Raw genomic sequence first — 57671 nt, forward strand, 5'->3', positions numbered from 1 at the left:
CTCGCTCCAGGTCATCGTGTAACGCGTTCCCTTGGCCTGTTCCAGGTGCGTATGCGTTTGCTCGACGCGAGCACCAATGTTCTGAGCCATTGCCATAATCAGCTTTGTTCCGAGGCCAGTTCCACGCGGAGATGCGTCGGGCTTTGAACCGACACCATCATCTTCGACAACGAGAACAAATTGCCGATTTTCTTCCGAAAGTCCGACGCGAACCGTGCCGGATTGATCTGGATAGGCGTACTTCAGCGCGTTGGTCAGCAGCTCGGTGATGATGACACCCAGAGCTACGGCATGGTCTGCCTTGAGGCTGATGTCACAAAGCGATGTTTCGACGGTAATGGACGAAGATCCTGGAACCGCCTGAAACAACCCATCGATGATCGACGTCAGGTACGAATTGAGCGATACCAGACCTATATTGTCGGTATTGTAAAGGCTGCGGTGAACGCCGGCGATCGCCGAAATCCTGCTTTGGGTTTCCAGCAATGCGACTTCGGCTTCCTCAGACTTGATGGTGTTTATCTGCAGGCGAATCATGGCGGATACCAGCGAGAGGCTGTTGGCGACCCGATGGTTCATCTCCTTCACCATCATTTCCGCATGTTCCTTGGCCTTCACCAGCAACCGGTCGGATTCCTCCTTCGTCTGACGCAGACGATGGTTTTCCAGCGCCTGATCGATAGCCGTAAGCAACAGCGGGAAAAAGTCGTCGCCGACATTCTTTATGACGTAGTCGGCGGCACCCGCCTTGAGGGCGTCGATCGCGATCTGGGCTTCGTTCGATCCCGTTACATAAAGAACGGGAACCCGCCCCGGCAAGGACTGAATCGCGGCAAGGAACTCCATTCCCGTCGATGTCTGGAAGTAATGGTCCAGAACGACGATATCGAACTGCTCGTCTTGAAACATCTTGAGCCCGGACGCCACGGATGCGGCATGGACCACCTCCATTCCGTGACGACCAAGGATCCGGCTGGAAAGTCGTGCCAGAGCCGGATCATCATCAACATACAAAACGCGCAATGCCATCATGCCTTCAAGGTACTTGAATTACGGAGAAGAACAGGCCGAGGTTCTTTATCGCACTCGCAAAGCCTTCGTAGTCGACCGGCTTGGTTATATAGACATTTGCACCAAGGTCATAACATTTCTGAATCTCGGTTTCGTCATCCGTCGTCGTCAAAACGACCACCGGCAAACGGCGCGTATATTCGTTACTCTTGATCTCCTCGAGAATTCGGATACCCGACATATCAGGGAGGTTAAGATCGAGCAAAACGAGAAGATATCGATCTTTGCTGACAACACCATCGCGGTTTTCACCGAGGATGTAGTCGAGTGCCTTTGCACCGAGCGTAAAGGGCATGATCTCGTTATTCACACCTGCGCGACGCACGTTCTTCTCGATCAGCCGAGCATGACCTTCGTCATCCTCGATCATAATGATCGTTACCTCTTGACCGGTTGCCTTCATTTTTCGCCTTCTTTCGTCACTTTTCTGAGATCGCTCGGCAGCAGCAACGTAAATGTACTGCCTTTGCCAAGTTCGGAACTCACCTTAATGTCTCCTCCTAAACTTCTTATTAGCGACCGAACATGGGCAAGGCCGATGCCTTCCCCCGGCTGATCCTGATCACCAGCGCGGCGAAAGAGTTCGAACACCCGTTCCAGATCATGCTGGCCGATGCCGCGCCCGTTGTCGCTGACTTCGATGCTGATGGCACCTCGCCCGGACGGATAAGCGCGGGCAGTCAATCGCAGCGGTCGTCCAGGCATCTGGTATTTCACCGCATTGTCGAAAAGATTGCCAAGGATTTGGTCGAGAGAGATGCGATCCGTCACGACTGTCAGCTTTGATGTCTCGACATTGATCTCGCCGCCGTTGGCATTGATCTGGTGACGAACCGTCTCGGAGAGCGATGACAGCAATGTCTCTATGTCGACCTTTTCCGGTTGCAGCTTTCGCTGACCATCGCGGGATATCTTCAAGATCGCATTGATGAGCTGGTCCATCTTGCGTGTCGAAGAGCGGATGAAACTGATCGCCTCGGGAAGATCTTCCTCGACAGCCAGTCTGGCATCCCGAACCACGTCATCGGAAGGCATTTTGCCGTCTGCGAGCACATAGGCGCTGACCGGCTTCAGGGACGTATCGAATTCGGAGAGGAACCCCATGATATTAACGAGCGGCGCACGCAAATCATGCGTGACGATATAGGCGAAGCGCTGAATTTCCTGATTGGCGCTGCGAAGATCACGGGTTCTTTCCTCGACCCGCTCCTCCAGATGGCGATTTAGCTCGTCAACATCTTCCCGAGACCGGTTCAACGCACGGATATATGTGAAGACCAGAAAGATTGAACCGCCGACAACAAGCAGGATCGCCAGCGTGCCGCCGAGCGTGACCCATTGCAATGTATTGGCGGCGCCAAGTTGGTCTCCGACGATGATGCGGAGCCGATCGTCGGTCTGCGATTGCAGCTTCGACAAGATCGCCCTGATTTCGTTCATGAATCGTTTGCCGTCATTCTCACGGACGACTTCGACTGCCTCGGTGATGCGTCCTGCCTTTTGCAGATCGATGGTTTCCTGGGTTTCAGCCAGCTTGTTGGCGACGGCATCACCGAGATCCGTCAGATCCTGCTCGTATTGCTTCTGGTCCTTCAGCACTTCGAGAAGTCTGGACTGCCTCTGCGGCAACAGGCTCAAGGCCTCCTGATAAGGGCTCAGATACTCGATGTTGTTGGTCAGCAGATAACCCCTCTGCCCCGTTTCAATGTCCTGCATCGACGTCAGGATATCGAGAACGGCTGCCCGCACGCGGCGCAACTCGGCTGTTTCTTGCGAGTACCGGTTGTTCACCTGCACCAGCCACAGCGAAGTGGCGACCATTCCGGTCAATATTGCAACACCCACAGCGAGCATAAACAGGCTTCGCTGAGCAAAAGGCGAAAAACTAATCACAGTTGTAAATTCCCGGCATGCACCTCATTCGCGGGCAAACTAGAATATGCGGCGCATTGAATCGAACGTTTTATTTTCGATTCATATGGGAACCACTTTTGACGACGCGCGTTGAGCAAGGCTGTAAAAATTATTCCGCTCAGAAAAGCGGATAGCGGCACGAAACATCACGGTTTTCAATCCGGAATGCCGGAGTTGCCTTAAACCACCTGAACCAGGTGGCCCGGGGAAACAGTTTTATAGTTTCGCGTCGGCGTTTGAAATCCTATCGGCCGTATCGGGCTTTTCAGCTCATCGTTGGATATGCCGCGCTTTATTCCGCGTCGCGCCGGATCGGGTACCGGCACTGCCGCCATGAGTTTCTTCGTGTAAGCATGTTGCGGATTGTCGAAGACGGCAGCGCGCGGACCGATCTCCACAATCTCACCGAGATACATCACCGCGACGCGATGGCTGACACGCTCCACCACCGCCATATCGTGGGAGATGAAGAGGAAGGCGAGATTGAGGCTCTGTTGCAGGTCGAGTAGCAGGTTGCAGACCTGCGCCTTGATCGAAACATCGAGAGCCGACACGCTTTCGTCGGCAACAATGACCTTCGGATCAAGGGCAAGCGCACGGGCAATCGCGATGCGCTGGCGCTGGCCGCCGGAAAATTCGTGAGGATAGCGGCTCGCCATGTCGGCGGTTAGACCAACCTTTTCGAGGAGATCGGCAGTCTTTTCCTTCGCCTGCTTCGTAGTGCCCAGTTTGTGCTTGATGAAGGGTTCGGAAATCGCCGTACCCACCGTCATGCGCGGATTGAGCGACGAGAACGGATCCTGAAAGATCATCTGTACGGACTTACGCATATTGCGCAGGCCGACGGTATCGAGCCGCATCACATCGTAACCATCGAGCGAAACCTCGCCGGCCGTCGGTTCGACAAGACGCATGATCGAGCGGCCGGTCGTCGACTTTCCGCAACCGGACTCGCCGACCAGTGCAAGCGTCTCCCCCTGAAACAGATCGAAGGAGACGTTTTCGACCGCGTGGACCGCACCCGTCTGCCGGGCCAAAAGGCCGGAGCGGATGGGAAACCGCGTCACGAGGTTCTTGACCGACAGGACAGGTGTCTGTCCGCTCGCAACCGTTTCGGCCACTTCTACCGGCTCGGTCGACAGGCCGGTTTTCATGTCGAGGACCGGAAATCGCGTCGGCCACTGCCGGTCGCGCATCGAGCCGAGCTTCGGCACCGCCGAAAGCAGCGCCCGCGTATAGGGATGCTTGCCGCGCTGGAATATATCCCCGGTGGGTCCGGTCTCGACCTCATCGCCCCGGAACATGACAATGGTGCGGTCGGCGATCTCCGCCACGACGCCCATATCATGAGTAATGAAGAGGACCGACATGCCCTCCTCTTCCTGAAGCAGTTTGATCAGATCGAGAATCTGGCCCTGAATGGTGACGTCGAGCGCGGTCGTCGGTTCATCGGCGATCAGCAGTTTCGGCCGGGAAGCGAGCGCCATTGCGATCATCACGCGCTGGCGCATGCCACCGGAAAACTGATGCGGATACTCGTCGAAGCGACCGGCCGCGTTGGGAATGCGAACCTTTTCGAGAAGCCGGACCGTCTCCGCCCTTGCCTGCTGCTTCGAAAAGCCCTTGTGCCGGATGAGGACCTCGGAAATCTGGCGGCCGATCGTGAAGATCGGATTGAGCGACGTCATAGGCTCCTGAAATATCATCGAGACGTCGTTGCCCCGCACGCCCCGCATGTCCTTCTCGGAAAGCGCCAGAAGATTGCGCCCGTTCAAGAGAACTTCACCCTCAATCCGGCTGAAAGCGGGGCTAAGCAGGCGCATGATGGACAGCGAGGTGACGGACTTTCCCGAACCGGACTCACCGACAATCGCGACGGTTTCGCCCGGAGCGACATCGAAGGAGACGTTACGGACGACGCTCTTCCAAGCATCATCGACGAGAAAAGAAGTGGTCAGGTTTCTAACGGAGAGAACAGGCGTCGTATTCATGATGTCATCGTCCCACAGCATAGGCCTGCATCAGTCGCGGCGTTGCGGCGGCCCGCAGCAGGCCATCGGCATCCCGCCGTGCGGCAGTCAGGCGCCCCACCGACCACGCATCGGCAACGGTGACCTTGTGTCCGCGGCTGCGAAGCTCCTGCAGCGTGATATCACCCACGGTGCTTTCAACCATGATCTCGCCCGGCGAGCTGGTGCGCGGATAAAACGAGCCGGGAAAATGCGAGGTATGGAACAGCGGCATGTCGATGGCCGCCTGCAGGTTCTTGCCGTGATGCGCATAACGCAGGAAGAAGGGCAGCTGCCATTGATCCTGCTGATCGCCGCCCGGAGTACCGAACACCATGGAAGGGCGTCCCTGATGCAGCGCGAGCGAGGGTGTCAACGTGGTGCGCGGGCGTTTTCCAGGTGCAAGCGAGGTCGGCAGGCCTTCCTTCAACCAGAACATCTGGGCGCGGGAATTGAGCGCAAAGCCCAATCCCGGAACGATTGGCGAGGATTGCAGCCAGCCGCCGGACGGCGTGGTTGAGACCATGTTGCCCCAGCGGTCGATGACATCGATATGCACGGTATCGCCGCGTTTTTCGGTAAGATGCGACATGGTGGGCTCGTAGACGGTGCCCTTGCCGCTCATTTCGGCGAGCATGGCCATGGTGGCGTCCACCTGCTTCTCGTAACCCGGCACGATGCCGGGACGCAGATCGAGCGATGCCTCGGTGCCGATCAGTTTACGACGCCCGGCATTGTAGCCTTCAGAGAGAAGATATTCCGTCGGAATCTGGCCGAAATCAGGATCGCCGTAATAGACCTCACGGTCGGCAAAGGCGAGCTTCATGGCCTCAACGATGGTGTGGATGAAATCGGGGCCGGACGGGTCCATGGCCGCAAGATCGAAGCCTTTCAACAGGGCGAGCGACTGCAACAGAACCGGTCCCTGCCCCCAGGCAGGCGTCTTTGCAATCGTCCAGTCATGATATTCAAGCGTCTGCGGCGCTTCGATGGTCGCGCTCCAGTCCGCCATATCCTGCGCCGTCAACACGCCCTTGTGCTTAGTGCCGCTTGCATCCATGACTTCAGCGGTCTTTACGTAAGTGTCGATGGCTTCCGCTACGAAACCCTGATAGAAGGCGTCGCGTGCGGCTTCAATCTGGTTTTCGCGACCCGAACGCGCTTCGGATTCAGTGACGATCCGCTTGTAGGTTTCCGCAAGTACAGGATTCCTGAAAAGGGCGTGCGGCTCGGGTGCGGCACCACCCGGCAGCCAGGTCTCGTAGGATGTCGGCCATTCCCCCTCGAAGAATTCCGCCAGCCCCTTGATGGTGGCGGAAACGCGCGGCAGGGTCGGATGTCCGTATTCGGCATAATAGATGGCCGGTTCCAGCACCTCGCGCACGCTCATCGTGCCGTAGTCGCGCAACATCAGCATCCAGCCATCGAAGGCTCCGGGAATGACGGTTGCAAGCAGACCATCGCCGGGAATCAGCTTAAGCCCCTCCGAGGTATAGTGCTCGATGGTGGCGCCACTCGGAGCAGGCCCCTGCGCGCAGATGACTTCGACCTTGTCCTTCTTCTTCGAATAAAAGACGGCAGGCATGTCGCCGCCGGGGCCACAGAGATGCGGTTCGACGATCTGCAGCACGAAGCCGGTGGCAACCGCTGCGTCGAAGGCGTTACCTCCCTTTTCGAGGATTGCCATGCCCACGGCCGATGCGATCCAGTGCGTCGAGGTGACGACGCCGAATGTGCCAAGGATCTCGGGGCGTGTGGTAAATTCGGTCATTCAGTCAGTTCCTTATGAGAAATCATGCTTCGCGCGGATCGAGCGCATCACGCAGGCCATCGCCCAGGAGATTGAAGCCTATGACGACGAGGAAAATTGCAATGCCGGGCCACATCGTCATCCACGGCGCCTGGCTCAGAAAGTTCTTCGCGGTGTTCAGCATGGAACCCCACGACGGCGCCGGTGCCTGCTGGCCAAGGCCGAGGAAGGAAAGGCTCGCTTCCGCAATGATGGCGGTCGCAACCGTCAAGGTCGCCTGCACGATGATGGGAGCAAAGACATTTGGCAGGATGTATCGTGTCATGATGTCGAAGTGGTTGAGGCCAATCGACCTTGCCCCCTCGACATAATCTTCCATCTTGACCGCCAGCACCTGACCACGGGTCAGCCGAACGAAAATCGGCATGGCGGAAAGCCCGATGGCAATCATCGCATTGGTAAGGCTCGGGCCGAGAAAGGCCGCAAGGGCAATAGCCATGATGAGGAACGGCATAGCCAGCAGCGCTTCGGTGATGCGCGATATGACCATATCCACCCAGCCACCGAAATAACCGGCGATCAGCCCGAAGGGCACGCCGATGACCACCGCGATCATGACCGATACCACGCCCGCCATCAGCGAGGCGCGCGCGCCATAAATCATGCGCGAAAGGATATCACGGCCAAGATCGTCGGTGCCGAGCCAATGGGCGGCGGACGGCGCCTTGCGGATGGCCGACCAGCTGGTCGCAATAGGGTCAGCAATTGGTAGGATCGGCGCTGCAACGGCGAGCACCGTGAAAAAAAGCACGATAATCAGACCGGCCAGCGCCGATTTGTTGCGCTTCATTTTCTTCCAGGCGCGGCTTTCCTGCCGCGGCACCGGTACGGACAGGTTTTGATCGAGAGCGGTCATGATACGGGCCTCAGATCGTCGCTCTGAGGCGAGGGTTAAGCAGGACATAGGCAATGTCCGCCAGCAGGTTCATGAGGATGAAGCCGACCGCGGTGCAGAGCACGATGCCCTGGACGACGGCGTAATCGCGGGTGAAGACCGCATCGACGGTCATCTTGCCGAAGCCGGGAATGGTGAATATCTGCTCCGTCAGAACCGCACCGGCCAGCAACTCACCGAAAAGCAGTGCCAACAGCGTGATCACGGGCAGAAGCGCGTTGCGAAAACTGTGCGACAGGATGATTTCGCGCGGCGAAAGCCCCTTGGCGCGGGCGGTGCGGATATAGTCTGAACTCAAAACCGCAACCATTGCCGAACGCGTGTGGCGCATCAACGTTGCCGCAAGCGCATTGCCGAGCACGAAGGCGGGCATGATCATCGTCTCGATGGAGCGAACGGGGTCGACGAATATCGATTCATATCCGGATGCCGGCAGCCAGCCGAGCTTCACTGAAACCAGCAGAATAAGCATGATACCGAGCCAGAAATTCGGGATAGACAGGCCGGAAAGCGCCACGATATTGGCGGTGTAGTCGATCCATGTGTTTTTCTTGACGGCGGCCAGAATGCCGATCGGAATACCGATGACCATCGCAAAGAACATCGCCATCACAGCCAGCTGGATGGTGACCGGCAGCTTCTGGCCGATCAGTTCCAGCACCGGCTGGTTGGTCCTCAGCGAAATACCGAAATCGCCGGTCACCACGCCGCCCAGCCAGTTGATGTACTGAAGCGGTACCGGGTCGTTCAGGCGATACTTCTCCCGCAGGAATTCAATCGTCGCCGGATCACGCTCCTCACCCGCCATGGCGAGAACCGGATCACCCGGCAACAGTTTCTGCAGCGAGAAGACGAAGATGGAGATGATCAAAAGCGTCGGGATCGCGACCAGCAGTCGCTTGCCGATATAGACAGGCATGGCATTGCCCCCGTTCGTGCACGTTCTGGAGGGCCGCACGGCAAGCCGTGCGGCGGATTTGAAGCGCTTAGTCCTTGCTGACGCCGAGAAGGCGGATCATGCCATCAGGCGAAGGCTCCCAGCCCTTGACCTTCTTGGAAATGGCATAGGCATAGGGCTGGTGGCCGAGATAGATGATCGGCATGTCGTCGTTTAGGATGACGCTTGCCGCATCGTATTTCTCCTTGCGGACCGCATCTTCAGTCGAGGCGCGTGCTTCGTTCAGCAGCTTGTCGACTTCAGGATTACAATATTTCACATCGTTGATGCCGCCCTTGCAGGTGACGAACTGGTGAAGATTGCCATCGGGATCGATACGACCAGACCAGTCGGAACGGCTGAGCTGATAGTTGCCGGCGGTCTGTTCGGAAAGAAGCGTCGCAAATTCGGTGGCCTTCAGCGTAACGTTGAAGCCAGCCTCCGCCACCATGGACTGGATCACCTGCATCATCTGCGTCTGCGTGGTGTTGTTGGCGTGCTGAAGTTCGATATCGAGCTTCTCGTAGCCAGCCTCCTTCATCAACTGCTTGGCCTTGTCGATATCGCGTGGCGGCACCGGCAGGTTCTGGTTGAACCATGGGCTTGTCGGCGGGAATGACTGATTGCCGGCCTTGGACGTACCCTCAAACACGATCTGGCCGATCGCTTCGCGGTCAATCGCATAGGAGAAGGCCTGACGCAGGCGCTTGTCCTTGCCGAGCGGATTGTCAGCGCGCGCGCCGTTGTTGATGTTGACATACATGGCCATGTAGCCCGGACCGATCACGTCCGCATAGGTCAATTTGGGGTCATTCTTGACGGATTCCGCATCGGACGCCGAGATACGTTCGGCAATGTCGAGATCGCCAGAGCGGAGGTTTGCAAGCTTCACAGTTGTATCGGGAATTGGCAGGTAGACGATCCTGTCGACCTTGATCTTGTCCTTGTCCCAATAATCCGCGAATTTTTCGAGGACGATACGGTCCTGCTGGATGCGCTCGACGAATTTGAACGGTCCGGCGCAAACCGGCTTGGAGCCGAAATTCGCGCCCAGTTCCTTGGCGGCCTTCGGCGCGACGATCATGCCGGCGCGATCTGAAAGCTGGGCAAGCAGCGTGACATCGGGCGTCTTCAACGTGAACTTGACTTCCAGCGGCCCGGTGGCCTCAACCTTTTCAACCGAGGACAACTCGCTCTTGCGGCGGGATTCCGGAAGGGTCATGTTGCGCTCGATGGTGGCGACGACGGCGGCCGCATCCAGCATCTCGCCGTCGTGGAACTTCACGCCGTCGCGAATTTTCATCGTCAGCACCTTGCCACCCTCGGACCAGGCCCATTCGGTGGCAAGCTGGGGAACGATCTTCATGTCCTGAGAAATGTCAACCAGCTTGTCGCACATGGAGGTGTAGACGATACGGCCGACGAAGGTGCGCGATTGCGCGGGATCAAGCACGTCCGCATCATCGTTGAGGCCGATGCGCAATTCGGAAGCCATGGCTGGTGCGGTCAGAAACGCGCTTGCCAACAGCGCCGTAGTCAGTGTGTAGATTTTCTTCATGTTCGATCCTCTGGTCTGGTTTTCTTTGACTTTTGTCATTGGCCAGCCCCGAAGGACCGGCGGGTTTTCGTCCGCAGCCTATGAGGCCGGAGTCAGCGGATTGTCGGCTTCGTTGATGCTCTTCGCCGCACGGTCTTCCGCAGCGGTCTCCTCTTGAAACCCGAGCGAAGTGGCGCGGATCAATCGTTCCTGATGCATGAGAAGGTGCTGGCGCATCGCCTCTCCGGCACGCGCCGGATCGCGATCGGCAATGGCATCGACGATGGCGACATGCTGTTCGAAAGACGCCTTGCCATTCGTGCCGCTGCGCCGGGCAAGTTCGCGTATCGACTGCCAGGCATCGTCCTGGCGAATACGGTTCACAACATCGAAGATCGACAGGAACAGCTTGTTGCCAGCACTCTGGGCTATCTGGCGGTGGAGCGAGCCGTCCCACAATTCCTTGGCATCGGCATCCGTGCTTTCGCCGGTCTTCTTGACGAGCGCGCGCATGCGCTCCACCTCGGCGGGCTTGGCGCGCATGGCTGCGAGCTGCGCCAGTTGCGGTTCGATGCGCAGGCGGACTTCCATGATTTCCATGATATCGGTGCTGGCGACCATTTCGGTCACCTGGGTGGACCAATCGTCCGGCTTTTCACCCACAAAGGTTCCGGCCCCCTGGCGACGCCAGATAAGACCCTCGGCCTCCAAAACCTCCAGAGCACGGCGGATTGACCGGCGGCCGACATTGAAGGTCTCGGCAAATGCCCGCTCCGTCGGCAGGCGGCCGTCATTCGCGAGATTCTTCGTCTGAATATACTCGCGCAGCTTCGCCAAAGCGTAGTTGGAATTGTCGTTAGGGTTTGTCGCCAAGCCGCACCATTTGCGTGAACCAATTTAGCATTGGTTCATTTGGTGAGAAATTTCGGCAGACGTCAAGCCCAATTTTGAGCCTTGATTACAAGCGCTCAAAATATGGGCATACGCCGATTTTCAGGGTCGGAAATGCATGCTTTCAAGGCAAGGATGACAATGCCGGCGAGCAAATGAATTACGACCGAAATGCCACCCTTGTCCTGTACGCGTTTACGCCAGCACTGACATCATTCGGAGCTTTTGAGTCCGTTCAAAATCTCGTAAGCCACGGCAACACGATCCTCATTGGGATAGTTTTTATTGGCCAGAATGACGATACCGAGTTTCTGCTCCGGTATGAACGCCACATAGGCGCCGAAACCGTTGGTGGAGCCGGTCTTGTTGATGAAGACATCGCCACGCGGCTTCATCGGCGGCGAAATTTCCGATACCGGCACCGTCTTGAGCAAGGCGCCGGAGTTCGTTTCGATCAGTGTTTTTAGCGCGGCCGGGTGGGCATATTGCTCCCAGATCATATCCTGCGTCATCGCGCCGACGCTGAAATATCCCGTATGGGTGTTGGCGATCGCCTGCTGGAGTTTTCCGTCCAGCTTTTCCAGCCCCATATTCGCATTGACGAAACGGATCATGTCGGTCGCCGTTGATCTGACCCCGTAAGCCTCCGATGAGAGAATGGCTGGCGTCATGCGGGCCGGTTCGCCGCTTCTCTTATAGCCCTGCGCATAATCGGCCATTTTTGCCTTGGGCACCACGGTGAAGGTGCTCTTCAATCCAAGCGCTGGAAACAGTACGTCCTGCATAGCGCTGTCATAGCTTTGGCCCATGGCCTTTGCGGTGACGTATCCGAGCATTCCGATGCTGGGATTGGCGTAGGTTCTGTGCGTTCCCGCCTTGTATGCGGGCTTCCAGGCCTTGAGATAGGCTAAAAGCTGCGGCTCCGTCTTGACACTGTCCGGCACCTGCAACGGAAAGCCACCGGCGGTGTGGGTGCCAAGATGCATCAGCGTGACATCGCCAAACGGTTTGCCCTTCATGGAGGGAAGATAGTCTTCGACCTTGCTTGATAGTGACAGTTTGCCCTGCGTCTCCGCATAGGTACTGAGCGCGACCGTGAATGTCTTGCTGATGGAACCCAGCTCGAAAAGCGTCTGCGGGGTAACCGGCTGGCCCGTACTTTTGGACATGACACCGTAGGTGAAGACGTGGTTTTCGCCATCGACACTGATGCCAACTGCCAGACCCGGAATACCGTTCTTCTCCATCACCGGCTTGATCGCTGCATCCGTTATCGCTTTCAACCTGGCATCATCAGCGGCAAAGGCCTGCGTGAGCAGGCTCGTCGAGATCAGTGTGGCCAATGCAATATGTCTGCGACTAAGTTTCATCTTTCGCGTTCTCCAAAACCTCAAGTGGATTTTCGGCACCTGCGCCGTCCCCAGCGAAAGACGTTTAACCGCCCTACATTGCACGAACAAATCATGATATCTCAGACGAGGCATAACAAAATCTAGGTCTTGAATGGTTCGGCAATTTCTTCCCCTGAACGGCCTGAGGGCATTTGAGGCATCAGCGCGGCACCTCAGTTTCACCCGCGCGGCCATTGAACTCTGCGTGACGCAGGCGGCTGTGAGCCAACAGGTGAAGGGCCTCGAAAAACGACTCGGGGTTTCTCTTTTTCAACGACTCCCAAGAGGCCTGAAAATCACCGCGGAAGGCGAAGCCCTGCTACCGACGGTCACCAGCTCTTTCGATCAGATGGCGATCACGCTCGACAGGATCGAAGCCGGTCAGGTGCGCGAACTGCTGTTTCTGGGCGTCGTGGGAACCTTTGCCGTGGGCTGGCTGCTGCCGCGGCTGAGGGAGTTTCAAAAGCGGCACCCGTTCATCGACGTGCGCGTTTCCACCAATAACAACCGGGTGGACATGGCCGCCGAAGGCCTCGATTTCGCCATTCGATTCGGCCGGGGCTCCTGGCATGGCACGGATGCATTCCGGCTTTTCGAGGCGCCCCTTTCGCCTCTCTGTACGCCGAAACTGGCAGAGACACTAAAATCCCCCACTGATCTCGCGGACGCCACGCTGTTGCGCAGCTACAGGTCTGACGAATGGGCCACGTGGTTTGCAGCGGCTGGCGTGACACCGGTGGCGCAGGTGAATGCCGGCATCGTTTTCGATACCTCGCTCGGCATGATGGAGGCCGCATTGCAAGGGCTCGGCGTGGCGCTCGCCCCGCCATCGATGTTTTCACGGCATCTGGCATCCGGGGCTATCGTCCAGCCCTTTCCCGTCACCATATCGCTTGGCAGCTACTGGCTGACGAGGCTGCAATCAAAGCCGCCGACACCAGCCATGCAGGCCTTCTCGGACTGGATGTTTACCAATATCGGTCCTGCGCAAGACGGCCTATGACAGGGCGAGCAGAACGCCACCAATCGCGCAGATGACCACCACGATCCATGGCGGCGTCTTCCACACCGTCAACAGGATGAAACCCGTCAGCGCAAGTGCAAAATCCTTCGGCATGAAGATGGCGCTTGTCCACACCGGATTATAAAGCGCGGCCCCGAGAATGCCCACGACGGCGGCATTTGCGCCGCGCATGGCAGCCTGCGCCAGAAGGTGCTTGCGAAACCCCTCCCAGAAGGGCAGCGCACCGACGAGCAGTAGCATGCCCGGCAGAAAGATCGCGACAAGCGCAATGGCTGCTCCCGCAACACCGTTCGGCTGCGGCCCCACCACAGCGCCGAGGTAGGCCGCGAAGGTGAACAGCGGGCCGGGAACGGCCTGGGTTGCGCCGTAACCGGCGATAAACGCATCTTCCGTCACCCAGCCCGTGGAAACCACTGCCGATTGCAGCAACGGCAGCACCACATGGCCGCCACCAAAGACAAGGGCGCCGGCACGATAGAACGCATCGAACAATGAGAGGGCCTGCGATCCGGCGATTGCGGCGAGAACCGGCAGAAGACCGAGAAGAAGAACGAAAGTGGCAAGCGCAACGTATCCGACACTTTTCGGCACCCGGAATGCGAGATGGGATGCATCACGCGCGGCCTCGCTGCGGCAGAAGACGATACCCGCAACGGCACCCATTGCAAGTGCCAGAATCTGTCCGAAGGCTCCGGCGACAAACACGACACAGATGATGCCGACAAGCGCGATGCTGGCACGCTGTCTATCTGGGGCAAGGCTCTTTGCCATGCCCCAGACAGCCTGCGCCACCACGGCAACGGCCACGATCTTGAGGCCATGCAACAGGCCGGTGCCGACAGGTCCTTCTATGGACGCGGCGACCATGGCGAAGAGAAGCAGGAGGATAGCGGATGGCAGTGTGAAGGCCGTCCAGGCCGCCAGCGCACCGAGCGGCCCTGCCCGCAGCAACCCAAGGGCAAAACCGACCTGGCTGGAGGCCGGCCCTGGCAAGAACTGGCAGAGCGCCACGAGATCGGCATAACCCGCCTCATCGATCCATTTACGCCGCACGACCAGCTCATCGCGAAAATAACCGAGATGGGCGATGGGTCCGCCGAAGGAGGTGACCCCGAGCTTCAGGAACGCCATAAATACCTCGCCGGGCGTGCCGCTTCGAGGGGTTGCCGCTTCAGTGCGGATGGTTTGCGTTGACGACTTCACGAAAAAGCTCCCTGAGCGTGCAACGGCTGTTCGTCTACACAATGTCCGTATCAAAAAACGATATCGATATCAGACACTATTATGACAGGGATATGAAGAGGCGGGAGCGCATCCGGAACGGCCGGGGTCGTTGGACGCGCTCCATATATTTGTTTTCCCGTATTTTTCGAGCCTCAGACGATTAGTCCCTTCATGGGCCGGATGGCCTCCGAACCGGGAAAGACCGCGTTGTCGAGCATGGCAGCGCTTGCGCCGAGATGATCGACCGCGACACCCTTGATGATCGCGCGAATATCCGTCGTGGGCGCAAGGTCCCGCCCATCCCGCAACTGCGCGAGCTTGAGGCCGGGCCAATCGGCGATGACACGCCCGCCACGGATGCTGCCGCCGGCGAGAAAGGCCGTTGTTGCCGTTCCGTGGTCAGTTCCTTCCGTACCGTTGATACGGGCGGTACGGCCAAATTCCGTGGCGACCAATATGGCCGTATCCTTCCAGACCGGCCCCAGCTCCTGCTCGAAGGCGGCAAGCGCATTGTCCAGCCCGCTCAACAATTTTGAAAGACGGTCGACCTCATGGGCATGGGTGTCCCAACCCTCGAAAGCCAGCGCCGCAACGCGCGGCCCTTCCGGGTGCGCAATCAGCCGTGCTGCACCCCGCGCCATCTGCTCCATGCCAACGGGATCACCCGGACCACCGCGCGCCTTGATATCGACGCCGGAGGCAATCCGGCCGGTTTCGATACCCTCGGCAAGCAATGCCGCCAGCATCGGGTCCGTCTGGCCATAGAGATCGGCAAGGCGCGGAGCGAGATCGCCATCGGCGGGTTTGAGAACGGATGACGCCCATCCCAATATCGGCGCCTTGCCGCGAATGACAAGCGGAGCGCTGGCGCCGATGGCAAGGCCGCTCACCCGCTGCCCGGCCGCAGCTGGATTGATGGTTTCACCCGCCGGCAGCTGTTCGAGCAGACGGTTCAGCCAACCCGTCTCGACATGGCCGGGCGTCGGAAAACCCGATTCCAGCACATCCTGCCCGTCAAAATGCGAACGGTCACGATAACCGGTGGCGCTGGCGTGGACGACTGCTGCCTCGCCCTTCCGGTACAGCCGCTGGAAATTGCGAAGGGATGGATGGAGTGCAAAAAAACCATCCAGCGCGAGGGCTGGATTGTCGCCTTCGGTGCGCATGGCGATCTGTTGCCTTAGCGCCTCATAGTCGGGGTCGCCGACGGGCGGCACGGCGGTCAGCCCGTCGAGCGCGCCGCGCAGGATGATGGTGACGAAACGTGGGTCGCGCCCGCCCGCAGCAAAAGCAAAACGCGGCATAAAGGCCCAGGCGAAAAGCGCGCCGCCTGTGCCAAGAAGAGCGCGGCGGGTTGGGGAAAGAAGTTCACACAGCATGGTCAACGCCTCTGGAATTCGGGGGAAAGGAATGCAATCGTCAGTCCCTGCGGTTTGCTCTCAGCCCGCTGCACGGCCTTTCTCGTCTCCTCGGACAAAAGCGGCCCCAGGCGGTCTGCGACGAAGTCGCGCGGATCGATTGAACTCGCAACCTGATGGGCGAACAGACTGGCGGCATCGATACGCGTCGCCAGCCCCTCGGAAGAACCCCAGCTATCGGTGACATCGGCAAAACCGTTCGGGCCGGAGGGGTTCCACAGCGGCTGACCCAATGCGTTGAGCACGGAAATTACCTGCTCGGGTTTTGGCACTATTCCACTCGCCCTGATGACGGTCGTCACGAAATCGAGCGGTGGTCTGAGCTTGGTCAGGGCCGGGTTCCACGACTGTTCAGCCTCGATAAGCGCGATATAGGTGGCGCAAAGATCGCCGTGGCTCTTGGTGTAGGCGGCAGCAAGTTTCGCCACCAGTTCCGGTGGTGGATGGTCGCTAACGAAATGCCGTACCAGCTTGTAAGCGAGATGGCTGGCCGTCGCCGGATGATGCGCGAGATCTCGCAGCGCCTGCCGCCCCTGCTCTACCCCCGCTTCACCATAGGTGATGCCCATCACGGCATGGTCGCCGGGTTCATGGTTGTTGGCGTTGAAGGAAAATCGGCCAAGCGGGCCCGGACGCTTCTCGTCGCGATAGACGCTCCAGCCGGTGATGATGCGGGCAAGTGCTGTAACATCAGCCTGACTATAGCCGCCATCCACCCCGAGCGTATGCAGTTCCATGATTTCGCGCGCGAGGTTTTCGTTGAGCCCGCGCTTGCCGTTCCTGTTGGCCTGCGAATTCGGTCCGATCGATTGCTGATTGTCGAGAAAATACAGCATGGCGGGATGGGTCTCGACTGCGACCAGCATATCCTCGAAACTGCCGAAGACATGCGGACGGATCGCCTCACGCTCGAAAGCGCCGGCGAGAATGTGCACATCACCGCCCTTGCCGGTGGCAACCGCGAAGTGGTTGGCCCAGAACATTGCCAACCGCTCGCCAAAACCGATCAGCGGCTGGCGTATCGTGCCGTTGAAGCGGGCGTCCGCCTCCGCAAGCAGTATCTGCTGGGGAAAATAGGGGCGCTTGGTGGCCGGCGCGTCCGGCTTCTTGTCCCGTGGAGCACTGGCAGGCGGCACCATGCCCGCATTGTCCATAGAGTTTGCGGCAATTGCCATTGCCGGCGATGGTGGGCTCATGGCCCCTGCGGTCGCACCCGCGGCGCCGGTGGTGGCCGAAACGGCAAGGACAGCGGGTTTTTCACGCTCGGCCTTGATCTCCTTGTTATACGCCATCAGCGATATCAGAAGATCGGCGCTAGAATGCAGCTGTGCGCCGACAGGAATTGGTGTGGCCCGTTCGGTAATTTCCAGCCGCAACAGATCGCGCGGGTCGTCTTTGATCGCCTGGATATCCCCTTCACGCGCGCCGAGGCCGAAACGCCACAGACAGAGTGCTGCATCCAATTCCCTGGAATTTGACATGGCCGATACGAACTCCGTTTCGTTATCGACCATTCAACGGGCGCCAGGGCCAAAATCCGTCGCTGATGAAATGTGATTATTTCGTGGCAGGCTTGGGCGCCTCGCGGGCAAGCAAGCCTTCCGCCAGCCGGCGCCGCGCCTCGAGCGACAATGTGCGGGCGAACTCCACGGCCTGCATCTCGGTTGCGGCACGCACCTCATATTCCGCTTTGCGGGCACGCTCGAGCGCTGCGGACAATGCGTCTGGATCGAGCGTTTCCGCCCCCATCAGAGACGCCGCCTCGATACGCGCCTGGCGCGCCTCGGCGGAGGTTTCCCGCATGGTCCTGCGTGCATCGTTGAGGCTGCGCCGAAAGGCCTCCCTTTCGGTTTTTGGCAATTGTTCGCCCGCGAGCGGCATGCGGGCAGCGGCAGCGGCCGGGTCGTTCCGCAGATAAACGAACCCCGCGCCGGCAAGCGCGCAGACAAGAAACGTATTCGCGACGAGAAGGACAACGACTATCCAGCGGAAATTCTGATCGCTCATTTCGTCTCCTCGGTCATTTCGTTTTCGGTTTGCAGGTTTCCGAAGGCCGTCAACGTATCGCCCAATGTCAGGGCGGGCGGTGGCGTGAGGTTGATGACGGCAACCGCTCCCGTCAGCGCTCCCGCAAGGCTGATGCCGATCATGCCCGCACCCAGCCCGTACCGGACGATCCATCTGTGTCTGGTGGTCTGCGCCTTTGCCTGCGCCATGATCTTCGCGTTGAGCATGGCCGAAGGGTCGCGAAGACGATATGCCGACAGCGCAAAATCGAGAGGTGCCGCCTGCGCAATCAGGCGCCTGCCGTCTGCCGTCTCCGCATAAGCCATGGCCTCCGGCCGCCGGTCTTCCGGCCAGCGTTGTGGATCGGCACCATAGGCCGCCACAAGATCGGAAAAAACCTTGTTATCCATGAGCGTCTTCTTCGCCCCGTTCATTGGTCGCCCTCATTCAAAATCGCATGGAGTGCCCGGCGGCCACGCGCCAGAAGGCTTTCCAGTGCGTCCACACTGACATGCATGACATCAGCCGCCTCGCGGTTCGACATCTCCTGATAATAGACCAGAACGATCGCCTCCCTTTGTCGCGCGGGTATGGCCTGCAAGGCGCGCCCCACGGCACCGCTCTCGTCACCATCATATGGCAGGGCGGCATCGGGCAGCACACTGCCGTCCATCTGTTCGGGCGGCTCAGCGACCGATATTTCCCGGCGCTTTCGCAACCGGTCATAACAGAGGTTCAGCGCCACCCGGTGGATCCATGTGTCGAATTTCGCACGCCCCTGCCGCCACGTGCCTGCATATTTCCATATGCGCAGGAAGGTCTCCTGCGCGATGTCTTCCGCCTCTGCCGGATCACCCAGCATACGCGTGGCAAGCGCCATGATCCTCGGCAGTTTGGCCGTCACCAGAGCCTGCATCGCGCGGACATCTCCCGCAGCGACATCCGTCACCAAATCTGCATCCGGATCGCTTACCATGTATCGGGCTTTGTCTCCGTACTGTCCTGTCGGACACGGGCGAAATCCATGCGGAATGACGGCGGCTTCAGTGAGGATGTCCCGCACCTTGCCACTTTAACGCAGACCCGCGCAAAATCCGTCGCCGATTTCTGGGAAATATTCGCGTGCATTTTACGGCAGGCCGCGTTACCGCCCGAACACATTGGAACGGCTGTTTCAACCGTCCACAGATACCCCGGCAAGCCTGTCCGGCCCGAACGCTTCAAGCAATCCGCGATAGGGCTTGGCGAGTGGCGTGGCATAGGCGCCGCGCTTGGCGGTCGAAAGCCCCATCGATACCAGCGATTCCGCCTGTTTCACCGCCGCAGCGACGCCATCGATAACAGGCACGCCGAATTCGCTGCGCAGCTCGGCGGTGAGATCCGCCATACCTGCGCAGCCAAGCACGATCGCTTCGGCGCGATCTTGACGCAGGGCCAGTGAAATCTCTTCCCGCAGCCTCTCCCTGGCATTTGATGCCGGATCTTCCAGCGACAGGACGGGAATATCGGCAGCACGCACATTGCAGCGGGCAGACATGCCATAACGGTGAACGAGATGTTCGAGCGGCAGCCGCGAACGCTCCATCGTCGTAACGATCGTAAACCTCTGCGCGATGAATGCCGTGGCTGAAACCGCCGCTTCGCAAATCCCAATTACGGGTATGTCGGCGAGCGCGCGGGCCGCATCGAGCCCGGTGTCGTCGAAACAGGCGATGACGGCTGCCCTGGCACCAAGCGTCGGCGCCTTGGCAAGCTCGAGCAGCAGGCCGGGTACCGCGAAAACCTCATCGTAATATCCTTCGATGGAGACAGGCCCCATGGAAGAGGTCACTGCCAAGATTTCCGTATCGCAACTGGCCGCCCGCGTCGCCGCGTCGGCGATCGTCGCCGTCATGGATTGCGTCGTATTCGGATTAATGACGAGGATGCGCATGTTCTGTTTTTTCATCAACGCGAATGGCGACGGTTCAGAGTGACGATCAGGCCAAGCGTGCCCGCAATAACCAGGAAGGAGAAAAGGGTCGTGACGGCTCCGAGCGCGTAAAGCACCGGCGTGGTGACGTTGGTGGTCATGCCGTAGATTTCCAGTGGCAGGGTGTTGTAGGTGCCTGACGTCATCAGCGTGCGGGCAAATTCGTCATAGGAAAGCGTAAAGCCGAACAGGCCGACGCCTATCAGGCTCGGCGCAATCATCGGCAGCACCACATGGGCAAAGGTCTGCCAGGCGGATGCCCCGAGATCGCGGGCGGCTTCTTCATAGGATGGAGAAAAGCGGTTGAAAACCGCCAGCATGATGAGCACGCCGAATGGCAGCGTCCAGGTTAGGTGCGCGCCAAATGCTGATGTATACCATGAAGGTTCCAGCCCAAGCTGTTGGAAAAGAACGCCAATGCCGAGTGATATGATGATCGATGGTACCACGAGGCTTGCGACGGAAAGATAGAATAGCGGCGTCGCGCCGATGAATTTGCGCCGGAAAGCAAGACCCGCCAGAAGCGAGACGAGCACCGTGACGACCATGACCATGACGCCAAGCCCGAAGGAACGGCGGAACGAGCCGCCGAAATCGCCGACCGCCTGCTGTTCGAAAAGATTGCCGAACCAGTGCAGCGAAACGCCGTTGAGTGGAAAGGTCAGTCCGCCATTCGGCCCCTGAAAGGCAAGGATGAGGATCGCCGACAGCGGGCCGTAGAGGAACAGCACGAAGAGCAGAAAAAAGAAGGCGAGGACATAGAATTCACGGCCGCGTTTTTCCGAATGCATGGGTCACAACTCCTTGCGGATATCGACGATGCGCAGGATGCCCGCGACCATCAGAAGAACGAGGATGAGCAGGATAACGGCATTTGCGGCGGCCGCGGGATATTGCAGCAGCGACATCTGGTTCTTCATCATCAGCGCCACCGATGCGCTCTGCCCGCCGGACATCACCTGAACCGTGGAGAAATCGGCCATGACAAGCGTCACGACAAAGATGCTGCCGATCGCCATGCCGGGTTTGGCAAGCGGAATGATAACGTTCCATAGGGTCTGCCAGCCAGTCGCCCCGGCATCACGCGCCGCTTCGATCAGCGATTTGTCGATGCGCATCAGCGTGTTGAAGATGGGTGTGACCATGAACAGCGTATAAAGATGCACCATGGCCAGCACCACGGCGAAATCCGAATAGAGCAGCCATTCGATTGGCGCAGGTACGATGCCGGCGCTGACCAGCGCGCTGTTGACCAGTCCGTTTCGCCCGAGAACGGGAATCCAGGAAATCATGCGGATGATGTTCGAGGTCAGGAATGGCACGGTGCAGACGAGGAACAGAACCATCTGCATCGTGGTGGTGCGGATATGAAAAGCGAGAAAATAGGCGACCCAGAAACCGCAGAACAGCGTGATCGCCCAGACGATGGCGGCGAATTTCAGCGTGTTGATATAGGTCTGCCATGTGACCCAGGAACCAAGCGTCTCGGTATAGTTGAAGGTCACGAAACCCGGATACATCTGGGCAAAATCATAATCCCAGAAACTGACGACGGCGATCATGACGATCGGTAAAAGCAGGAAAAAGCCGAGGATCAGGAAAAGCGGTGTGGCCTGAATATAGGACACAAGCTTCTGCGGCAGGGCGAAGCTGCGGGACGGCTTGTCCTTTTTTTCGCTCACGCCGATGAATCTGACTGTCACCAAGGCTTTTCTCCTGCTGGCTGCCTGTGAAAGAGAGGCCGCGTCGGCGCGGCCTCATGTCTGCGAAAGGCGAGAAGATCAGGCCGCGATGAACTCGTTCCAGCGACGAACCATGTAGCGGTCCTCGTCCATGACGGAATTCCAGCAGGCGACCTTGCCCATGCGCTCCTGGAACGAACCGCCGTCGCGCACTGCACCGGCCTTTTCCATGACCTTGCCATCAGGCGCGATGATATCGCCCTGCGCGGGCTTGCCTTCGACCCAGTAACCCCACTCGTCGGCCGACATATGTTCCTTCGCCGTATCCATGGCGGCGGAGTAATAGCCCTGACGGTTGAGGTAGGCGCCGACCCAGCCGGAGGTGTACCAGTTGATATACTCATACGCCGCATCCAGCTTGGCACCGGAGAGGTGCTTGGCAAGGCCAAGGCCGCCGCCCCACGAGCGATAACCTTCCTTGAGCGGCTGGTATTTGCAGGCGATGCCCTTGGAGCGAACGGCGGCGACTGCCGGCGACCACATGGACTGGATCACGACTTCACCCGACGCCATGAGGTTGACGCTTTCATCGAAGCTCTTCCAGAAAGCGCGGAACTGCCCGTCCTTCTTCGCCTTGATGAGGAATTCGATCGTCTTGTCGATCTCTTCCTTCGTCATGTTGCCCTTGTCGGCATATTTGATGTTGCCCATGGCCTCCATGATCATCGCCGCATCCATGATGCCGATGGAGGGGATGTTGAGGATAGAGGCCTTGCCCTTGAACTTGGGGTCCATGATATCGGCCCAGCTGGTGATATCGCGGCCGACGAGATCGGGGCGAATGCCGAGCGTATCGGCATTGTAGATCGTCGGAACCATGGTGAAATAATCGGTTTCGCTTTTCGCAAACTTCTTGTCGCCGGGCTTTTCGACGAAACCGACCGTGTGCGGGGCGGTACCTTGGGCCACGACGCTATCGGGCGTCAGCTTGCCGTTTTTAAACAGCGGAACGATCTTGTCGTAATATTTCAGCTTCTTGATTTCCATCGGCTGAATGACACCCGCCGGGTAGACCTTCTTCAGGATCCAGTATTCGATATCGGCGATATCGTAGGAGTTCGGCTGGGTCACGGCGCGCTGCGCGGCCGCATCCGAATCCGTCGCCGTCATCTCCAGTGTGATACCGAGATCAGCCTTGCACTTTTCGGCAATCGCATTGAGGTTCGAAACACCCGTGCCGAACTGGCGGATCGTGATCGGGTTCTGCGCCCATATGGTCGGGAAACCGGTGACAAGGCCGGAGCCGATGGCCGCGCCTGTTGCGGCGGCACCTGCTTTTAGGAGGCCGCGGCGGGACAGGCCCTTGTTGCTGTTGGAGTTGTCGGTCATTTCAAAGTTCTCCTCTGGTTATTTTTGGGGTCACTTCTCTACCCGGCCGAGCACGATGGCATCGGCCGCATTCCATGAAAGCGGTATGGCGTCGCCGGTCTTTACCGGCTTTTCGAAGAAGGCGACGTCACCGAGGATGGCGTTGAAATCCTCAATGCCCGCGCCGGTCACGGCGATCTTCACGCTTGCACCGCGATATTCGACATTCGAGACGATGCCGGTAAAACCGAAGCCGGGTTGATCCGCCTCGCCGACGCGCACACGGTCGGTACGAACGGCGATATCGACCGCGCCGTCATCCGGGGCAATGCCGCTTGCCGTGAAGGTGCCGCCGCCTGCAACCTCCAGCGTGACGAGATCGCCGTTCTTTTCCTTGAGCCGGCCGGAAATGACATTGTGATCGCCCATGAAGCGGGCGACGAAAGCGGTGGCCGGGCGCTCAAACAGCTCGCGCGGCGTCGCTGCCTGCTCGATGCGGCCATCATTCATGACGACGATGACGTCGGCCAGCGCCATTGCCTCTTCCTGACTGTGTGTGACGTGAACAAAGGTGATGCCGAGCGAGGTTTGCAGCTTCTTCAGCTCGGCCCGCATACGGATCTTGAGGAAAGGATCGAGTGCCGAAAGCGGCTCATCCAGCAGCAACGCCTCGGGGTCGGTGATAAGCGCGCGAGCCAATGCCACGCGCTGCTGCTGCCCGCAGGAAAGCTGGGCCGGACGCCGGTTGGCATAGGGTTCGAGCTGCATCAGCCGCAGCATCTCCAGCGCCTTGGCGCGGCGCGCTTCCTTGTCCACCCCCTTCATCTTGAGGCTGAAGGCAACGTTGTCGACGAGATCGAGATGCGGAAACAGCGCATAGGACTGGAACATCATTGCCGTGCCGCGTTTGGCGGGCGGCAGATCGGTGACGACCACATTACCAAGCCTGACATCGCCGCTTGAAATGCTTTCGTGGCCGGCGATCATTCGCAGTGTCGAGGTCTTGCCGCAGCCCGAAGGACCAAGCAGGCAGCAGTAACTTCCTGCCGGTATCTTGAGGCTTATGGCATGCACCGCGGTGGTGTTGCCATAAATCTTGGAAACGGAAGCGATGTCGATTGCTGCGGCTTTGCTCATGAACACTCTCCTGCGACGTCTTTGTCATGCAGGAGCCGTGCCAATCGGCTTTGCCATTGATATAAAACGGGAATTTCGATGTGTTCGCCGGTCCCGCCACCGGCCTGCTCAAAATTACATCGATTGTTTTCGATTTGGTGCGGAAATTGTATGCGATCTGAGCGCCTGACAGGGAAACATGAAATCGGGAAAAGAGTGCCATGGAAACGAACTGGCTGACACCACTGGAATAGCGGTCATTTTCCCGGCAAACACAACGTAAAGGCTACTGCCGACGCACACACCGCTCCGGTCGCGTGCGTCGGTACTGTGCTTAGATCATACCAAGGAACTGCTTGAGTTCCGGCGTCTGGGGATTGGCAAAAACCTCTTCCGGCGGGCCGATCTCGTGCACGCGGCCCTGATGCATGAAGACAACGCGCGAGCAGACGTCGCGGGCAAACTTCATTTCATGCGTCACCATCAACAGCGTCATGCCTTCCTTTGCCAGTTCGCGCACGACGGCCAGCACCTCAGACACGAGTTCGGGGTCGAGCGCCGAGGTAATCTCGTCGCAGAGAAGGGCGATGGGCTGCATGGCAAGGGCGCGGGCAATCGCCACGCGCTGCTGCTGGCCGCCGGACAGTTCATCCGGATAGGCATCGAACTTGTGCGCCAGCCCGACACGCTCCAGCATCTTGCGCGCCGTCACCTCGGCCTCCGGCTTGGTGACCTTTTTCACCACCATCTGCGAAAGCATGACATTGCCGCCGGCCGTCAGATGCGGAAAGAGGTTGAATTGCTGGAAGATCATGCCGACCTTCAGCCGCAATGCCTTCAGATGCAGCTCATCGTCCAGCAACTGCGCACCTGCCACCTGGATCGAGCCGGCGCTGATCGTCTCCAGTCCGTTGATGCAGCGAAGCAGCGTCGATTTGCCAGAGCCGCTTTTGCCGATGATGGCGATCACCTCGCCGGGTTCGACATCCAGATTTATGCCCTTCAGCACCTCATTGTCGCCAAAGCTCTTGTGGACTTCAGTGATTTCGATGAGCGACATTGAGCTTCCTTTCTAAGAACTGGCTGGATTTCGACAGCGGCCAGCAGAGGGCGAAATAGATGAGAGCAACCAGCCCATATACGGTGAAGGGCTGGAAGGTGGCATTGGTGACGATCGTGCCGGCCTTGGACAGTTCAACGAAACCGATGATGGAGGTGAGTGCTGTGCCCTTGACGACCTGCACAGAGAAACCGACCGTTGGCGGAATGGCGATCTTCAGCGCCTGCGGCAGGATGACGTAACGCATCTGTTGCAGGCGGCCCATGGCAAGGCTGGCGGACGCCTCCCACTGACCCTTCGCAATCGCCTCAACGCAGCCGCGCCAGATTTCCGCAAGGAAGGCAGCGGTCCAGAGGATCAGCGCCACACCAGCGGCAAGCCAAGCCGGGACATCGACCCCGAGGAGACCGAGGCCGAAAAAAGCGATGAAAAGCTGCATCAGCAGCGGGGTGCCCTGAAAGACTTCGATATAGATGCGGGCAGCACGGTTCAAAGCCCGGCGCGGGCTGATGCGCAACCACAGAAGCACGATGCCCACCATGCCGCCGCCAATGAAGGAGACGAGCGAGAGCAACAGCGTCCAGCGAGTGGAGAGCAGCAGGTTGCGCAGAATGTCCCAAAAGGTGAATTCAGTCATCGTGCCGCCCTCCTCGGGAAAAGAAAGCTGCCGAGCGCCAGCATGCCCTGCCGCAACAGAATGGCGAGCAGCAGGTAGATGACGGTTGACAGGATGTAGGCTTCGAAGGCACGGAACGTGCGCGATTGGATGAAGTTCGCCGCAAAGGTCAGGTCTTCCACCGCAATCTGCGAAACGACGGCCGAGCCGAGCATGACGATCACCACTTGCGAGGAAAGCGCCGGCCAGATGCGTTGCAGCGAGGGTGTGAGCACCACATGGCGAAACGTTTCGAAACGCGTCATGGCAAGGCTCGCGCCCGCCTCGAACTGGCCCTTCGGCGTCGCCTGAATACCGGCGCGGATGATCTCGCAACTATAGGCGCCCAGATTGACGATCATCGCCAGATTGGCCGCGGTCAGCTCTGTAAGCTTGAAACCAAGCGATGGCAGGCCAAAGAAGATGAAAAACAACTGGATCAGAAAAGGCGTATTGCGGATGAGCTCCACATAGGTGCCGACGATGGGCTTCAACCATGAAGGTCCGAGCGCCCTGGCCCAGGCGCAGGCGATGCCAAGTGAAACGCCGACCACGCCGCCGACCAGCGTGAGTTGGCTCGTAATGGCGATGCCTTTGGCAATTTGTGGCCAATATTCGCCAAGCCACAGGAAATCAAATTGATAGCTCAAGAAACAGTCCCCTTGCGCCGGTGGAGAAAGGCGTCATCCCGGCGGATCCGGGATGACCATGGCAAACGATGATCAAAGGTCTTTCGGCAGATCCTGGCCAAGCCACTTGGTGGCGATCGCATTCAGCGAGCCGTCGGCCTTGGCCGCAGCTACAGTGGCGTTGACCTTTTCCAGCAGGGCCGGCTCGTTCTTGTTGAGGCCGATGTAGCAGGGAGAGTTCTTGATGAGGAACTTCAATTCCGGACGCTTCGGGGGGTTCTTGGCGAGGATGGCGGCTGCAACCACGTTGCCGGTCGCGACAACTTCCACCTGGCCCGAAAGGAAGGCCGAGATGGTGCCGTTATTGTCCTCGTAACGCTTGATGGTGGCGTCCGAAGGCGCGACCTTCGTCAGCTCCAGGTCCTCGACGGCACCGCGCGTGACGGCGATGGTCTTGCCCTTCAGGTCTTCGGCCTTGGAGATCGCGACGTCGGCCGGGCCGAAAACACCATTGAAGAAAGGCGCGTAAGCGTCTGAGAAATCGATAACTTTTTCGCGATCTGCATTCTTGCCGAGGCTGGAGATCACGAGATCGACCTTGTTGGTCTGGAGATAGGGAACGCGGTTGGCACTGGTGACCGGGACGAGTTCCACCTTCACGCCAAGCTTGTCGGCGATCATCTTGGCCATGTCGATGTCATAGCCCTGCGGGGTCATATCAGCAGCAACGCTGCCGAAGGGCGGGAAATCCTGCGGTACGGCCACACGCAGAGTGCCGCGTGCGGTGATGTCGGCAAGGGCATCCGCCTTGGCGGGCGCGGAAAGACCGAAGGCGGCAGCCATGGCGGCGGCGGCGATGAGGGTCCGTCTGAAGATCATATGTCATTCTCCTTGTGTTGATTGTGTTGCATGTGAATTTTATCCGGATCGCCGCCATTCATTTCCGGCAGGGCGAGCGACCGGCGAAGGCCGGCGAGAGGATCGGGGCGTCGTGTGAGGTCGAGGCCGGTTTCCACCTCGTCCAGATGCTCGATGGAAAGCTCCGCCGCCCTCACGAAATCGCCCGCAGCCATCGCGTCGAAGATACGGCAATGCCCCTCATGGGACTGGAGGGCATGAAACTCCGACTGGTAGAGCATGGAGATCAGAATTGTCCGGGCGGTGAGATCGCGTAGCAGCTCGATGAGCACGGCATTGCCGCAAAGCTCGGCGATGCGGATATGAAAATCGCCCATGAGGCAGGTAAGGCGCTGGCGGTCACCTGCGGCTATTGCGACTTTCTCTTCCTCAAGATGCGCGACGAGGACCTTGCGTCCCTCATCTGACAGCACCCGCATGCTGCGAAGCAATCCGGATTCGATAATCCGCCGCGCCTCGTAGATGGTCATCGCCTCCTCGGCGGAAGGCTCGACGACGAACCACCCTCGCCGCGCGCTGACATGGACGATGCCACGTGTTTCCAGCCGCATCATCGCCTCCCGTACCCGCGTACGTGAAACAGAGAAAAGTCCAGCCAGCTGATTTTCGCTGAGCCGCGTGCCCGGCCGGATGCGCGCCGAGAGAATGCCGGAAATGATGGCTTCTTCGATGTTTGTCTGACGGTCCTGCTTGGTATGTAAATCTTGCATACAAGACTGAAAGCAAGGCCCGTGCCAGAACCAATTATTGTTTTAAAATCAAAATGCCGCGAAAAAGCTCACGCCTACTCGCTCAAATTTTGAGCAAGAAAATCGACAAACATCAAAAAAAACGCAGAGCTGTGCAAACTTGACGGTCTGGCCGTCGCGGTTTCTTTCTAACCGGCTTTGAACCGGTCGAATGCCGTTAGATGCTTGACCGTGGGATCGGCGTCCCAGCGGTAAATTTCGGTTCGGAGGAAATGCAGCTCTTCTCCGAGCTTTTCCTCCGCCAGTTCCACCCACCAGGATTTCGGCCGGCCATCGGAACCATCAGACCAGCGATAGCCCCGCTTTTTCAGATGATCCTTCATGTCGAACGGGCTGTTCTCCGCATAGATGCGAACCCGGGAGTGCTGGCTGGCTTCATGGAGTTCCATGAATGGCGTCCCGCTTTGGCCGGGGCGCACCTGTTCCAGCACCTCCAACAGAGCGAAACAATCGTCGACTGCTCGATGGCCGTCATGGAAATAGCCGGATTGCCCGATCAGGTAGGCGAGCTTGCTGCCCTCAAAACCCCGACCACTCCAGTCAATCTCAGAGACGGAGCAGGCCCAGGCCTTATTGCGGAAAATCGGCGAGAAGGCCTCGCAAAACGGACGGTCGAAGCCGGCATTGTGGGCAATGATCAGATCAGCACCGGCAACAAGCGAGGTCAGCCGGTCGATGTCTATCGTCTGTCCGGCAACCATTTCATCGGTGATACCTGTCAGGCGCGTGATTTCTTCCGGAATGGAAGTGACCGGCTGTCGCAGACCGCCATAGACCCCGGTGATATCGCCGATCGTACCCTGATCGTCGAATGTGAAGGTAATGACGCCGATTTCGATGATCTCGTCAGTTCGGTGGTTGAGGCCCGTCGTCTCGGTGTCGAGGATCACGCCCTGCCGTGGAAATCCCGGTCTGGGCTGTTCGCTGACCGCGCGCGGCTGCAACTTGCGCAGGATACGGTAATTGCCGGTGGATTCGAGATGTGCGGCCAGAGCCTCATCGTCAGGAACCGATTTCAGCGTCGTTTCGCGACCACCCGCTTTTCGCCCGCGCTCAGCCTGAGGAAGCCGCGCCGTCGCGGAAGCGAAAAAATCCAACTGGGAGGTCATTCCACTCCTGTCCGCCTTGGCCGGAAATCGAGAATAAGTACTCCAACATATGCTCAGAGGCTGACACTAACAACTCCGGTTTCTCTCATCCACAGAAACCGGGCTGCGTCCGTTTGGCATTGCCCGCATCGGATTCAGAAAGGGGGCGGAATGTTCCGCCCCCTTTCTGCATTACCGTCATCGATCGAAATACCCGTGGTCAGCGTGTGTGGTGAACCGGTTGCAATGCATAGACAGGTGTAGGAAGCCCCTCCATGCGCGCCTTCAGCTGCAAGGCGAGATATTGAGAATAATGCCGCGACTGGTGCAGGTTGCCGCCGTGGAACCACAGCGCCTCCTGCTGCGTCGGCTTCCACATGTTGCGCTGCTCGCCTTCCCACGGCCCTGGGTCTTTCGGCGTGTCCGAACCGAGACCCCAGACCTTGCCGACCCTGTCTGCGGTTTCCTGATCGATAAGATCGGCGACCCAACCATTCATCGAACCATATCCCGTCGCATAGACAATGACGTCAGCAGGGATCTCCTTGCCGTCAGCGAGTTTGATCGAGTTTTCGGTGATCTCGTCCACCTGACCGGCGGCAAGCTTCACCTTGCCATCGATGATCAGCTGAGAGGCGCCGATATCGATATAATAACCGGAGCCGCGTCGCAGGTACTTCATGAAGAGGCCCGAGCCATCCGCACCCCAGTCTAGCTGGAACCCGGCTTTTTCCAGTGCGGCGTAAAAATCGGCGTCGCGCTCCCGCATCCTGTCGTAAAGCGGGATCTGGAACTCATGCATGATCCGGTAAGGCAGCGACGCGAAGATGAGATCGGCCTTCGCCGTCGTCACCCCATTCGCCAGGGCCTGTTCGGAATAGAGCGCACCGAGCCCTATATCCATCAGCGTATCGGATTTGACGATATGGGTCGTCGAGCGCTGGATCATGGTCACGTCGACGCCCGCTTCGTGCAGTGCGGCGCAGATATCATGGGCCGAATTGTTGGAACCGATCACCGCGACCTTCTTGCCCCTGTACCCATCAGGCCCCGGATGCTGCGAGGAATGGTGCTGATCGCCGTTGAAGCGCTCGCGCCCCTTGAAATCCGGAATATTGGCCTTGCCGGACATGCCGGTGGCAAAGACAAGTTGCTTTGGCCGGAGCACGACTTCCTCGCCGTCGCGATCGACGACGATCGACCATTCCTTCGCCGCCTCGTCCCACTTGGCGGATTTGGCAGTGGAGCGGGTCCAGTAGTTCAGTTCCATTACCTTGGTGTAGAATTCGAGCCAGTCACCGATCTTGTCCTTGGGGGCAAAAACCGGCCAGTTCTTCGGAAAATCGATGTAAGGCAGATGGTCGTACCAGACCGGGTCGTGCAGGCAGAGCGACTTGTAGCGCTTGCGCCAGCTGTCACCCGGCCGCTCGTTCTTTTCGAGTATGATCGTCGGCACGCCGAGCTGGCGCAACCGGGCGCCGAGCGCGATACCGCCCTGTCCACCGCCGATGATGACGGTATAGGGCTGCTTGTCATAACCGAGCGTGCGCGCTTCCTCCTCGCGCTCCTCCTTCCAGGTTTTGGCACCAAGGTTTTGGCCATGTCTTGCGCCGAGCGGGCGGGTGAAGCCCGATTTTTCCTCATGGCCCTTCAGTTCGGAAAGCGCCGTCAGCAGCGTCCATATCTGCCCGTTCTTGAAGCGCACGAGGCCGTAGCCACGCCCTGTCGCCGTCTCGAAGGTGATCCAGCTTTCAAGCACACCATCCGCCTCCGTCGCCTCCTCGCCGGTAGCGATGCGCCAGTTTGTGGGTCTGGCCGTCGAAAGCTGCGCCTGCAGCATGTCGCGCACCTGATCGCGACCTTCAACGGTCTTGATGTTCCAGGTAAAGGCAACGAGGTCGCGCCAGTAGCAATCCTCGGCAAACAGATTAACGGCATCATCGATGCGGCCAGCTTCGAGTGCTGCCCCGAACGTATCGAGAAGCGCCTGAAGGCGGGTGGTGGGGGTCTTGTCGAGCATGTATTCCTCCTCCTGCTCAATGTGGAAACGGGACGGCTCCTCAACCGCCCCGCACTTCAAATCGGCCTATCGCGACAGGTCGATCAGGATCTTCAGATGCTTGCCGGCCGGGTCGAGCAGCTGATCGAACCCTTCCGTGACCGCCTCGCTGAGTGAGACGTTTTTGGTAACGATCCGGCTCGCCGGGATCTGGCCGCTGGCGATCAGCCGGGCAACACGCGGCCAGTAGTGAGTCGGATAGGCCCAGGAGCCGCGGATATCGATGTCCTTGAAGGTCACGTCGAACCAGTTCAGCGGGTTTTCGCCGGGGTGGAGGCCGGTCTGCACCACAACGCCCTGCTTGCGCACGGCATCGGCGCAGTTCTTCAGCGCATATTCATTGCCGACGCATTCGATGGCGACATCGCAGCCGACATTGCCTTCGGTCTCGGCGCGGATGACATCGCCGACCTTTTCCGTCTTGGGATTGATCGTGCGCACCTCGCCAAGCGCCTCCCGCGCCAGTGCCAGACGCGTATCGTTGAGATCGGAAAGGAATATCTGCGAAGCACCGGCAGCACGCGCCGCCATGGCGACGAGAATGCCTATCGGCCCGGCACCGGTCACAAGCACGCTGCTGCCGGCCGTAACACCGCCACGGTCGCAGGCATAAACCGCGACTGCCGTCGGCTCGATGAGGGCCGCTTCCTGATCGGAAAGTGCATCGGGTATCGGCTGGACGTTATAGTCGTTAAGAAGAGCGGCCTGCGCCATGCCGCCGGAATGCCAGGACAGACCGGCGAGAGCGAGATTTGTGCTCAGGTGATAAAGACCGCGATCAGCATAATAGTCGCCATGGCGCGGCATGATGAGCGGCTGGATCGATACCCGTTCGCCGGGCTTTACATGGCTAACGCCCTCGCCCACGGCCTTGACGACACCGCCGAATTCATGACCGAGAATTTGCGGCCCGTGCGCGCCGGTGAAAGGATGCGGCTCCTTCGGCACGAAGATCGGGCCATAGGCATATTCGTGCAGGTCCGTGCCGCAGATGCCGCAGAACTTGTTTTCGACGAGCACCTCACCCGGACCGGGCTCAGGCGGCATATCCACATCCTCGATGCGTAGGTCCTTGGCGGCGTGAAAGCGCAGTGCTTTCATTGCATTTCCTCCTGTAGTTCTTGCACAGAAGGATCAGCAAGCGGCATGCCAGAATGGCTTGCGCCATATCTTGAAGTATTTTCAATTGGTTACAAATGCAGCACTGAGGCTCGCCGGCAGAATGCAACAGGTTCCGTGCAACAGGTGTTGCAATGGTCGCACCGGTTCGGACGCAGTCAATTCAGCCGTTTGAGACGGCGGTGGATGGTGGAGCGGTTGACGCCGAGGCTTCGCGCCAGCGCCGAGACGTTGTTGCCGCAGTCCTTCAGCGCCCGGCGCAGATCGTCGTCATCGCGCGATGCATCATCGGTGGCGACTTCGGCAAAGAGGTGTTCAGGCAGGCAACCCGGATCGATCTTGCCGCCATCGGAAAGGGCGGCTGCAACCCGCAGTGCATTGAAGAGTTCGCGCAGATTGCCCGGCCAGTCATGGTCAAGCAGAATTGCCCGTGCCGCCCTGTCGATCAGATAGGTCTCGCCGTTTTCCTTCTCGATGCGGCGGAGAAACTGATCGATCAGCCAGCCGAGATCCTCGCGCTCCCGCAGCGCCGGCAGCGTCACCGTTGCGGCGTTCAGGCGATAATAGAGGTCCTGCCGGAAACGGCCTTCCTTCACCAGCTCGGCAAGATCGCGGTGCGATGCGGACAGTACTCTCAGACGCACTGGCTTGGCCTTCAATGCACCAACCGGCTGCACCTCGTTTTCCGAAAGCACGCGCAGCAGGCGGCTTTGAAGGGAAAGCGGCATGTCGCCAATTTCATCCAGGAACAAAGTGCCGCCACTTGCCTCCTCGATGAGACCGCGCTTGCCTTTCTGGCTGGCGCCGGTGAAGGCACCGGGCGTGTAGCCGAACAATTCGGATTCGATCAGATGCTCCGGGATTGCCGCACAATTGACGGCGACGAAATTACCGCCGCTGTTGCAGCTGTCATGGATCGCCCGCGCCAGATATTCCTTGCCGCTGCCCGTCTCACCCTGAATGAGGATGGGAATATCGCGGGCGGCAAGCTTTGCTGCCCGCGCCTGCACCTTTTCCATCGCCGGATCGCCGTTGCTCATGTCCCTCAGCGCTCGTGGCAGGCGTGGCTCAGGCGTGATAGGGGCGCGAATGCTGACGGCGGGCGCGATCGCGCTGGCAAAAAGCACCAGACCGTTGCGGGCGCGCAAAAGACGCTCGCCATTCGGCCGCCCGCGCATGAAGCGCGGCAGGTCGTCCACATCGATATCGAAGACCGAGGAAATCGGCTGGCCGAGAAAATCGCGGGTGGCAAGGCCGTGCATGTTCATGGAGCGCGCCAGCGCCCCGAAGCCACCATGGGTCATGCCGGTGATACGTCCGCTGCCATCAAGGGCGATCGCCGCATCGGGATCGACGTCAAGGAACTCAGGTGAGCGGGCAAGACGCAACACCCAGTCATTGCGGGTGCGGGTCATGAGATTGGCAAGCTCGATGCGCCGCGCGGTGGAGGCAACGAGATGCAGCGCCAGTTGCTGGCTGGCCTTGGCCGTCGGCGAGCGCAGCTGGGAAATGTCGAGCACAGCGGTGAGATCGCCGAGCGTATCGAAGACGGGCGCAGCAGTGCAGGTGAGCCCAATATGGCTGGTATCGAAATGGTCATCCTGATGGATGATCACCGGCTCGCCGGAAACGAGGCAGGCGCCAACGGCGCAGGTACCGGCCCGGTTTTCCGACCATTCCGAGCCAAGGTAAAGCCCCGCCCTCCGCAACTGGTTGTCGAAGGTCGGGTCGCCCATGAAATCGACGGTAACGCCGCGCGCATCCGACAGCAGCAGGACGTAATTCTGCTCGGCAATCTGGTTGAACAGAGCTTCGAGACCGGAGCGGCCGATACGGATCAGCTCCTCGGCCTGCTCGCGATGCTCCCGAAGCTTCAGCTCGGGCACGATATAGGCTTCCTGTGCAATCGTTGGATCGAGCTTGTAGTCATTGAGGCAGCGCAGCCAGGACTGTATGACCGGCGTATCACGCGGGCTGACCGCGCCCATGCCGACACGTTCGATCTCACGTATATGCGACAGCGTCGACACCATGCACGCATCCTCCGGCACGGATGGTCGCATATTAGGAGATCGCCCACAATCCACCTCTTACGGTGGCTCAGTCGTTCGAAGCGATGCAACAGTCGCGAATGCGACCGTCTCAGGTGTTTGGCCGATTGATAATGTTCTCGCAATTGGCCGGATTGCCGATGATTTCGCTGGTCTTGATGGTGGAAGCGGGATCCGCGGTGATCTTGATGATGCAGTCGCGGCGATGCTCCTTGATCTTCATGCCTTCCGTTTCCGATATCCGCATCTGCCCGTCCACGGTGCGGATTTCCCGCTTGTTGGAGAGGCCGGCATAGGTCTCAACATCCACCTTCAGCCAATAGGATTCCGTCGCGCCCTTTTCGATGATCACCTTGTTAGGACGGCCAAGTCTGGCGATAGCCGCATCCAGGGGCTGGCCCACGAGGCTCGCCACCGTTCGCGATGCGTCCGTCTGCCCGGTCGTGGCGCACCCCGAAATAGCAGCCAGCACGCTGACCAGACACCCCGTTTCAAGCCATCTCATTTTCAGTTTTCTTCCCTCACAGAATACCATCAGCCAACACGTTCCGTCGTCAACGGTGCAATCTAGGCTCGATAATTTTGCTCTTAAAGGAGGTGCGACCGAGATGCTGATCAACTTGTTATGATCGACAGGGTCATACAGGTGTTCTCATCTGTTGCGGAACACGGTGCAGGGAATGCCGGCCTGGCGGATTTCGCCGCAAAGCTCGTTGGCCTGGCCGCGTGTATCGCGGCCGATGCGGGCGGCATAACGCGGGCGCGAACCAAAATTGCCGCCTCGCTGCCGCACGATCAAAGCCCGTTCGGCGTTAAGCGGCCCGGATAGTTGGCCAATGGCGCGGGTAAAAAGCCGGTTCGCCACCGCCGGATTATAATGCGCGGCAAGCTGCACGCCCCAGGGCGCCCAGTCGGCCGACGAGATGAGGACGGGATCGTTCATCGTTCGCGTATCGGCCAGACGCTGGCAGGCATCGATGAAGGTTCGGGTCTCATCCAATGCCGGGGCCGCCTTTTCCGGCGGATTGTCCTTCCATTTCTCAACCGGATATCCCGTTATCGCAAACACATAATCCCGGGTTTCCGTCGGCAGCCGACCGGTTGCGATAAAATTCCGCAATCCCGCCTCGCCCGCATTATAAGCTGCGGCGGCGAGACCGAAATTGCCAAACTGCGTATTCAGCTCGGACAGATACCGGGAAGAGGCCTCGAGTGCGGCGATGATGTTGAAGCTGTCTTTGAGACCACGCAGCTTTGCGGTTCCAGGCATGAACTGGGCTATGCCTTCAGCGCCCTTCGGGCTGACCGCATTGGCCCGGAACAGGCTTTCCCGCCAGATGAGCCGGGCGAAATAATCCGGTGGCACGGCGTGGCGCCCGGCCAGAACCTCGATGGCGTTACACAGGTCGTTATTGTATCTTTCGACACGGATGCACAATTCCGGCGCGACATCATGGGTGTAGGCGCAGGACACTTTGCCATCGGCCTTCTCCTCGGCCCCGGCCGTGCCACTGGCAAGCGCCAGCAACCACAGAGCAAGACCCACGCAGCGTGTTGATATCCCCGCCAAGCAAAATTCCCCGCAAATCCCACGCCCGATGCGCCGATTATCAGGCATTCTGCAAGATATGCCCAGACCTATGGCTCATCTTCAATGGAAGCTTCGGTCTGGGCCTTGCCGGGGCTTCCATGCGTCCAGAATGAAGGTCGCATTTCCGCGTCGGCAAGGCCATCTTGTTTGCTTAGAAGTCCTGCCAATCCACATGTTCGACGGCGACTGCAGCGGAACCGCGCACCGCAAGCGGGCGGGATGCCGGGCGGCGCGGAGTGGCAAAGGTAGCCTGCTGCTCGAAGCCGCTCCGCGACGACGATGTCGAGTGCGATGCGTCATCGAACCGGAATTGCCCCAGAAGCTCAAACAACGCTGCCGCTTCCCGTGCAAGGCTGTGGCTGGCAGCCGTCTGCTCCTCAACCATCGCGGCATTCTGCTGCGTTCCCTGGTCAACGGTGTTGACCGCCTGATTTATCTCGGCGAGCGCCGTGGACTGTTCGCGCGCGGCATCGACGATCGCTACGACATTGGTGTTGATGTCGCGCACCTGTTCCGCGATTTCCTGTAAGGCAGACCCCGCTTTGGTGACAAGGCCAACGCCGTTTTCAACCTGCGTGCCAGACGCGTTGATCAGGCTCTTGATTTCCTTTGCGGCCGTCGCCGAGCGTTGCGCAAGTTCGCGAACTTCCTGCGCGACCACGGCAAAACCCTTGCCCGCTTCGCCTGCGCGGGCAGCTTCCACGCCTGCATTCAGCGCAAGAAGATTGGTCTGAAAGGCAATCTCGTCGATAACGCCGATGATATTCGAAATCTCACGCGACGATTTTTCGATCTGGTCCATGGCACTTATCGCATCGCGCACAACCTGACCTGAATGTTCGGCATGGTCACGGGCACGGCCAACGATTTTTCCAGCCTCTTCCGCCCGGCGGCTTGAATCATTGACGGTGGTGGTGATTTCTTCGAGGGCTGCTGCCGTCTCCTCGATAGAGGCGGCCTGCTGTTCCGTACGTCTGGCGAGATCGTCGGCCGCAGACCTTATTTCATTCGACCCCGAAGAAATGGCGCCGGCATTTTCAGAGACCAGCGTCATGGCCTTCTTGAGCTTTTTCGAGGCTGCGTTGAAGTCGGACCGCAATCTTTCAAGCGAGGGGATAAAGGGTTTGTCGATGCTCTGCGAAAGATCACCGTCAGCCAGATTGGTCAGGGACTGCGCGAGCTTTTCGACGTTTTCAACACGTCCGGTCACGTCGGTGGCAAATTTGACGACCTTGAACACCTTGCCGGACAAATCGAAGATCGGATTATAGGAGGCCTGAATGAAAACCTTGCGACCGCCCTTGCCAAGCCGCATGAATTCATCCGCCACCAGATCGCCGCCGGCAAGCCTTTTCCAGAATTGCGCATATTGCGGGGACTGCGTGTAGGCGGGTTCGCAGAACATCGAATGATGCCTGCCCTGCACCTCGGTGAGCGAATAGCCGAGCGCCGCCAGAAAATTCTCATTGGCCGTCAGGACCTCGCCGTTCGGAGAGAACTCGATGATGGCCTGCGCCCGCGACAGGGCGTCGATCTTGCCCGCATCTTCCGCCGCCTTCAGCTTGCGCTCGGTAATATCCGTGGCGATCTTGACCACTTTCACCGGCTTGCCGCGACGATACACCGGATTATAGGAGGCCTCGATCCAGACTTCCCTGCCACCCTTGCCAATGCGCTTGTACTGCCGCTGATCGAACTGGCCGGCCGAAAGCTTTGACCAGAAGGCCTTGTAGTCCTGCGATGACACGACTTCAGGTTCAACGAACATGCTGTGATGTCTGCCGACTATTTCCGCCAGCTCATAACCGAGCGCACGACAGAAATTCTCATTGGCGGCGAGAATCTTTCCGGCCATATCAAATTCGATGATGGCTTGAGATTTGGAGAGCGCGGCAAGAACCGCGAAAGCATTGGCACCACGATCAAGAAAACTCACGCGCGATCCTCCGATGGCAGCTGGACGGTTTCTACTGAAAATCGTTCACCAACAATATGATTACATTATTAAATAATATTTAAGGATAATATTGATGTTGATCACGCGATTTAGTTGTACGGGCGAAATTTGGGCAATACGTGTCTTCCTGCCGCAAAAATCTGCATATTAGATCAAGCTCGCGCTTCAAGTTACAAAGAGACATTGTTTCATATTTATTCTTCAGAACGGCGTGATTCACAAATATCGCTGCCTTCCCGCCTCTTTTCGGAACGATCGGCGCATGGCTACATTGTTTACCGAATGGGGCTTTCTTTTGGGAGGAACACGCCGTGAAGAAGAACATGATCTGCATCTGGTACGATAGGGATGCCGAGGCCGCAGCCAGATTTTATGCCGATACCTTTCCCGACAGCACCGTCAATTCCGTGTATAGGGCGCCGGGCGATTACCCCTCCGGCAAGGAGGGGGACGTGCTGATGGTGGAATTCACGGTGGCAGGCGTCTCCTGTATCGGCCTCAACGGTGGGCCGACATTCAAGCACACCGAGGCTTTCTCGTTCCAGATTTCGACTGATGATCAGGAAGAGACGGACCGATACTGGAATGCCATCGTCGGCAACGGCGGAGAAGAAAGTGCCTGCGGCTGGTGCAAGGACCGATGGGGCATCTCCTGGCAGATCACCCCGCGGGTGCTGATGGAAGCAATGTCCGCCGGCGGCGCCGAGGCCAAACGTGCATTCGCGGCAATGATGGATATGAAGAAAATCGACGTCGCCACCATCGAGGCGGCACGTCGGGGTTGATGCTAACAAGTCATTCAGCGACAAGTAGCGAAGAAAGACATTTCAAGTAAAGAACTGAAAAACAACGGAAAATCAGATAAAACCCGTTTATCTGATTTTCCCTGGACGCATATGCGTGCCTGTACCTTCACTCATCACAAAACGTTCAACAAAGTGTAAGCGATCCGTCAAAGACGGCTGCTAGCAGAGCCCGTGGCTTCGTGTTGGGGACGTGACGTCCTCGCCGGTCATGCCATTACTCCATCAACGGGGCTCAACTTATGAAATCTTCCGCTCTGACCTCTTTCGTGGCAGGCGTTGCCATTGCCGCCGCCTTGGGCGCCACGGCTGCCCACGCAGAAAAGACCAAGTTCGAATTCTGGCACGGCCTTTCCGGCGATCTCGGCGACCGCGTTCAGGAAACCTGCAAGAAGTTCAACGACTCCCAGGCTGAATTCGAAATCGTCTGCACGTCGCAGAACGACTACGATGCCACGCTGCAGAACACCATTGCCGCCTACCGCGCCAAGAAGCAGCCCGCCATCACCCAGATCTACGATGCCGGCACGCTGGACATGATGTTGTCCAAGGCTTTCGTTCCCGCCAAGAAGCTGATGGCCGACAACGGCTACAAGATCGACTGGAACAACTATTTCCCCGGCATTGCCAATTATTATGCAACGGCTGACGGCGAGTTGAACTCCTTCCCCTATAATTCCTCCACCGCGGTCTTCTATTACAATGTCACCGCTTTCGAAAAAGCCGGCATCACCTTCAAGCCCGACACATGGGAACAGGTTGAAGAAGCCGCCCGGAAGCTGAAGACGGCCGGTTTCGAATGCCCGCTGGCCTTTAATTTCGACACCTGGATGCTGATGGAACAGTTCTCTGCCATCCACAACCAGCCAATCGCCACCAAGGGCAACGGTTATCAGGGCCTCGACGCCGAACTGACGATCAACAAGACGAAGTTCGTTGATCAGGTCAAATTCTTCAAGAAGATGCAGGACGAGAAGCTGTTCGTCGTCAAGACCAAGCAGCTCGGTATGGACATCCTGCCCGCTTTCACCTCGCAGACCTGCCAGATGTTCATGTCCTCGATTGCCGGCCACGGCACCGTCGGCAAGACCATGCCTGATGGCGTGAAGTGGGACGTCGCCATGCTGCCGATCTGGAAGGGCACCGAGCGCCACAACTCGCTGGTTGGCGGTGCTTCGCTCTGGGTAATGGCTGGTCGTCCGGAGGCTGAATACAAGGGTGCGGCCGCATTCCTGAACTTCATCGCGCAGCCTGATATGGTTGAGTGGTGGTCGACCGTTACCGGCTACATCCCGGTCACCAAGACCGGCTTCGACGCCATGAAGGCCAACGGCTTCTACGACAAGGCGCCCTACAAGGGCCGTGAAAAGGCAATCGAAAGCCTGACGTTTACGCCGCCTTCCGAATATACCCGCGGCATCCGCCTCGGCGGCTTCACGCAAATCCGCAAGGAAGTCTCGACCTCGCTCGAAGCCATCTTCATGCAGAACGCCGATATTCAGACCGAACTCGACAAGGCTGTCGAGCGCTCGAATGCCGGCCTGCGCCGCTTCGAAAAGACCTATGCCGGCGCCAAGCTGAACTAAGCGGTTCTTTTCGCCTGGGTTTGCCCGTGTCCGCGCGGGCAAACCCTTAATGCCATTTTCTGTTTCGGATATTTCATGGAAAAGCGCGCCGTTTTCAAAAGCACATGGTTGCCGCTGCTGTTCGCATTGCCGCAGCTGGCACTGATCCTCCTGTTCTTCTACTGGCCCGTGGCGGCGGTGATCAACTGGGCCTTCACCCTCCAGCCGCCCTTCGGCGGCGCGGCGGAATTCGTTGGTTTCGCCAATTTCCAGGAAGTCTTCTCTGATCCATTCTACTGGCATTCCGTTACCGTCAGCCTGATCTTCGCGACCGTCGGCCCCTTCGTCGCCATCCTCATCGGCCTCACCCTGGCGCTCTCCGTCGACCGCCAGCTTCCCGGCTCCGGATTTTTCCGGGTTCTGTATATCCTGCCCTTCGCCATCGCAGGTCCCGCCGCAGGCATGGCCTTCCGCTTCATCCTGTCGCCGGAACGCGGGCTGGCCGCTTCACTCAACGCCGCCTGGCCAGATATCTGGAACCCGGCGAAATATGGCGAACATGCACTGGCGCTCGTCATCGCCATCTTTATCTGGAAATGGGCGGGCTACACCTTCATCTTCCTGTTTGCCGGCCTGCAATCCGTGCCCCGTTCGCTGACGGAGGCTGCGGCGATGGATGGCTCGGGCCCGATCCGCCGCGCCATAGACATTCAGGTGCCGTTGCTCGCACCCACGCTGTTCTTCCTTATGGTGACGATGATGACCGAGGGTTTCGTCGGCCAGGACACGTTCGGCATCGTGCATTCGCTGACGGCAGGCGGCCCCAACCGCGCCACCGATGTGATGGTTTACCGCATTGTTACCGAGGCCTTCGAAGGGCTGAACTATTCCGGCGCCTCGGCACAAACCATCGTCCTCATCGGCCTCATCATGGTCTTCACCTTCATCCAGTTCCGCTTCATCGAGCGGCGCGTCCATTACAAGTGAGGCCTGAGAGATGATACAGCGCACGCCCTATGCCGACGCCTTTACCTACGTGGTCATGGTCGCGGGACTTCTGCTTCTTATCGGCCCCTTCATCGTGGTACTGGCAGGCGCCAGCCAGACGGTGCAACAGGTGAACCACACGCCCTTCAGCTTCATGCCGCAGGGCGAGCTTTTCAAAAATCTCAGCACCGCCTGGAACCGCGCCAATCTGGGCAACGCCATGTTCAACAGCCTGGTGATGGCCTCGCTCGTCACTGCGGGCAAGGTAGCCCTTTCCGCTCTGACCGCCTTCGCCATCGTGTTTTTCCGCTCGCCGCTGAAACACCTGTTTTTCTGGTCCGTCTTCATCACGCTGATGCTGCCGCTCGAAATTCGCGCCGTTCCGACCTATGCCGTGGCGGCGGATGTGTTCCAGCCGTTCCGTTACCTCATAGCGCTGGTGAGCGGTGTCGAAGTCAACATCGAATGGAACCTGCTGAATTCCTATGCGGGCCTGTCGCTGCCGCTTGTCGCCACGGCCACCGGCACCTTTCTCTACCGGCAGTTTTTCATGACCCTGCCTGATGAACTTGCGGAGGCGGCGCGCATGGATGGCTCCGGCCCCGTGCGTTTCTTTTTCGACGTGCTGCTGCCGCTCTCGCGCACCAACATGCTGGCCCTCACCACCATTCTCTTCGTCTCCTCGTGGAACCAGTATCTGTGGCCACTGCTGATGGTCACCGACCCCTCCTACAAGACGGTGATGATGTCGTTGCGTGCGCTTTTGCCCTCCGAGGACGGCACGCCGGACTGGAACGTCACACTTGCCGGTTCCCTCATCATCATCATGCCGCCGCTTCTCGTCGTGGCGTTCCTGCAACGCTGGTTCGTGCGCGGTCTCGTGTCATCCGACAAGTGACGACGCGACGCGTGGCTCTCAACAACAAGGTTCTTAATATCATGGCTCAGATCGATATTCGGCAGGTCCGCAAATCCTATGGCAAGACCCCGACCCTGCACGGCGTGGATCTCACTTTCGAAACCGGCGAATTCGTCGTCATCCTAGGCCCCTCGGGCTGCGGCAAGTCCACACTTCTGCGAATGATCGCCGGGCTGGAGGACATCACGTCAGGTGAAATCGCCATTGGCGGGCGCGTCGTCAACACGCTGGAGCCGCGCGAGCGCGGTTGCGCCATGGTGTTCCAGAACTACGCGCTTTATCCGCATATGACGGTATCTGGCAATATAGGTTATGCGCTGAAGGTCGCAGGCGTTCCCAAGGCTGAGCGCCTGCGCCGCATCGAGGAAACGGCAAAGATCGTTGGCCTTTCGGACTATCTCGAACGCAAGCCGGCCGCCCTTTCCGGTGGCCAGCGCCAGCGCGTGGCCATGGCTCGCGCAATCATCCGCGAACCGCAGGTATTCCTGTTCGATGAACCGCTGTCCAACCTCGATGCCAAGCTGCGTGTGACGATGCGCGCCGAAATCCGCAAACTGCACCAGCGCCTGTCGGCCACCTCCGTCTTCGTCACCCATGATCAGGTGGAAGCCATGACGCTGGCCGACAGGCTGGTGGTGATGAACAAGGGCAATGTGGAGCAGGTCGGTCATCCACTCGATATCTATCACCGCCCCGCCAGCACCTTCGTAGCCTCCTTCATCGGCTCACCGGCGATGAACCTGTTCAACACGCGGGTGGAGGTCGAATCTCCATCCGTCATGCTGGGCGGCCAGCCGGTGAAACTCTTCCCCGAAACCGCGCTGGAGCTGCGCGGGCGCGACGTGACAGTCGGCATTCGCCCTGAACAATGCCTGGTCAGCACCGAGGGTGCGGGCGTGCCCGCAACCGTGGACTTTGTAGAAGAGCTGGGCTCCGGCCGCATCGTACATGCGGAAATCGCCGGCGAAACTTTCTCTGCAGCCATCGGCGAAGATCTGTTGGTCAAACCCGGCCAGCGTATCCACTTCGAACTGCCCCCCGCCCACCTTCACTTTTTCGATCCGGCCACCGGCAAGCGCATCGAAACCGAGGGCGTCATCGAGACAACCCGCATCGGCAACGAAAAGCTGCTGGCGGTTTGATGGCGGACGTTTGAGCACGGATCAGTCCGGCGCGGTTTGGGGGTGTCCCAACCACGCCGGATCTCCAAACGACGTTTTTTTTGATCTCGAACTACGCTTTCGAAAGTATCCAATACATTAGCTATATCGACCAATATTTTGAATTTACGCCATTTTTTTCATTAGAATCGTTGCGCGAAATACGTCGAAATTCGCGTGGCGATCACCACGTGAAGCACATCGCCTGCCGGATATTACGGTCAACACGATGAGGCAAACCCGTTGCAGGCAAAGCGATCTTGCGAAATGAATGATTTCAGGAAAAATCTTTCGGTTTGGAAATCATAATCGCAATAGTCTTTGCCGCACCGAGCCGCCAGCAAGGCTATCGTCGCGATGAGGACCGAGCCGGTCTTCGATCCTTGGCGGCCGACAGACAAAACGCTCGGGTCAAAACTTCAACGAAAGAGTGAAGCCCAATGGCAAACGATCGCAAACTGCATCTCGGCGCCTTCATGCGGCCCGTCAGTCTTCACACGGGTGCGTGGCGTTATCCCGGATCTTTCCCGGACGCGAACTTCAATTTCGGCCATCTGGCGCGATTTGCGCAACAGCTTGAAGCCGCGAAATTCGATGCATTTTTCATGGCCGATCATCTGGCGGTGCTGAACATGCCGACGGAAGCTCTGCGCCGCAGCCATACCGTCACGTCTTTCGAACCCTTCACCCTGCTTTCGGCGCTCGCCGCCGTCACCTCCCGCATCGGGCTGGTTGCCACCGCCTCCACCACATTCGATGAGCCCTACCACGTAGCCCGGCGTTTCGCCTCACTCGATCACCTCAGCAATGGTCGCGCCGGCTGGAACATCGTCACCACGGCAAATCCGGATGCGGCGCTTAATTTCGGCCGGGACGAACAGCCTGACCATACGGAGCGTTATGGAAGAGCGCGGGAATTTTACGACGTCGTCACCGGGCTGTGGGATTCCTTTTCCGATGGTGCCTTTCTCCGGGATGTCGATAGCGGGTTGTTCTTCGACCCTGAAAAAATGCATGTGCTCAATCACAAGGGACCGGAATTTTCCGTGCGCGGTCCGCTCAATATAGCGCGTCCGGTGCAGGGCTGGCCCGTCATCGTTCAGGCCGGGGCTTCAGAGCCGGGGCGCCAGCTTGCAGCCGAAACTGCCGAGGTCGTTTTTACGGCAACACCCACACTTGCGGCGGGAAAAGCGTTCTACAAGGACGTCAAGGACAGGACCGTTGCGGCAGGCCGTTCCCGCGACGGCATTGTCATCCTGCCGGGCGCTTTCGTTCTGGTCGGCGATAGCGTGGAAGAAGCCAAGGCCAAACGCGCCAGGCTCGACAGCCTCGTCCATTATGAAAGCGCGATAGCTTCGCTTTCGATTGCGCTCGGCCACGATGCTTCGAGTTTCGATCCCGATGGCCCCTTGCCTGACATTCCCGAAACCAATGCAAGCAAATCCAGCCGCGAGAGGGTCATCGAACTTGCAAGGAGCGAGGGACTGACGGTGCGCCAGCTGGCGCAGCGGCTGGGTGGCTATGGGGGTCTCGCATTTGTCGGCACGGCAAAAACCATCGCCGACGAGATGGAACGATGGCTATACGAAGAGGGGTCGGATGGCTTCAATGTCACCTTCCCGTTCCTGCCTGCCGGACTTGACGATTTCACCACCCTGCTTGTGCCGGAACTGCAAAGACGCGGCCTGTTCCGAAAGGACTATGAGGGAACGACATTGCGCGATCATCTCGGCTTGCAACGTCCGGCCAATCGGTTTTTCCCTGAATAACGCGCCGTCGCGCCGATCCGGCCAGCGGTAGGGAGATTTTCCACGCCCGCCCGGAAGTTTGGCATGAGGTTCCAGAAGGCTGGATTGACCTCATAAACGCTGGCCCATACCTTTTAAATACACAAATTACATAAATTAGGTGCACTATTATGAAGGCTGAACATTCTCGCCGCCAGATCCTGAAACTCAGCATTGCCGGGGCTCTCGCAGCACCCTTTGCCACGGGCAGCGCGCTGGCCCAGAGCTCACAGGAGTTTCCCGCTGAGCTGAAGCTGGATTGGGGATTTTACTCCTCACACACGCTGTTGATAAAGAACAAGGGCTGGCTTGAGGAAGCGTTCAAGGATGTCGGCACCAAGATCACCTGGGTACAATCCCGTGGAAGCAACAATTCGCTCGAATTCCTGAAGGTCGGCTCGACGGATTTTGCCGGTTCGGCAGCACTTTCCGCGTTTCTGGCCCGCGCCAACGGCGTGCCGCTGAAGGTGATCTATGTGGCAAGCTGGGGCGGTTCTTCCATCATACAGGTTCGCCCGGATTCGCCTGTCAAGACCGTCGCCGATCTCAAGGGCAAAACCATTGCGGTCACCAAGGGTACCGCGCCCTATTTCACTCTCCTGCGCGCCCTTGCCCAAAACAAGCTGTCGATCGATGACCTCAAGGTCGTGAATCTCCAGCATCCGGAAGGCTTCAATGCGCTTCAGCAGGGACAGGTTGATGCGTGGGTCGGCATCGATCCGCATACCTCTCAGGCAGAACTTGCCGGTGACAGGGCGATTTTCGATGAGCGTAGCTGGCGCGACGGCAGCGTCTTCAGCGTTTCCGAGGAGTTTCTGGCGAAATACCCGAAAGCGGTCGAACGCCTCCTCGGCGTCTGGGTCGAGACACAAAGATGGATCCGTGAAAACAACGGCGAATTCATCGATTTCGTCACGAAGGTCACCGGCAACGATCCCCAGATCACCAAGCTGACGATAGAAAAGCGCGACTGGAAGGATCCTGTTCCGGGCGAGGAACTGCTGAACTCGATCCGTATCGTGACCCCGTTGCTCGGCGACGATGTGCTGCGTCCTGGTGTCAATGTCGACAACGTCCTTTCGTCGCTGATCGATCCGGCACCGGCAAAAAAGGCGCTGGGAGCATGAATTCCCATCCGCGCGAATTTCAGCGCGTGAACCAGACTGCGAAACAACTCCCTTCCCGACTGCCGTTCGTGCAAAGAGTGGGGAATTTCCTTGGGCGGTTCGACCTGCGCGGCGCGATCGTGCCGGTCGGCTCATTGTTGCTGCTGGAATTCTTTGTGCGCGTGGGCTGGGTAAGCCCCTATGTGCTGCCGCCGCCCTCCGAGCTTTATGACACGTTTTTAAGGCTCGCCGAGGGTCCTTTGTGGACGAATGTAGCGGCCAGTACCGCCCGCGTCTTCGTCGGCTTCGTCATTGGCTCCCTTCTTGCAATCGTCGTCGGTTCGCTGGTCGGGCTGGTCGTTGCCGCCGAGCGTTATCTTGAGCCGACGTTTCAGGCGCTACGCGCGGTTCCGAGCCTCGCCTGGGTGCCGCTGCTGATGATCTGGTTCGGCATTGGCGAAACCTCGAAAATCGTGCTGATCGCCAAAAGCGCGTTTTTCCCTGTTTATCTCAACCTCTTCTCCGGCATCAGGAATGTCGACCGCAAGCTGGTGGAAGTGGGCGAGATGTATCGCCAGCCGCTGCCGGTGCTGGTTTGGCGGATTTTCATTCCCGCTTCTTTGCCACATCTGTTCACCGGTCTGCGTTACGGCCTGTCGCTGGCCTGGCTGAGCGTTGTCGCAGCGGAACTTCTGGCGGCTTCCGAGGGCATCGGCTACATGCTTTCCGATGGGCGGGAACTCTCCCGACCCGATCTGGTGATGATAGCGATTATCTGCCTTGCCGTCCTCGGCAAGATTTCCGACAGCCTCTTCAAGATAGTCGAGGAACGTTGCCTCAGATGGCGCGACACTTATCCCCTTCATCAAGGAGGGCGCCTGCGATGAGTTTGCTCAATGTCGATGTTCGCGAAAAAGCCTTCGGAGACACGGTTGTCCTTCAGGATATTCACCTAACGCTCGGCGATGGTGAAGCGGCGGTTCTTCTCGGGCCAAGTGGGTGCGGGAAAAGCACCTTACTGCGCATCGCCGCCGGCCTCGACCGGCATTTCTCAGGCGCTGTGAAGGTTCAGCAGGCAAAGGAAGTTCAGGCATCGGACTCACCGCCCATTGCCTTTGTCTTTCAGGAACCCCGCCTGATGCCATGGCTGACAGTTGCCGAAAACATCGGTTATGCGGCCGGCAAGAAATATGATGTCGAGCGGGTAGAAGGACTGATCAACGATGTGGGCTTGAGCGGCCATGGCAGCGCGTTACCGAAAGCCCTTTCAGGCGGCATGGCGCAGCGTGTCGCCATAGCAAGAGCGCTCTATACCCGGCCGCGCATCTTGCTGCTCGACGAACCCTTCAGCGCGGTCGATGCTTTCACGCGGATGAAATTGCAGGACCTTGTCCTGAAACTCGTCGAACAGCGCGGCATTTCCTTCCTGCTCGTCACCCACGATATTGACGAGGCGCTTTATCTCGGTGACCGCATTTACATGATGGGTGCCCATGACGGCCGTATCCAGCAGCGGATAGAAGTGGACGAGCCGCGCCCGCGCGACAGAAGGTCGCCGCAACTCGCCACCCTCAAGAACGAGGTGCTGACTGCCCTGCACAACGCCCACGTCATCTGACCGGCACCGGCATCTTTCGCCGCCCTCACCCCTTCACGCCGGACGAAATCATGATGGCTTCCGTCACGCGCCGCTGGAAGATGACGTAGGCGACGATGACCGGCAGCGCCGCCAGCATGGCAATCGCCATCAGGCGTGCATAAACGATGCCGAAGGTGTCGTTGACCTGCGTGATGCCGACGGGGATCGTCATCATGTTTTCGGACGTGATCACGAGGAAAGGCCAGAAGAAGGCGTTCCACACCGTAATGAAGGTCACGATCGCCATGGCGGTCGTAATGCCCCAGTTCAGCGGCAGAAACACCTTGAACAGGATCGTGTATTCGCCGCCGCCATCCAGAACCACCGCCTCCCGCATCTCCTTGGGCACGCTGTCGAAGAACTGCTTGTAGACGATGATGACGATTGGCGTGATCAGCTGCGGCAGGATGATGCCCGCCCAGGTATTGATGAGGTTGAGGTTCTTCATCAGGATGAACTGTGTCACGACAAGCGTCTGCGCCGGCACCATGAAACTTGCGAGCACGATGCCATAGAGCAGTCGCCGTCCCGGAAAGCGTATCTGCGACAGCGCATAGGCGCATAACATCGAAATGATGAGCACAGAGACCGTGACGATCGCGGCGGTGCCGATGGAGTTCACATACCAGGTCAACAGCCGCGTATTGAAGATGGCGTTCACATAGGCACCAAGCTGGAACTCATCCGGCAGTAGCGACGTGTTGCCCGCAACATTCTCGTCCGAGCGCAACGACGTCACAAACCCCCAGTAAAGCGGGAAAATCCATACCAGTGCTGCCGAAAATGTCAGCAGCGTCAGGACGACGTTCTCTAGTCTTTTGGTCAGGCTCATGAATTCCTCCGGATGCGCAGCAACTGGAACTGGAGAACGGATACGATGACGATCAACAGGAAGAGCACGGTCGCCACGGCCGATGCATAACCGCCATTGTTCATCTGGAAGGCCTCCCGGTAGACCTTAAGGAGAAGCACGAAACTGGAATTGAAGGGTCCGCCGCCGCTCAAGAGGTAGATCTGGTCGAATATCTTCAGTTGCAGGATCAATTGCAGCGTCAGGATCAGCGCGGTGACCGGCCACAGAAGCGGCCATGTGACGCGCCGGAACTTTTGCCATGTCGTTGCGCCATCAAGGGCTGCGGCCTCATAAAGCTCGGTCGGAATGTTTCGCAACCCGGCAATGAAGAGCAGCACGTTAAAACCGTTCGTCCACCAGATCGTGACGACGGCGACCATCGGCATGACCCAATTGGGGTTCTTGAAAACCGCGACGGGTTTGCCCGCCAGCAACGAAATGACCGGTTGGAGAATGCCGAACTGCAGATCGAGCATCCAAGCCCAGATTTCGGTGACGACCGAAACCGGCAGGACATAAGGCAGGAAAAACAGGCTCATGGCGATTGTCTGCTTGATGCCGGACAATCGGCTGACCGCAAGCGCAATCAACAGGGCGATGACCGTTGTTGGCACCACCGTCAGCAGCACGAAATAGCCGTTATTCTTGAGTGAGGTGACGAACAGGCGGTCGCTCAACAATTTTATGTAGTTCTGCAGGCCGACCCAGTTGCCGTCGCCGATCAGCGGCGCATCCGTGAAGCTGATGCGTATCATCTCGATCAGGGGGTAAAGAAAGAACGTGGCAAAGACCACGATGAATGGCGTCACCATCGACAGTGCGATCAGCGACTTCTTGCGCCGGTTTTCAATCATAGCCATGGAATGCCTCCGGGACCTCCCGCATTGCACGCTGCCCTCCGGCTGACAGCCAGAGGGCAGTCACGGATTACTTGAGCTTGCCCTGAAGCTCGGACTTGATCTGCTCGACCGCATCCGCGCCGCTCATGTAGCCCTGGATGGCCGGAGCGATGATATTAAGCGCCGCATCGTAAGCGGGTGAGGCAACTCCGGTAATCGTGGTCTTCGGATCGAACACTGCCGCCTCAGCCAGCGAGGCATATGTGGCATTCGGCTGCATCGCCTTGTATTCGCTGCTTTCGGTGATCGATTTATAGGCCGGAATATGCCCCGCATCGGCCCAGCTGATGGCGTGTTTTTCCATCCAGCCAATAACCGTCATGACAGCGGCGCGTTTCTCGCCGGAAACGGTCTTGTCACCCTGGTTGGGGATCGCAAAGGCGTGCGAATCCGCCCAGGTGGCGCGCTTGCCCATGAAAGGCGGAACTTCCACAGCGCTCCATTTGAAGCCGAGCTTGCCGTTCTTTTCCAGATCCTTGTAGGTCGGCACTTCCCAGACGCCATTAAGCTGGAAGGCGGATTTGCCAGCGGAGAAGAGAGCAACAGACGCCGGATATTCCGCCTGCTCGGGCGCCCATCCGTTTTCCCGCCATTTCGACATAGTATCGATCGCTTTGGCAGCCTTTTCGGCATTGTCGCCGGCAAGCACCTCGTTATTGCTAACCAGCTCGCCGCCCTGTTGCGAGAACAGTGTATAAAAGACGCGCCAGACACCGGCTTCGCCACCCGACTGATAGGTGACCGGCGTCTGAACGCCCTTGTCCTTCGCCCAGGCCAGCGCCTTTTCGAAATCCTCCATCGTCTTGATACCGGTCAACTTACCCTCGGCATCGAGATAGGGAGACCCTTTCAGAAGGTCGGCGTTGTAATACAGAATGAGGGCATGGATATCGAACGGCACCGCATAAAGCTTGCCGTCATGGGTTGCTGCCTCGACGGGTGCGCTGAAGAAGTCGCTGGTCTTCAACCCGGCATCATCAAGGTCTTTTGTGGTAATTTCGCTCAATACTTTTTCATCAAGGCCGAGCGGCGCGCGCGACAGGTGATAGGTCATGACATCGGGTCCCTCACCCACGGCGGACGCCGTGCGCACCTTGGTATAGAACGGAACGCCCCATTCGAGCGTCGTTCCCTTGATCTGAATGTCAGGATGTTCCTTGTTGAAGGCAGCAATCCGCGCTTTCATACGCACGCCGTCGCCGCCCGACAGGAAGTCCCACCAGACGATATCCTGCTTCGCCAGTGCCGGCAGGGCGCTCAGGCCCAGAACCGTACCAACAAGCAATGTCTTGATCAGTCGCATCGTTCACTCCTCCCGTTTGTTGGAAACACCCCGTTCAAGGGGCGGTCTGCTGCTGCATCGAAAGGCGCCTCCTCGCGCCTATCGCAACCTTTTGCCGTCGCTGCCGAAAACCATGATGTGATCGGGCGAAGCGCTCAGTGAGGCGGACCGGCCATCCAGCCGCTCGCGCGAGCCCTGCCGCTGCACGACAAGTTCTTTCCCGGCACGCGTTCGGGTATAGAGATAGGAAAGGTCGCCAAGCTCCTCCGCTACCTCGACATTAACCGGCAAAGCACCCTCTTGCGTGATCACCAGATGCTCGGGCCTTATGCCGATTTCGACCCGCTGACCGGAGGAAACCGGATGCGAAAGCCGGGCTTCGAGGTGCTTTTCACCACCTTCAGGCGTAAGCGTCACGATACCGTCCCGCTGCCCGACGATGTCGGCGGCAAGGAAATTCATCGCGGGCGATCCGATGAAGCCAGCGACGAAACGATTGTCCGGATCGTCGTAAAGGGTGAGCGGTGCGCCGGCCTGTTGCACGATGCCGCCCTTCAGCACGAAAATCTTGTCCGCAAGCGTCATGGCCTCCACCTGGTCATGCGTGACGTAAATCATCGTGGCGCCGAGCTTGCGGTGAAGCCGGGTCAGTTCCAGCCGCATCTGCACGCGCAGTTCCGCATCCAGGTTCGACAGGGGTTCATCGAAGAGGAACACCTTCGGCTGTCGCACGATCGCGCGGCCGATGGCAACGCGCTGCCTCTGGCCGCCGGAAAGCTGCGATGGCTTTTTGTGCAGATTGTCCTCGAGCTGGAGGATGCGGGCAGCTTCCCCCACCCTCTCATTCACCTCCGCTTTCGGCCGGCGGGCGAGACGCAAGCTGAAAGCCATGTTCTCGAACACCGTCAGATGCGGGTAAAGCGCATAATTCTGGAAGACCATGGCAACGCCGCGATCCGCCGGCTCGACAGCGGTGACGTCGCGCTCGTCGATCGCGATGTGACCGCCGCTGGTTTCCTCAAGACCGGCGATCATGCGCAACAGGGTGGATTTTCCGCAACCGGATGGCCCCACGAAAACCGCGAAGCTGCCCGTCGGAATCTCCATCGAAACGTCCCGGATGGCTGCAAAGGAGCCGAAGGACTTGGCGATATTGCTGAGACGGACACCCATCACCGCCTCACTGAACCTTCACGCGCAGAACATGATAGGACAGCGCCGGCACGGAGCCTTTGAGCGTCCCATCCTCGACACCAATGCCGCTGCCCGGCACCGGCACGACGCGGTCAGGTTGATCCGGACCGTTGCCGATCCTCAGATCATATCCCGCCATAGAAAGATGCAGGCTGAGTGACACAGGCGAAAAGCCGGTGAGACCGACATTGAGCTCTGCTGCTTCGGTCAGATGACGATTGAGGACAAACAGCGTCACAATGCCCTCTTCCTCATCGAACACGCCGGCGACATCGAGATATTTGACGTCATCGGCCGCGTTGCAGTCGTAGGTCGGGCAATCGACGGCAATGTTCAGTGCAACGCCGCGACCATAAAGCGAGGCGAACTGATAGGGATAATAGATGGTCTGGCGCCATGCCGGTCCGTTCTTTTCAGCGCGGATGGGGGCGATGACATTGACGAGCTGGGCAATGCAGGCGATGCGCACCCTGTCCGAGCGACGGATGAACTCGTTGAGCAACCCGGCCACGAAGAGAGCATCCTCGAAATTGTAGGTCTCCTCCAGAAGTGCAGGCGCTTCCGGCCAGTCCCAGCTCTTGATGCGTTTACCGTCGTCTTCGCGGATATGGTACCAGACATTCCACTCGTCGAAGCAGATGGAGACATCGTTCTTGGCGCGCTTCTTGGCTTTCACGTAATCGATGACACCGGCGATAGTCTGAATGTAACGCCCGGTTTCTTCGATCTTGCCGAAGTAATTCAGCGTATCGCGGCTGTTATTGCCGAAATATTTATGCAGCGAGATGTGGTCCACATTCTCGTAGCATTCTTCCAGCACCTCGCGCTCCCATTCGGGATAGGTCGGCATGCCGTCGTTGGAACTTCCGCAGACGATTGCCTCGATGGTAGGGTCGAAACCCTTGAAGGCTTTCGCGGTCTCGTTTGCCAGCCGGCCATACTCTACCGCCGTCTTGTGGCCAATCTGCCAGGGGCCGTCCATCTCGTTGCCGAGGCACCACATCTTCACGCCATGCGGTTTTTCGGCGCCGTGGCTGCGGCGAAGATCGCTAAGCTCGGTCCCGCCGGGGAAATTCACGTATTCGAGAAAGTTGCGGGCATCATCCAGACCACGGGAACCGAGATTGACGGCGAGCATCATCTCGATGCCGGCCATCGACGCCCAGTCTGCAAACTCGTTGACGCCGATCTGGTTGGTTTCCTTGGAGCGCCACGCAAGATCAAGCCGCACGGGTCGCTTATCGCGGGGGCCGATGCCGTCTTCCCAACGATAGGCCGAAACGAAGTTGCCGCCGGGATAACGGATCGCCGGGATTTTCAGATCCTGCACGAATTTCAGCACATCCTTGCGAAAGCCGTTTTCATCCGCCTGCGGATGGCCGGGCTCGTAAATCCCGCCATAGATCGCCCGCCCCATATGTTCGATGAAGGCGGAATATAGGCGATCGTCGATACGCCCAATCCGGAAGTCCCGGTGGACTGAAACCCGCGCTTTCATAGGCTCTCCTCCCATGCGCATTTATATCTTAAAATATGATATAAACCATATTTCATAATATAGTTGCCAAGGGAAGCCGCGCCTGTCAACCGCGAAAATCATACTTTATGAAATTGGCCCGATCAGTCTACGGTACGCAGACGCAATACGATGTCCTGATCGTAATTCCCAAAACCCCGGCCGAAGATATTGAGCCCGCCCGGATGCTTTGCATCCGCCTTTACCTCGATCCGCAGACGGATTGAGCGGTGGCTGGACAGATCTATATCCGCAAGCGTCACATCGGATATGCGCGTACCGTCGACATAGGTTCCCTGGGCGGTAATGCGCCAGGTTTTGAGCATTCCATACTGCGAGCCGGACAGTTTCCACCAGTCGGGCGTAAACGTACCCCGCTTATCGCCGAAATCGCCGGGCGAGGTCCAGACCCCGATTTCCTTGCCGTTGACGGAGAGGGTAATGTCGGACGGCCAGTTGCTGTGCGTTCCCGGCACCTCAGAACTGACCTCCATCGAAAACTCGACTTCCTCGACGTTTCGGCCCTGAATCTTGGCATTATTGGGGAATTGATACTCGACATGACCCGATGTGAACCACAAAAGTGCAGTCTTCATGCGGTCCGGATCCATGAAGGTATCAGGGACATCCAGAAGTCCGATAATGCCCTCCGGCGAACAGATGCCGCAAGGCGCGGTCACCGAACTCTGCGTATAGAGGCCGAGCGGCATGGCGACGGCAATGTAGTTGGATACAGCTGGCGTCTCGGGGCTTCGAAACGAAACGATGAGCTCGTCGCAGGTCGCAAAACAGATTTTCTGGCTGCCTTTGCGCGCCTTGCGCGTTTCGGTTCGCAGCAGCCCCGCCTCTTCAAGAACGGTCACACCGGCCGACACGGTGGACTGGGGAAGGTCCAGCCTCTGCGCGATCTCGTTGACATTGAGACCGTTGGCCTCGTGCAGCAGCTTCAATATCTGCACACGAATCAGCGACGCCGCCGCCTTCAAAACATCGAATTCTTTTTCAGCGTCAATAAGTAGGAAATTGGGAGCCATTGTCTAATCTTCAGATTTAGCGATCTAGATCAGAATTTCTGGCTTAAATATTTTATGCTGTCCAGCATTGTTTGTCGTGTCGATATATTCAAAGTCAGACACGCAAGGAATGATTGCGAATGGAGGCAGCGCAGGCGGTTTCGATACCGCATGCGCTACCTCTTTTTCCTTACCCGCGCTTGCGCAACGTGCGGGTGCCGGTATCGACAAGATTCTGCGCTGCCTCATCCACAGTGGCGCGGCCAAAGGCGAGTGAGTCGGCAATAGGACGCATCACCCCACGGTCGAACTCATTGGCGCCGATGGGGGCAGGCTCCGGATAGGTATCGAGCTTGCCGGATAGGCTCTCGATGTAGTCCACCGTCTTGCGTTCGGTCTCGTTGAGGCTTGGCAACACAGCTTCGCGCACTTTCTTCGCCGGCGGAACGCCGCGTTCGACGCCGAGAACCTTGCCCGCTTCCAGATCGTTGACGAAGAAGTTGATGAACTTCGCCGCTGCTTCCGGAGTGGTGGAGGTGGACGAAATGCACCAGATAAGCCCAGGCCGGTAATAATGCCCGGTCGGTTTTCCCGCCCCCTCGCCCGGAAGCATGCCGATCGACAGCGTCTTCTTGTTGAGCGCCTGGTAACCGACAAGCTGGTTGGAATAGGCAAAGCCGATTGCGGAATTGCCAAGGGTCAGCGCGTTGGATTCGATGGTATTGTCATCGCGCGTCTGGATATCGGCAGAAACGCAAAGCTTGTTCTCGCGCAGATCCTCCCAATAGGCGAACCATTCCTTGGCATCTTCCTTGTTGAAACCGATGGTGCTGTCCTGGAACAGGAGCTTGCCGCGCTGGCGCAGCCAGACATCGAAGACGTAGTGATAACGGGCGCCATAGGGCACCGCCCAATAATTGCGGCGCGCCGGAGCGTTCTTCTTGAAATCGCGCGCCAGTTCCGCCAGCGCCTTCCAGGTGATCTGCTCCTTCGACACGGAGACGCCGGCCTCCTTCAGCGTCTCTGCATCATACATCATGCAGAACGAATTCAGCCCGAGACCGACGCCGTAAAGCTTGCCGTCGATGCGGCAAAGATCGACTTCGCTTTTGCCGAAATTGGAAAGATCAAGCGACGAGCCGACAAACTGGTCAAGTTCCATGCAGGCGCCACGGCCGGAATAATCGGCAATGGTGGAAGGCTCGAGCTGAAAGATATCGGCGACGTTACGTCCCGCCATGGACGTCGCAAGCTTGGTCCAATAGTCGGAACCGGCGATCATCTCGCCGCTGATTACCGTTTGTGGATCGGCCTTCTGGTAGAGGGCGATCACATCATTGGTGCGCTTGTTGCGGTCAGCCGAACCCCACCATACGCAACGAAGCCGGGTTTCGGCCGCCATCGCGCGGAAACCGCCCGCCGCCGCGCCAAGACCTGCCAGTGCCGCCGTCACCAAAAATCCACGTCTATCGATAGTTTGCATCTGCTCCTCCCGCGTTTTGCAAATTTCTCATTCATCACTTAAATTCTTGCAAATTTTCATTATTTGCAATATTTGCATCATAATAGAATTTTTTGCAAGCGCAGGAGACGACATGAACGATACGCCCGACATCAGCCGCCCGCGCCAGTCGGATATCGCCCAGCGTGCAGGGGTTTCCATCAGCACCGTCTCACGGGTTCTCGCCGGGGAAAAAGGCATCAGCGCATCGATCCAGACCAAGGTTCTGGGCGTGGCGGCGGAACTTGGTTATCCGCTGCGGCCAGTCACGAGCCAGACCGGCGGCATCTCGCTGGAGGGCAAGAAAATCCTCGCCCTTATGTCCGCCGAACGAGCGACCGGCGATATCGGCGCCTTTTATCACGATATTTTCGACATGCTGCGCAGCCTTGCCCAGACAGAGGGTTTCGAACTTGATATCCGGCTGCTGCACCAGAGGCAGATCGACGACGCCCTTACACAGCGGGTCTGCGAGGTCGATGGCCTTCTCGCCATTGGTCTTGACCCCGAAGAGGAGATCATCCACCGCATCACGCAGGGTGTGCTGCAACCGGTTCTCGTCAATAGCGCCGACCCCTCGATGATGCTGGATTGTGTCTCACCCTCCAATTTTTACGGCGGGGCGATGGCGGCGCGGCGGCTGCTGGAACTTGGACACCGCAAGGTCGCCTATATCGGTCCGCAACACCGTCACACAATAAGAGAACGCATGCGGGGCTTTCGGCAGGTTATCATCGAGGAAGAGGGTGCCACCTATGAGGAGTTTCTGCTTTCGACGGCGGATAGCGGCTTCGGGCAGGCCGGTGATGCGGTTCGTCAGCTGCTGGCCAGAAACCCCGATCTGACTGGTATATTCTGCATGAACGATGCGATCGCGCTCGGCGCGCTGGGAGCAGCACAAGAGCTTGGCCTCGGTGTAGCGGACGATCTTTCCATAATCGGCTTCGACGACCTGCCCTTCGCCGAACTTTCCACTCCCCGGCTCAGCACAATCCGGGTAGACCGCCGCGAGATCGCCCGTGAGGCAGTGGAGCTGATGCGCCGCCGGCTGTCCGAACCATCGGCCAATGCCCGGCAGGTTCAGCTGGGTGTACAGCTTGTGGAAGGACAGACCGCCGGTCAGGCAAAAAAGAAGGCAAAGGCGGTGCGCGATGCATGATCCAGCAAACCATGATCCAATGACCCGCTTCAATCCGCTTTACGGCAATCCACTCAAGACCCGCGCCGACGTCAGGCGGGCATTGGACGACAGTTTCGCACCGCTGCTTCCCTATTTCTCAGAGAGCGGCGCAAGAGTGACGCTAA

Annotated in this window: 52 protein-coding genes (2 of these 52 cut by a window edge); 12 read left to right on the forward strand and 40 right to left on the reverse strand. The window is 58.6% G+C overall.

What is annotated here, in order from left to right:
- From CRP02_RS03990 to ampC, 10 genes are all read right to left on the reverse strand, one after another.
- Positions 1-1032, reverse strand: the 5' portion of a protein-coding gene (locus CRP02_RS03990) for a sensor histidine kinase (protein ID WP_097170341.1). It extends 6 nt beyond the left edge of the window; only the first 1032 of its 1038 coding nucleotides appear in the window; the start codon lies at positions 1030-1032; the stop codon falls past the left edge of the window.
- 4 nt (positions 1033-1036) lie between these two features.
- On the reverse strand, positions 1037-1474 hold the full coding sequence (locus CRP02_RS03995) for a response regulator (protein WP_003517744.1): 438 nt from the start codon (positions 1472-1474) through the stop codon (positions 1037-1039).
- Complete coding sequence (locus CRP02_RS04000; RefSeq protein WP_097170342.1) at positions 1471-2925, reverse strand: sensor histidine kinase; 1455 nt, start codon at positions 2923-2925, stop codon at positions 1471-1473. Before CRP02_RS04000 ends, CRP02_RS03995 begins: the two co-directional genes overlap by 4 nt.
- A 239-nt stretch (positions 2926-3164) precedes the next feature.
- Positions 3165-4976 (reverse strand): ABC transporter ATP-binding protein, encoded by a 1812-nt coding sequence (locus CRP02_RS04005; protein ID WP_097100486.1) that lies wholly within the window; start codon positions 4974-4976, stop codon positions 3165-3167.
- Between the two features lie 4 nt (positions 4977-4980).
- Positions 4981-6765, reverse strand: coding sequence for a gamma-glutamyltransferase family protein (locus CRP02_RS04010; protein WP_097170343.1), 1785 nt, complete (start codon positions 6763-6765; stop codon positions 4981-4983).
- Positions 6766-6787: 22 nt separating this feature from the next.
- Positions 6788-7660 carry an ABC transporter permease gene (locus tag CRP02_RS04015; protein WP_013761355.1) on the reverse strand — a complete coding sequence of 291 codons (873 nt, stop codon included), beginning with the start codon at positions 7658-7660 and terminating at the stop codon, positions 6788-6790.
- 10 nt (positions 7661-7670) lie between these two features.
- Positions 7671-8618 (reverse strand): ABC transporter permease, encoded by a 948-nt coding sequence (locus tag CRP02_RS04020; protein ID WP_003499573.1) that lies wholly within the window; start codon positions 8616-8618, stop codon positions 7671-7673.
- A 67-nt stretch (positions 8619-8685) separates the two neighbouring features.
- The gene (locus CRP02_RS04025; RefSeq protein WP_097171236.1) at positions 8686-10194 is read right to left on the reverse strand and encodes an ABC transporter substrate-binding protein; all 1509 of its coding nucleotides are present in this window, start codon (positions 10192-10194) and stop codon (positions 8686-8688) included.
- A gap of 78 nt (positions 10195-10272) precedes the next feature.
- Positions 10273-11070, reverse strand: coding sequence for a FadR/GntR family transcriptional regulator (locus CRP02_RS04030; protein ID WP_097170344.1), 798 nt, complete (start codon positions 11068-11070; stop codon positions 10273-10275).
- A 206-nt stretch (positions 11071-11276) separates the two neighbouring features.
- Positions 11277-12434: a class C beta-lactamase gene (gene ampC / locus CRP02_RS04035; RefSeq protein WP_097170345.1), complete on the reverse strand. Its 1158-nt coding sequence runs from the start codon at positions 12432-12434 to the stop codon at positions 11277-11279.
- Positions 12435-12567: 133 nt separating this feature from the next.
- On the opposite strand from ampC, the gene CRP02_RS04040 reads away from it, so the two are divergent.
- Positions 12568-13458 carry a LysR substrate-binding domain-containing protein gene (locus tag CRP02_RS04040; protein WP_097170346.1) on the forward strand — a complete coding sequence of 297 codons (891 nt, stop codon included), beginning with the start codon at positions 12568-12570 and terminating at the stop codon, positions 13456-13458.
- Here CRP02_RS04040 and chrA read toward each other — a convergent pair.
- From chrA to CRP02_RS04155, 23 genes are all read right to left on the reverse strand, one after another.
- Positions 13453-14682 carry a chromate efflux transporter gene (gene chrA / locus CRP02_RS04045; RefSeq protein ID WP_179783936.1) on the reverse strand — a complete coding sequence of 410 codons (1230 nt, stop codon included), beginning with the start codon at positions 14680-14682 and terminating at the stop codon, positions 13453-13455. The two genes, CRP02_RS04040 and chrA, sit on opposite strands and share 6 nt — an antisense overlap.
- 173 nt (positions 14683-14855) lie before the next feature.
- Complete coding sequence (locus CRP02_RS04050; protein WP_097170348.1) at positions 14856-16082, reverse strand: DUF1501 domain-containing protein; 1227 nt, start codon at positions 16080-16082, stop codon at positions 14856-14858.
- 2 nt (positions 16083-16084) lie between these two features.
- On the reverse strand, positions 16085-17635 hold the full coding sequence (locus tag CRP02_RS04055; RefSeq protein WP_097170349.1) for a DUF1800 domain-containing protein: 1551 nt from the start codon (positions 17633-17635) through the stop codon (positions 16085-16087).
- A 43-nt stretch (positions 17636-17678) separates the two neighbouring features.
- Positions 17679-18128, reverse strand: a complete 450-nt coding sequence (locus CRP02_RS04060; protein WP_097170350.1) for a periplasmic heavy metal sensor — start codon at positions 18126-18128, stop codon at positions 17679-17681.
- A complete protein-coding gene (locus tag CRP02_RS04065; protein WP_323455338.1) occupies positions 18125-18538 on the reverse strand; it encodes a hypothetical protein in 414 nt (137 codons plus the stop codon). Before CRP02_RS04065 ends, CRP02_RS04060 begins: the two co-directional genes overlap by 4 nt.
- 20 nt (positions 18539-18558) lie before the next feature.
- On the reverse strand, positions 18559-19104 hold the full coding sequence (locus tag CRP02_RS04070; RefSeq protein ID WP_097170352.1) for an RNA polymerase sigma factor: 546 nt from the start codon (positions 19102-19104) through the stop codon (positions 18559-18561).
- 198 nt (positions 19105-19302) lie between these two features.
- The gene (locus CRP02_RS04075) at positions 19303-20061 is read right to left on the reverse strand and encodes an aspartate/glutamate racemase family protein (RefSeq protein WP_038493729.1); all 759 of its coding nucleotides are present in this window, start codon (positions 20059-20061) and stop codon (positions 19303-19305) included.
- A gap of 14 nt (positions 20062-20075) precedes the next feature.
- On the reverse strand, positions 20076-20891 hold the full coding sequence (locus tag CRP02_RS04080) for an ABC transporter permease (RefSeq protein ID WP_097170353.1): 816 nt from the start codon (positions 20889-20891) through the stop codon (positions 20076-20078).
- Positions 20892-20894: 3 nt separating this feature from the next.
- A complete protein-coding gene (locus CRP02_RS04085; RefSeq protein WP_019566429.1) occupies positions 20895-21806 on the reverse strand; it encodes an ABC transporter permease in 912 nt (303 codons plus the stop codon).
- 75 nt (positions 21807-21881) lie between these two features.
- The gene (locus CRP02_RS04090) at positions 21882-23171 is read right to left on the reverse strand and encodes an ABC transporter substrate-binding protein (protein ID WP_097100293.1); all 1290 of its coding nucleotides are present in this window, start codon (positions 23169-23171) and stop codon (positions 21882-21884) included.
- A 30-nt stretch (positions 23172-23201) separates the two neighbouring features.
- Complete coding sequence (locus CRP02_RS04095) at positions 23202-24287, reverse strand: ABC transporter ATP-binding protein (RefSeq protein WP_097170354.1); 1086 nt, start codon at positions 24285-24287, stop codon at positions 23202-23204.
- A 313-nt stretch (positions 24288-24600) separates the two neighbouring features.
- Positions 24601-25326 (reverse strand): amino acid ABC transporter ATP-binding protein, encoded by a 726-nt coding sequence (locus CRP02_RS04100; protein WP_097100291.1) that lies wholly within the window; start codon positions 25324-25326, stop codon positions 24601-24603.
- Positions 25304-25963, reverse strand: a complete 660-nt coding sequence (locus tag CRP02_RS04105) for an amino acid ABC transporter permease (RefSeq protein ID WP_019566432.1) — start codon at positions 25961-25963, stop codon at positions 25304-25306. Before CRP02_RS04105 ends, CRP02_RS04100 begins: the two co-directional genes overlap by 23 nt.
- Positions 25960-26631 (reverse strand): amino acid ABC transporter permease, encoded by a 672-nt coding sequence (locus CRP02_RS04110; RefSeq protein ID WP_003517793.1) that lies wholly within the window; start codon positions 26629-26631, stop codon positions 25960-25962. The genes CRP02_RS04105 and CRP02_RS04110 overlap by 4 nt, the downstream gene beginning before the upstream one ends.
- 72 nt (positions 26632-26703) lie before the next feature.
- Entirely contained in the window at positions 26704-27489 is a 786-nt protein-coding gene (locus tag CRP02_RS04115) for a transporter substrate-binding domain-containing protein (protein ID WP_060642688.1), read from the reverse strand.
- Positions 27486-28238, reverse strand: coding sequence for a GntR family transcriptional regulator (locus CRP02_RS04120; protein WP_097100288.1), 753 nt, complete (start codon positions 28236-28238; stop codon positions 27486-27488). The genes CRP02_RS04115 and CRP02_RS04120 overlap by 4 nt, the downstream gene beginning before the upstream one ends.
- 167 nt (positions 28239-28405) lie before the next feature.
- A complete protein-coding gene (locus CRP02_RS04125; RefSeq protein ID WP_097170355.1) occupies positions 28406-29386 on the reverse strand; it encodes a 3'-5' exonuclease in 981 nt (326 codons plus the stop codon).
- A 199-nt stretch (positions 29387-29585) separates the two neighbouring features.
- On the reverse strand, positions 29586-31385 hold the full coding sequence (locus CRP02_RS04130; protein ID WP_097170356.1) for an NAD(P)/FAD-dependent oxidoreductase: 1800 nt from the start codon (positions 31383-31385) through the stop codon (positions 29586-29588).
- A 66-nt stretch (positions 31386-31451) separates the two neighbouring features.
- Positions 31452-32525, reverse strand: a complete 1074-nt coding sequence (locus CRP02_RS04135) for a 2,3-butanediol dehydrogenase (RefSeq protein ID WP_097100285.1) — start codon at positions 32523-32525, stop codon at positions 31452-31454.
- 176 nt (positions 32526-32701) lie between these two features.
- Positions 32702-34576, reverse strand: coding sequence for a sigma-54-dependent Fis family transcriptional regulator (locus tag CRP02_RS04140; RefSeq protein WP_097170357.1), 1875 nt, complete (start codon positions 34574-34576; stop codon positions 32702-32704).
- 109 nt (positions 34577-34685) lie between these two features.
- Complete coding sequence (locus CRP02_RS04145) at positions 34686-35099, reverse strand: hypothetical protein (protein WP_097170358.1); 414 nt, start codon at positions 35097-35099, stop codon at positions 34686-34688.
- A 147-nt stretch (positions 35100-35246) separates the two neighbouring features.
- Positions 35247-36140, reverse strand: coding sequence for a transglycosylase SLT domain-containing protein (locus CRP02_RS04150; RefSeq protein WP_097170359.1), 894 nt, complete (start codon positions 36138-36140; stop codon positions 35247-35249).
- 196 nt (positions 36141-36336) lie between these two features.
- Positions 36337-38121 (reverse strand): methyl-accepting chemotaxis protein, encoded by a 1785-nt coding sequence (locus CRP02_RS04155; RefSeq protein ID WP_097170360.1) that lies wholly within the window; start codon positions 38119-38121, stop codon positions 36337-36339.
- A 332-nt stretch (positions 38122-38453) separates the two neighbouring features.
- Between CRP02_RS04155 and CRP02_RS04160 the strand changes: the two genes are divergently transcribed.
- The 9 genes from CRP02_RS04160 to CRP02_RS04200 all read left to right on the forward strand — a co-directional run bounded on the left by CRP02_RS04160 (position 38454) and on the right by CRP02_RS04200 (position 48087).
- Complete coding sequence (locus CRP02_RS04160) at positions 38454-38927, forward strand: VOC family protein (protein WP_097170361.1); 474 nt, start codon at positions 38454-38456, stop codon at positions 38925-38927.
- Positions 38928-39187: 260 nt separating this feature from the next.
- Positions 39188-40531, forward strand: a complete 1344-nt coding sequence (locus tag CRP02_RS04165; RefSeq protein WP_097170362.1) for an extracellular solute-binding protein — start codon at positions 39188-39190, stop codon at positions 40529-40531.
- A gap of 75 nt (positions 40532-40606) precedes the next feature.
- Positions 40607-41497: a carbohydrate ABC transporter permease gene (locus CRP02_RS04170; protein WP_003517818.1), complete on the forward strand. Its 891-nt coding sequence runs from the start codon at positions 40607-40609 to the stop codon at positions 41495-41497.
- A 10-nt stretch (positions 41498-41507) separates the two neighbouring features.
- Positions 41508-42395 (forward strand): ABC transporter permease subunit, encoded by an 888-nt coding sequence (locus CRP02_RS04175; protein WP_003517820.1) that lies wholly within the window; start codon positions 41508-41510, stop codon positions 42393-42395.
- A gap of 41 nt (positions 42396-42436) precedes the next feature.
- Positions 42437-43558, forward strand: coding sequence for a sn-glycerol-3-phosphate import ATP-binding protein UgpC (locus CRP02_RS04180; protein WP_097171237.1), 1122 nt, complete (start codon positions 42437-42439; stop codon positions 43556-43558).
- 458 nt (positions 43559-44016) lie between these two features.
- Positions 44017-45345 carry an LLM class flavin-dependent oxidoreductase gene (locus CRP02_RS04185; protein WP_097170363.1) on the forward strand — a complete coding sequence of 443 codons (1329 nt, stop codon included), beginning with the start codon at positions 44017-44019 and terminating at the stop codon, positions 45343-45345.
- Positions 45346-45494: 149 nt separating this feature from the next.
- On the forward strand, positions 45495-46490 hold the full coding sequence (locus CRP02_RS04190; protein ID WP_097170364.1) for an aliphatic sulfonate ABC transporter substrate-binding protein: 996 nt from the start codon (positions 45495-45497) through the stop codon (positions 46488-46490).
- Complete coding sequence (locus CRP02_RS04195) at positions 46487-47356, forward strand: ABC transporter permease (protein WP_097170365.1); 870 nt, start codon at positions 46487-46489, stop codon at positions 47354-47356. Before CRP02_RS04190 ends, CRP02_RS04195 begins: the two co-directional genes overlap by 4 nt.
- Positions 47353-48087, forward strand: a complete 735-nt coding sequence (locus CRP02_RS04200) for an ABC transporter ATP-binding protein (RefSeq protein ID WP_013761384.1) — start codon at positions 47353-47355, stop codon at positions 48085-48087. Before CRP02_RS04195 ends, CRP02_RS04200 begins: the two co-directional genes overlap by 4 nt.
- Before the next feature lie 25 nt (positions 48088-48112).
- Here the strand turns inward: CRP02_RS04200 and CRP02_RS04205 are convergent, their stop codons facing one another.
- The 7 genes from CRP02_RS04205 to CRP02_RS04235 form a co-directional block, all read right to left on the reverse strand.
- Positions 48113-48940, reverse strand: coding sequence for a carbohydrate ABC transporter permease (locus CRP02_RS04205; RefSeq protein ID WP_003517833.1), 828 nt, complete (start codon positions 48938-48940; stop codon positions 48113-48115).
- On the reverse strand, positions 48937-49821 hold the full coding sequence (locus CRP02_RS04210) for a carbohydrate ABC transporter permease (protein ID WP_003517835.1): 885 nt from the start codon (positions 49819-49821) through the stop codon (positions 48937-48939). The genes CRP02_RS04205 and CRP02_RS04210 overlap by 4 nt, the downstream gene beginning before the upstream one ends.
- A 67-nt stretch (positions 49822-49888) precedes the next feature.
- Positions 49889-51163, reverse strand: coding sequence for an extracellular solute-binding protein (locus CRP02_RS04215; RefSeq protein WP_097170366.1), 1275 nt, complete (start codon positions 51161-51163; stop codon positions 49889-49891).
- Between the two features lie 78 nt (positions 51164-51241).
- Positions 51242-52315: an ABC transporter ATP-binding protein gene (locus tag CRP02_RS04220; protein ID WP_097170367.1), complete on the reverse strand. Its 1074-nt coding sequence runs from the start codon at positions 52313-52315 to the stop codon at positions 51242-51244.
- A 7-nt stretch (positions 52316-52322) separates the two neighbouring features.
- Positions 52323-53834, reverse strand: coding sequence for an alpha-N-arabinofuranosidase (locus CRP02_RS04225; protein ID WP_097170368.1), 1512 nt, complete (start codon positions 53832-53834; stop codon positions 52323-52325).
- Positions 53835-53956: 122 nt separating this feature from the next.
- A complete protein-coding gene (locus tag CRP02_RS04230) occupies positions 53957-54886 on the reverse strand; it encodes an ArsR/SmtB family transcription factor (RefSeq protein WP_097170369.1) in 930 nt (309 codons plus the stop codon).
- Positions 54887-55055: 169 nt separating this feature from the next.
- The gene (locus CRP02_RS04235; RefSeq protein WP_097170370.1) at positions 55056-56348 is read right to left on the reverse strand and encodes an ABC transporter substrate-binding protein; all 1293 of its coding nucleotides are present in this window, start codon (positions 56346-56348) and stop codon (positions 55056-55058) included.
- 112 nt (positions 56349-56460) lie between these two features.
- Here CRP02_RS04235 and CRP02_RS04240 point away from each other — a divergent pair, with 112 nt between their 5' ends.
- Both CRP02_RS04240 and CRP02_RS04245 read left to right on the forward strand, forming a co-directional pair.
- On the forward strand, positions 56461-57525 hold the full coding sequence (locus tag CRP02_RS04240) for a LacI family DNA-binding transcriptional regulator (protein WP_097170371.1): 1065 nt from the start codon (positions 56461-56463) through the stop codon (positions 57523-57525).
- Positions 57518-57671 carry the 5' portion of a DUF2264 domain-containing protein gene (locus CRP02_RS04245; RefSeq protein WP_097170372.1) on the forward strand. 1724 nt of this gene lie beyond the right edge of the window, so 154 of the gene's 1878 nt are visible here — the first part of the coding sequence; its start codon is at positions 57518-57520; the stop codon falls past the right edge of the window. The genes CRP02_RS04240 and CRP02_RS04245 overlap by 8 nt, the downstream gene beginning before the upstream one ends.

It is taken from the genome of Rhizobium sp. AN5, from assembly GCF_900215255.1.
In the GTDB taxonomy this organism is placed as follows: Bacteria; Pseudomonadota; Alphaproteobacteria; order Rhizobiales; family Rhizobiaceae; genus Agrobacterium; species Agrobacterium tumefaciens.

Bases quoted from the DNA above. Each gene is read 5' to 3' on its own strand.
- CRP02_RS03995 (WP_003517744.1), bottom strand. From the start codon at position 1,474: ATGAAGGCAACCGGTCAAGAGGTAACGATCATTATGATCGAGGATGAC.
- CRP02_RS04000 (WP_097170342.1), bottom strand. From the start codon at position 2,925: ATGCTCGCTGTGGGTGTTGCAATATTGACCGGAATGGTCGCCACTTCG.
- CRP02_RS04005 (WP_097100486.1), bottom strand. From the start codon at position 4,976: ATGAATACGACGCCTGTTCTCTCCGTTAGAAACCTGACCACTTCTTTT.
- CRP02_RS04010 (WP_097170343.1), bottom strand. From the start codon at position 6,765: ATGACCGAATTTACCACACGCCCCGAGATCCTTGGCACATTCGGCGTC.
- CRP02_RS04015 (WP_013761355.1), bottom strand. From the start codon at position 7,660: ATGACCGCTCTCGATCAAAACCTGTCCGTACCGGTGCCGCGGCAGGAA.
- CRP02_RS04020 (WP_003499573.1), bottom strand. From the start codon at position 8,618: ATGCCTGTCTATATCGGCAAGCGACTGCTGGTCGCGATCCCGACGCTT.
- CRP02_RS04025 (WP_097171236.1), bottom strand. From the start codon at position 10,194: ATGAAGAAAATCTACACACTGACTACGGCGCTGTTGGCAAGCGCGTTT.
- ampC (WP_097170345.1), bottom strand. From the start codon at position 12,434: ATGAAACTTAGTCGCAGACATATTGCATTGGCCACACTGATCTCGACG.
- CRP02_RS04040 (WP_097170346.1), top strand. From the start codon at position 12,568: ATGGTTCGGCAATTTCTTCCCCTGAACGGCCTGAGGGCATTTGAGGCA.
- CRP02_RS04050 (WP_097170348.1), bottom strand. From the start codon at position 16,082: ATGCTGTGTGAACTTCTTTCCCCAACCCGCCGCGCTCTTCTTGGCACA.
- CRP02_RS04055 (WP_097170349.1), bottom strand. From the start codon at position 17,635: ATGGTCGATAACGAAACGGAGTTCGTATCGGCCATGTCAAATTCCAGG.
- CRP02_RS04060 (WP_097170350.1), bottom strand. From the start codon at position 18,128: ATGAGCGATCAGAATTTCCGCTGGATAGTCGTTGTCCTTCTCGTCGCG.
- CRP02_RS04065 (WP_323455338.1), bottom strand. From the start codon at position 18,538: ATGGATAACAAGGTTTTTTCCGATCTTGTGGCGGCCTATGGTGCCGAT.
- CRP02_RS04070 (WP_097170352.1), bottom strand. From the start codon at position 19,104: ATGGTAAGCGATCCGGATGCAGATTTGGTGACGGATGTCGCTGCGGGA.
- CRP02_RS04075 (WP_038493729.1), bottom strand. From the start codon at position 20,061: ATGCGCATCCTCGTCATTAATCCGAATACGACGCAATCCATGACGGCG.
- CRP02_RS04080 (WP_097170353.1), bottom strand. From the start codon at position 20,891: ATGCATTCGGAAAAACGCGGCCGTGAATTCTATGTCCTCGCCTTCTTT.
- CRP02_RS04090 (WP_097100293.1), bottom strand. From the start codon at position 23,171: ATGACCGACAACTCCAACAGCAACAAGGGCCTGTCCCGCCGCGGCCTC.
- CRP02_RS04095 (WP_097170354.1), bottom strand. From the start codon at position 24,287: ATGAGCAAAGCCGCAGCAATCGACATCGCTTCCGTTTCCAAGATTTAT.
- CRP02_RS04100 (WP_097100291.1), bottom strand. From the start codon at position 25,326: ATGTCGCTCATCGAAATCACTGAAGTCCACAAGAGCTTTGGCGACAAT.
- CRP02_RS04105 (WP_019566432.1), bottom strand. From the start codon at position 25,963: ATGACTGAATTCACCTTTTGGGACATTCTGCGCAACCTGCTGCTCTCC.
- CRP02_RS04115 (WP_060642688.1), bottom strand. From the start codon at position 27,489: ATGATCTTCAGACGGACCCTCATCGCCGCCGCCGCCATGGCTGCCGCC.
- CRP02_RS04120 (WP_097100288.1), bottom strand. From the start codon at position 28,238: ATGCAAGATTTACATACCAAGCAGGACCGTCAGACAAACATCGAAGAA.
- CRP02_RS04125 (WP_097170355.1), bottom strand. From the start codon at position 29,386: ATGACCTCCCAGTTGGATTTTTTCGCTTCCGCGACGGCGCGGCTTCCT.
- CRP02_RS04130 (WP_097170356.1), bottom strand. From the start codon at position 31,385: ATGCTCGACAAGACCCCCACCACCCGCCTTCAGGCGCTTCTCGATACG.
- CRP02_RS04135 (WP_097100285.1), bottom strand. From the start codon at position 32,525: ATGAAAGCACTGCGCTTTCACGCCGCCAAGGACCTACGCATCGAGGAT.
- CRP02_RS04140 (WP_097170357.1), bottom strand. From the start codon at position 34,576: ATGGTGTCGACGCTGTCGCATATACGTGAGATCGAACGTGTCGGCATG.
- CRP02_RS04145 (WP_097170358.1), bottom strand. From the start codon at position 35,099: ATGAGATGGCTTGAAACGGGGTGTCTGGTCAGCGTGCTGGCTGCTATT.
- CRP02_RS04165 (WP_097170362.1), top strand. From the start codon at position 39,188: ATGAAATCTTCCGCTCTGACCTCTTTCGTGGCAGGCGTTGCCATTGCC.
- CRP02_RS04170 (WP_003517818.1), top strand. From the start codon at position 40,607: ATGGAAAAGCGCGCCGTTTTCAAAAGCACATGGTTGCCGCTGCTGTTC.
- CRP02_RS04175 (WP_003517820.1), top strand. From the start codon at position 41,508: ATGATACAGCGCACGCCCTATGCCGACGCCTTTACCTACGTGGTCATG.
- CRP02_RS04180 (WP_097171237.1), top strand. From the start codon at position 42,437: ATGGCTCAGATCGATATTCGGCAGGTCCGCAAATCCTATGGCAAGACC.
- CRP02_RS04185 (WP_097170363.1), top strand. From the start codon at position 44,017: ATGGCAAACGATCGCAAACTGCATCTCGGCGCCTTCATGCGGCCCGTC.
- CRP02_RS04190 (WP_097170364.1), top strand. From the start codon at position 45,495: ATGAAGGCTGAACATTCTCGCCGCCAGATCCTGAAACTCAGCATTGCC.
- CRP02_RS04195 (WP_097170365.1), top strand. From the start codon at position 46,487: ATGAATTCCCATCCGCGCGAATTTCAGCGCGTGAACCAGACTGCGAAA.
- CRP02_RS04200 (WP_013761384.1), top strand. From the start codon at position 47,353: ATGAGTTTGCTCAATGTCGATGTTCGCGAAAAAGCCTTCGGAGACACG.
- CRP02_RS04205 (WP_003517833.1), bottom strand. From the start codon at position 48,940: ATGAGCCTGACCAAAAGACTAGAGAACGTCGTCCTGACGCTGCTGACA.
- CRP02_RS04210 (WP_003517835.1), bottom strand. From the start codon at position 49,821: ATGGCTATGATTGAAAACCGGCGCAAGAAGTCGCTGATCGCACTGTCG.
- CRP02_RS04215 (WP_097170366.1), bottom strand. From the start codon at position 51,163: ATGCGACTGATCAAGACATTGCTTGTTGGTACGGTTCTGGGCCTGAGC.
- CRP02_RS04220 (WP_097170367.1), bottom strand. From the start codon at position 52,315: ATGGGTGTCCGTCTCAGCAATATCGCCAAGTCCTTCGGCTCCTTTGCA.
- CRP02_RS04225 (WP_097170368.1), bottom strand. From the start codon at position 53,834: ATGAAAGCGCGGGTTTCAGTCCACCGGGACTTCCGGATTGGGCGTATC.
- CRP02_RS04230 (WP_097170369.1), bottom strand. From the start codon at position 54,886: ATGGCTCCCAATTTCCTACTTATTGACGCTGAAAAAGAATTCGATGTT.
- CRP02_RS04235 (WP_097170370.1), bottom strand. From the start codon at position 56,348: ATGCAAACTATCGATAGACGTGGATTTTTGGTGACGGCGGCACTGGCA.
- CRP02_RS04240 (WP_097170371.1), top strand. From the start codon at position 56,461: ATGAACGATACGCCCGACATCAGCCGCCCGCGCCAGTCGGATATCGCC.